This window comes from Streptomyces sp. NPDC047042 (assembly GCF_040644035.1).
Classification (GTDB): Bacteria; Actinomycetota; Actinomycetes; order Streptomycetales; family Streptomycetaceae; genus Streptomyces.
The window spans coordinates 1-57671 of the sequence record NZ_JBEYVP010000020.1; the positions used below are offsets into that span (position 1 = coordinate 1).

33 protein-coding genes (1 of these 33 running past the window's edge) are annotated in these 57671 nt (G+C 71.3%); 22 read left to right on the top strand and 11 right to left on the bottom strand.

Going from position 1 to position 57671, the window contains the following annotated elements; translation table 11 throughout:
- Positions 1-770 precede the first annotated feature (770 nt).
- Positions 771-1028 (bottom strand): Txe/YoeB family addiction module toxin, encoded by a 258-nt coding sequence (locus ABZ855_RS23675; protein ID WP_360809831.1) that lies wholly within the window; start codon positions 1026-1028, stop codon positions 771-773.
- Positions 1025-1297, bottom strand: coding sequence for a type II toxin-antitoxin system prevent-host-death family antitoxin (locus ABZ855_RS23680; RefSeq protein ID WP_360809833.1), 273 nt, complete (start codon positions 1295-1297; stop codon positions 1025-1027). Before ABZ855_RS23680 ends, ABZ855_RS23675 begins: the two co-directional genes overlap by 4 nt.
- Positions 1298-1722: 425 nt before the next feature.
- On the opposite strand from ABZ855_RS23680, the gene ABZ855_RS23685 reads away from it, so the two are divergent.
- Complete coding sequence (locus ABZ855_RS23685) at positions 1723-1866, top strand: hypothetical protein (RefSeq protein ID WP_360809835.1); 144 nt, start codon at positions 1723-1725, stop codon at positions 1864-1866.
- A 42-nt stretch (positions 1867-1908) separates the two neighbouring features.
- Here the strand turns inward: ABZ855_RS23685 and ABZ855_RS23690 are convergent, their stop codons facing one another.
- Positions 1909-2457 carry an ATP-binding protein gene (locus tag ABZ855_RS23690; RefSeq protein ID WP_360809837.1) on the bottom strand — a complete coding sequence of 183 codons (549 nt, stop codon included), beginning with the start codon at positions 2455-2457 and terminating at the stop codon, positions 1909-1911.
- A gap of 119 nt (positions 2458-2576) precedes the next feature.
- On the opposite strand from ABZ855_RS23690, the gene ABZ855_RS23695 reads away from it, so the two are divergent.
- Together ABZ855_RS23695 and ABZ855_RS23700 are read left to right on the top strand one after the other, a co-directional pair.
- Positions 2577-3407 carry a helix-turn-helix transcriptional regulator gene (locus tag ABZ855_RS23695; protein ID WP_360809839.1) on the top strand — a complete coding sequence of 277 codons (831 nt, stop codon included), beginning with the start codon at positions 2577-2579 and terminating at the stop codon, positions 3405-3407.
- Positions 3404-3607, top strand: a complete 204-nt coding sequence (locus tag ABZ855_RS23700) for a DUF397 domain-containing protein (protein ID WP_360809841.1) — start codon at positions 3404-3406, stop codon at positions 3605-3607. Before ABZ855_RS23695 ends, ABZ855_RS23700 begins: the two co-directional genes overlap by 4 nt.
- A gap of 154 nt (positions 3608-3761) precedes the next feature.
- Here ABZ855_RS23700 and ABZ855_RS23705 read toward each other — a convergent pair whose 3' ends face one another.
- Positions 3762-5219 carry a BTAD domain-containing putative transcriptional regulator gene (locus ABZ855_RS23705; protein WP_360809843.1) on the bottom strand — a complete coding sequence of 486 codons (1458 nt, stop codon included), beginning with the start codon at positions 5217-5219 and terminating at the stop codon, positions 3762-3764.
- Between the two features lie 433 nt (positions 5220-5652).
- Between ABZ855_RS23705 and ABZ855_RS23710 the strand changes: the two genes are divergently transcribed.
- Both ABZ855_RS23710 and ABZ855_RS23715 read left to right on the top strand, forming a co-directional pair.
- Complete coding sequence (locus ABZ855_RS23710) at positions 5653-6729, top strand: glycoside hydrolase family 19 protein (RefSeq protein WP_360809845.1); 1077 nt, start codon at positions 5653-5655, stop codon at positions 6727-6729.
- Positions 6730-6918: 189 nt separating this feature from the next.
- Positions 6919-8478, top strand: coding sequence for an RICIN domain-containing protein (locus ABZ855_RS23715; protein WP_360809847.1), 1560 nt, complete (start codon positions 6919-6921; stop codon positions 8476-8478).
- A gap of 9 nt (positions 8479-8487) precedes the next feature.
- Here ABZ855_RS23715 and ABZ855_RS23720 read toward each other — a convergent pair whose 3' ends face one another.
- Genes ABZ855_RS23720 through ABZ855_RS23730 form a run of 3 tightly spaced genes read right to left on the bottom strand, consistent with a single transcriptional unit; the run spans position 8488 to position 11167 of the window.
- A complete protein-coding gene (locus ABZ855_RS23720) occupies positions 8488-8871 on the bottom strand; it encodes a hypothetical protein (RefSeq protein WP_360809849.1) in 384 nt (127 codons plus the stop codon).
- Positions 8868-9269 (bottom strand): hypothetical protein, encoded by a 402-nt coding sequence (locus ABZ855_RS23725; protein ID WP_360809851.1) that lies wholly within the window; start codon positions 9267-9269, stop codon positions 8868-8870. Before ABZ855_RS23725 ends, ABZ855_RS23720 begins: the two co-directional genes overlap by 4 nt.
- Positions 9212-11167: a pentapeptide repeat-containing protein gene (locus tag ABZ855_RS23730; protein ID WP_360809853.1), complete on the bottom strand. Its 1956-nt coding sequence runs from the start codon at positions 11165-11167 to the stop codon at positions 9212-9214. The genes ABZ855_RS23725 and ABZ855_RS23730 overlap by 58 nt, the downstream gene beginning before the upstream one ends.
- Positions 11168-11471: 304 nt before the next feature.
- On the opposite strand from ABZ855_RS23730, the gene ABZ855_RS23735 reads away from it, so the two are divergent.
- From ABZ855_RS23735 to ABZ855_RS23760, 6 genes are all read left to right on the top strand, one after another.
- Complete coding sequence (locus ABZ855_RS23735; RefSeq protein ID WP_360809855.1) at positions 11472-12332, top strand: DUF4132 domain-containing protein; 861 nt, start codon at positions 11472-11474, stop codon at positions 12330-12332.
- Positions 12329-17383 carry a DNA-binding protein gene (locus ABZ855_RS23740; protein WP_360809857.1) on the top strand — a complete coding sequence of 1685 codons (5055 nt, stop codon included), beginning with the start codon at positions 12329-12331 and terminating at the stop codon, positions 17381-17383. The genes ABZ855_RS23735 and ABZ855_RS23740 overlap by 4 nt, the downstream gene beginning before the upstream one ends.
- Before the next feature lie 116 nt (positions 17384-17499).
- Positions 17500-17661 carry a hypothetical protein gene (locus ABZ855_RS23745; protein WP_360809859.1) on the top strand — a complete coding sequence of 54 codons (162 nt, stop codon included), beginning with the start codon at positions 17500-17502 and terminating at the stop codon, positions 17659-17661.
- Positions 17662-17677: 16 nt separating this feature from the next.
- Entirely contained in the window at positions 17678-18835 is a 1158-nt protein-coding gene (locus ABZ855_RS23750; RefSeq protein WP_360809861.1) for an AAA family ATPase, read from the top strand.
- A complete protein-coding gene (locus tag ABZ855_RS23755; RefSeq protein WP_360809863.1) occupies positions 18832-22647 on the top strand; it encodes a DUF5682 family protein in 3816 nt (1271 codons plus the stop codon). The genes ABZ855_RS23750 and ABZ855_RS23755 overlap by 4 nt, the downstream gene beginning before the upstream one ends.
- Positions 22648-22652: 5 nt before the next feature.
- A complete protein-coding gene (locus ABZ855_RS23760; RefSeq protein ID WP_360810118.1) occupies positions 22653-24512 on the top strand; it encodes a hypothetical protein in 1860 nt (619 codons plus the stop codon).
- A gap of 216 nt (positions 24513-24728) precedes the next feature.
- Here the strand turns inward: ABZ855_RS23760 and ABZ855_RS23765 are convergent, their stop codons facing one another.
- The 3 genes from ABZ855_RS23765 to ABZ855_RS23775 all read right to left on the bottom strand — a co-directional run bounded on the left by ABZ855_RS23765 (position 24729) and on the right by ABZ855_RS23775 (position 28564).
- Positions 24729-26198, bottom strand: coding sequence for an amidase (locus ABZ855_RS23765; protein WP_360809865.1), 1470 nt, complete (start codon positions 26196-26198; stop codon positions 24729-24731).
- A gap of 355 nt (positions 26199-26553) precedes the next feature.
- Positions 26554-28209, bottom strand: a complete 1656-nt coding sequence (locus ABZ855_RS23770; RefSeq protein ID WP_360809866.1) for a transporter — start codon at positions 28207-28209, stop codon at positions 26554-26556.
- A complete protein-coding gene (locus tag ABZ855_RS23775; protein ID WP_360809868.1) occupies positions 28178-28564 on the bottom strand; it encodes a DUF485 domain-containing protein in 387 nt (128 codons plus the stop codon). Before ABZ855_RS23775 ends, ABZ855_RS23770 begins: the two co-directional genes overlap by 32 nt.
- 454 nt (positions 28565-29018) lie before the next feature.
- On the opposite strand from ABZ855_RS23775, the gene ABZ855_RS23780 reads away from it, so the two are divergent.
- The 5 genes from ABZ855_RS23780 (at position 29019) to ABZ855_RS23800 (ending at position 33757) form a co-directional block, all read left to right on the top strand.
- The gene (locus ABZ855_RS23780; RefSeq protein ID WP_360809870.1) at positions 29019-29888 is read left to right on the top strand and encodes an alpha/beta hydrolase; all 870 of its coding nucleotides are present in this window, start codon (positions 29019-29021) and stop codon (positions 29886-29888) included.
- Between the two features lie 86 nt (positions 29889-29974).
- Positions 29975-30454, top strand: a complete 480-nt coding sequence (locus ABZ855_RS23785) for a helix-turn-helix domain-containing protein (protein ID WP_360809872.1) — start codon at positions 29975-29977, stop codon at positions 30452-30454.
- A gap of 4 nt (positions 30455-30458) precedes the next feature.
- Positions 30459-31055 carry an HD domain-containing protein gene (locus tag ABZ855_RS23790; protein WP_360809874.1) on the top strand — a complete coding sequence of 199 codons (597 nt, stop codon included), beginning with the start codon at positions 30459-30461 and terminating at the stop codon, positions 31053-31055.
- A gap of 301 nt (positions 31056-31356) precedes the next feature.
- Positions 31357-32700 carry an SCP2 sterol-binding domain-containing protein gene (locus ABZ855_RS23795; protein ID WP_360809876.1) on the top strand — a complete coding sequence of 448 codons (1344 nt, stop codon included), beginning with the start codon at positions 31357-31359 and terminating at the stop codon, positions 32698-32700.
- Positions 32701-32794: 94 nt separating this feature from the next.
- Positions 32795-33757 carry a PDR/VanB family oxidoreductase gene (locus ABZ855_RS23800; protein WP_360809878.1) on the top strand — a complete coding sequence of 321 codons (963 nt, stop codon included), beginning with the start codon at positions 32795-32797 and terminating at the stop codon, positions 33755-33757.
- A 286-nt stretch (positions 33758-34043) separates the two neighbouring features.
- Here ABZ855_RS23800 and ABZ855_RS23805 read toward each other — a convergent pair whose 3' ends face one another.
- Positions 34044-34286 (bottom strand): hypothetical protein, encoded by a 243-nt coding sequence (locus ABZ855_RS23805; protein ID WP_360809880.1) that lies wholly within the window; start codon positions 34284-34286, stop codon positions 34044-34046.
- Positions 34287-34549: 263 nt separating this feature from the next.
- On the opposite strand from ABZ855_RS23805, the gene ccrA reads away from it, so the two are divergent.
- From ccrA to ABZ855_RS23835, 6 genes are all read left to right on the top strand, one after another.
- Positions 34550-35950: a crotonyl-CoA carboxylase/reductase gene (ccrA, locus tag ABZ855_RS23810; RefSeq protein WP_360809882.1), complete on the top strand. Its 1401-nt coding sequence runs from the start codon at positions 34550-34552 to the stop codon at positions 35948-35950.
- 1 nt (position 35951) lies between these two features.
- The gene (locus ABZ855_RS23815) at positions 35952-36950 is read left to right on the top strand and encodes a ketoacyl-ACP synthase III (RefSeq protein ID WP_360810120.1); all 999 of its coding nucleotides are present in this window, start codon (positions 35952-35954) and stop codon (positions 36948-36950) included.
- Entirely contained in the window at positions 36947-37861 is a 915-nt protein-coding gene (locus ABZ855_RS23820) for a 3-hydroxybutyryl-CoA dehydrogenase (RefSeq protein WP_360809884.1), read from the top strand. The genes ABZ855_RS23815 and ABZ855_RS23820 overlap by 4 nt, the downstream gene beginning before the upstream one ends.
- Positions 37862-38001: 140 nt before the next feature.
- On the top strand, positions 38002-48912 hold the full coding sequence (locus ABZ855_RS23825) for a type I polyketide synthase (RefSeq protein ID WP_360809886.1): 10911 nt from the start codon (positions 38002-38004) through the stop codon (positions 48910-48912).
- Positions 48913-48930: 18 nt separating this feature from the next.
- A complete protein-coding gene (locus tag ABZ855_RS23830; protein WP_360809888.1) occupies positions 48931-53892 on the top strand; it encodes a type I polyketide synthase in 4962 nt (1653 codons plus the stop codon).
- Between the two features lie 45 nt (positions 53893-53937).
- On the top strand, positions 53938-57671 hold the 5' portion of the coding sequence (locus ABZ855_RS23835) for a type I polyketide synthase (protein WP_360809890.1). It continues 1885 nt past the right edge of the window; only the first 3734 of its 5619 coding nucleotides appear in the window; its start codon is at positions 53938-53940; its stop codon lies beyond the right edge, outside the window.

Genomic DNA, 57671 nt, shown 5'->3' on the forward strand with positions numbered 1-57671 from the left:
CCTACGAGCACGAGACCAACTACTACGCTCAACACCAGCCCCAACCGGCGGCTGGAGTCAACGCATAGAGCCTCCACCGATCCCGGAGCGGTTCAGTGATCCGGTGCCCGTGTTCGGCCACGCCCTGACGGGTATCGCGCAGGGACACGGTCCGGCCGCCGGAGGCGAGCCTGCTGTAACTGCCCGCCGCATAGCGGCCGGTGAGATCCCCGAGCAGAATGAGATCGGCTGCAACCGTAGGCAGCTGGTGAAGACCCAGTCGCTCGCCTGGGTGAAATGGCCGTCGGAGAGAACCTGTCTGGTAGGTGCTGTGTGGCACTGTGGAGCCGTCCCGCAAGGACAGAGACGCCACCCAGGCCCGCTAAAACCACGGGTGGTGTCCGGTACCGACCTCCAATCGGTGCCAGCGAAGCCTCCAGGATGGCCATCCTGGAGGCATTCGTATGCCTGGCTCCGGTGCTGGAGGCAGGCGTCCCCATCGCGGCTCGACCGAGGTCGATTCCGAGTGCCGTCAGCGGGTTCACAGCCTGATCAACGCCGTCCGACCTGGGCCGACTCGGAGCCAGGTCAGAGGGCGAGTGCCTCTGACCTGGCTCCGAGCAGCTCGGTTCGAATCGGGGTCGAATCAGAGCGGTTTCCTCTGACTGCCTCCGATCGCCTCTGCAACCCGACCTAGCAGGTCACAACCGATACGACCCACGAAGCCGCAGGTCAGAAAGGTGCGTCAGGAATACCCGGCGTACAGCCCGACTCGTCTGCCGCTCAGGGCTTCAGTAGTGGAAGCGGGCCTTGAGGATCTTGACTTCCTTCTCGTCCACCCGGTAAACGAGCCGGTGTTCGTCGTCGATCCGACGTGACCAGTAGCCGGACAGGTCACCCTTCAGGGGCTCCGGCTTGCCGATACCTGTGAAGGGGGTGTGCTGGATCTCCGCGATCAGCCGTGTGATCCTGCGGGCCATGCCGCGGTCGGAGCCGAGCCAGAACAGGAAGTCCTCCCATGCGGCCGGGTCGAAGTGGATGCTCCTCACCCGTCGCCCGCCAGCTCTTCCAGCTCCGCCATGGTCCTGGTGACCACGGCGTCGCCTGCCCTGTCCCGTGCGACGGCTTCCATGAGGCTTCGCGCGTTGGCGGGGGAGCGCAGCAGGTAGACGGTCTCCTGCCAGGAGTCGTAGTCCTCGGAGGACATCAGTACCGCGTCGCCGGCCTTGGAGCTGATGCGCACGGGGATGTGGTCGTCGTTGACGCGCTTGATGAGTGGGAAGAGGTCCTTGCGGGCCTCGCTGGCACTTATCGTCATGTGCGACGCCTCTCTCATGTTGGTACGAGAAAACGGTACCATGCTGGTACTCGATTCTGGTACAAGTTATGGCCCTGATGGAGCAGTCATGGCCAGCGTGCCCACGCGCATTTCATGCATGACGGTCAATCGCGCGGGTGACGACCGACCGGTTGGCCGACGGGGTCCTCGCCGAGCACGCCAAACGGCCATGAGCAACGCAGCGGTCCCGGAGTCCCGCACACAAGCAGAAGCCATGATCACGCTGAGCTGCTTGTCTTCCGCCGTGCGGCGCGAGGAACGGCAGGCCCGCGACCTCGTACCCCGTGCATTCGGTAATGATCTCCGCCAGGACGCCCGGGACAGGGCCGGTCCGTGGCCTCGCCGCCGCTTCCCGCGTTCCGGGGTGGCGGGCTGTGCCGTGATGCGACGGACTGGAGAGTGCGATGCGTGAGCGGGTGCCGGTGTCGGCCGACTGCCGGTGGGGTGGGGACGTCGCCGAGGCGGCCCGGGCCGACGTCTTCCGCTACGTCGAGGTCGAGTACAACCGCATCCGGCTCCGTCGGCACCCCTGCTACGGGTACGTGTGAGCAGCCGTTGTCGTTCCGCATCTGAACGTGATGTTTCGCTGGTCAGGTACAGGGCCGGTGAATCGGTGGGAGTGGTGGCGAGTTGTGTCGTCGCTCCCCGGGAGGTTGCGGATGCCGTCGGTCGTCCGACTGCCGGAAGGGCACGCGCAGCTGCGCCCAGACCGTCTTGCCCGGGGCGGCCGGGCGAGGGGTGACGCCCCAGTCGTCCGCGAGGGCGGCGATGAGGAGCAGGCCACGGCCGGACTCGGATGCGGGGTCGGGGGTCGGGGGAGTGGGCGGGGGCTGTTTCTCGGCGCGGGTGTCGGTCACCTCGATGCGGAACAGGCCTTCGGCCAGGGTGAGTTGGAGGTGGAAGTCCCGGCCGGGGACGTGGCCGTGGCGTACGGCGTTGGCGGTGAGTTCTGCCGTGATGAGGGTGAGTGTTTCGTTGGTCGGGGTGGTGTAGGGGTGGCCCCAGTCGTTCAGGCGGTGCGAGACGAGTCGGCGGGCGAGGCGGGCTCCCCGTGGCGTTGAGGTGAAGCGCATCGTGAACTCGCGTTCGGGCGCGAGGTGCTGTGGCATATGCCCGTTCGGGGGAGTTGCTGACTTCATGCGGTCAACGGTCGCGGACTCTGCGTAGCGTTGGCCAGGAGCGATGCGCTGACGAGTACGGGCTGTACACGTGAGTGGTGCGCTTGTACGTGGTGTCGTCGTACGGGAGGAGGCGCGGCGTGGACGACGAGGTTCAGCAGCCGGAGTACGAGGTCGGGACGGGCATTCTGTGCGTGTTCGGGCGGCAGTTGAAGCTGTTCCGGGAGCGGGCGGGGATGGACCGCGCGCAGCTCGGGGCGCTGACCGGGTACTCGGCCTCGACGATCGCGTCGTTCGAGCAGGGGAGAAGGGTTCCGCCACCGAAGTTCATCGACCGCGCCGATGAAGTGCTGGACGCGGGTGGGGTGTTGAGCGCGAGCAAGGAGGAGGTGGCTCGGGCCCAGTATCCGGCGTTCTTTCGGGATGCGGCCAAATTGGAGGCCGAGGCGATTGAGCTTCATGTGTACGACACTCAGTTGGTCAACGGACTGTTGCAGACGGAGGAGTACGCGCGAGCGGTTTTTGCCATGTGGCAGCCACAGCTGGACGAAGCGGTCACCGAGCAGCGAGTGGCCGCACGACTCGCACGGCAGGAGATCTTCTCCCGACGCCCGACTCGGCATCTGAGCTTCGTGATCGAGGAGGCTGTCCTGCTCCGGACGCTCGGGGGAGAAGCTGTCTGGCGAGGCCAGTTGGAGCACCTCATGCTGGTGGCGGAGAAGCGCAATGTGGTGATCCAGGTAATGCCGTTGTCCCGCCAGGAACACGCGGGACTTGCTGGACCGTTCACCTTGATGGAAGCGAGGGATGGGCGCAGGATCGCGTACACAGAGGTACAAGGCGACAGCCGCGTACACACAGAGCGGCACAGGGTGCGGCAGCTTGAGCGTACGTACGGGATCCTTCGCGCGCAGGCCCATACTCCGACAGAATCGCTGGCGTTGATCGAGAAGTTGCTGGGAGAGAGATGAGCGGGGAAAAGACGGGGCGGGACACCGGCGCCCTGGCATGGTTCAAGAGCAGTTACAGCGCAGGCGACGGGGGCCAGTGTGTTGAGATAGCGGCTGGAGCAGGCGCCGTCCACGTCCGGGATTCAAAGGACACAACCCGTACCGCACTGGCCGTACAACCCACGGCGTGGACCGCGTTCGTCGGGTTCGCGGCACTCTGACAGGAACAGAGCCCTTAGCGGGCGGGGTCTCGCCCTTTCGGGCGTAGCCACGCCACGCTGAGGGACTTGAGCAGCGGCAGGTACGCCGCCTTGCCCCGTCGGGCGCCACTTGCTCAATACGCGACCCGTACGCGCGATCTGAACGACCGGTGGATCAGATGACCGCCGTCCACTTCTGGTTCTGGGCGCCCGTGCAGGTCCAGAGCCGGAGCGGAGTGCGGTCGCTCCCGCGTGGGTCCGTGGCCTCCACGCATTTGTGAGCCTGAAGGTTGACCAGGTCGTGGGCGGGGTTGAGGCGGAATCGCTGGGAGCCACTGCCGTTGCAGTCGGCCAGTTGGATGGCCGCGCCGTTGTCTGTCGAACCGCCCGCGACGTCCAGGCACTTGCCCGAGATCCGGATGATCCTGTCCTCCGACACGATCTGCCAGAACTGACTGTCGCTGCTCGAGCAGTCCCGGATCTGCAGCGGCGCGTCCCCAAGGGCGCCGCCGTCAACGCACCTGTCGGAGGCGTGACTTTGTATTGCCACGCCTGAAGCAGGCTTGGAGGGGGAAGGGCCCGTCGGCGAACCGCCCTCGTCGGAGTCCGCGCCCGAACCCGAGCCCGCTACGAGGTAGGGGATGCACGCGAGCAGGGCCATCGCCAGGCCGGAGCCGGCCAGCATCCAGCGGAGCCGGCGGGTACGGGGATCCGGACCTCCGGTCTCCTCTCCTGAGGCGTCCCGGTCAACCAACACCACCGGACCGGCGGTCAGTTGAGCCGGCTCGGCCAGGACCGGGGCGGACGCGGGGGCGGGCTCCCGCCCGGCGTCGGCCGGGACCGGGGCGGACACGGGCGGGACCGGCGGAGCGAGGAGCCCGGTGTCGGCCTGCAGAACCCGCTGGTACGTCGCCTGGAGCGCCGGTCCGGGATCGACGCCCAGCTCGCCCGCGAGTAGCGCCTGCACCTCGCGGTAGGTGGCGAGGGCCGCCGCCTGCCGCCCCGAGCGGTACAGGGCGAGCATCAGCATCTCCCGGAACCGCTCGTCCAGTGGATGCTCGGCGACCAGACCGGTCAGCGCCGAGACCGCCTGCTCATGGCCCCCCAGTTCGAGTTCGACCGCCCGCCGGGCCGCCTCCGCCGACAGACGCAATTCGTCCAGCCGCTGCCGCTGGCTGTCCGCGTACTCGCCCCGGACACCGGCCAACGCCGTTCCCCGCCACAGGCCGAGCGCATCACCCAGGTACTTCGCCGCGCCTTGGGCGTCTCCCTCACCTCGCAACCGCTCGGCCTGTGCGAACAGTTCCCGGAAGACGCTCAGATCCAGCTCGCCGGGCGAGGTGAGTTGATAGCCGTCCCCCACGGCACGGATCACGGACGACGCGGTGTCACCGGCGGGCTCCAACACCTTACGAAGCCGATGAACGTAGGTACGCAGAATGCCACGCGCGGAGGCTGGTGCTTCGGTCCCCCACACCGCGTCGACGAGCCTGCCCACCGACACCTGCGAGCCTTCGGCCAGCAACAGCACGGCCAGCACCGCCCTCTGCTGGGGCGGGCCGAGCGCGATCTCGTCCCGGCCTCTCCACGCCCTGACCGGTCCCAGCAGCGAGAACCGTAATCGCTCTTTCAACCAGCGCCCTCCTTCAGGAATGCGCGTCCGAAGCCGGCAGGCGAGGCCAGGCTCTCGGGACAACCGCGCGGATCACGCCCGAAGTCTAACTGTGGCTTTATCGGTGATCTCAGTGATCTTGGTTTACGTGGTGCGACGAGATGCGGCGATCGGAAGTCAACGGTCCGTGGAGTGACCGTCAACAACCTATAGACGCCCTGTAGACACCCTGGCGGTTGTCTTGGTCAGGCGGCGGTTCGCGCCGTCTCACCCAGGAGCGGCACGGACTCACGCCAGTGAACACCGACGCCTACGGGGGAGATCCCCCGTCTCTCACACATTCGCGGCCTCGAGCCGACCAAGGAGTGGTATTCGCATGCTTACATCCCTCGTCCGCCAGTCACCAGAAAGACGCGCTTCTTCTGGCACCTCCACGGTGCTTACAGCACTCACGGTGCTTGTCGCACTGATCGCCGCGCTGTTCGTCGCTGCGCCGACCGCCGCGGCAGCGGATGGCCAGATCAAGGGACTGGCCGGCAAGTGTGTCGACGTCGCCGGGGCGAGCAGCACCAACGGGACCGCCGTCCAGATCTACGACTGCAACGGAACCGGCGCCCAGCTCTGGTCGAACCCGGGCGACGGCACCCTCCGCGCCCTCGGCAAGTGTCTCGACGTCGTCGAACACAGCACGGCTGACGGCGCGTCCGTCCAGCTGTGGGACTGCACGGGCGGCGCCAACCAGCAGTGGGTGGTCACCGCGGCGCGCGACATCGTCAACCCCGCGGCCGACAAGTGCCTGGACGTCCGCGGGAACGACCCCGCCAACGCCACCCGGCTGCAGATCTGGACCTGCACCGGCAACCCCAACCAGAAGTGGACGGCGCCCGCGAGCGGGGGCGGTACCACCCCTTCCGGTTTCGTGGTCAGCGAGGCCCAGTTCAACCAGATGTTCCCGAACCGGAACAGCTTCTACACCTACAACGGGCTGGTGCAGGCGCTGAGTTCCTACCCGGCGTTCGCGAAGACCGGCAGTGACACGGTCAGGAAGCAGGAGGCCGCCGCCTTCCTCGCCAACGTCAATCACGAGACCGGCGGCCTGGTCTATGTGGTGGAGCAGAACACGGCCAACTACTCGCACTACTGCGATCTCAGCCAGTCGTACGGCTGCCCGGCCGGTCAGTCCGCCTACTACGGGCGCGGGCCCATCCAGCTCAGCTGGAACTTCAACTACAAGGCGGCGGGCGACGCGCTCGGGATCGACCTGCTCCACAACCCCCGGCTGGTCGAGACCGACGCCGCCGTGGCCTGGCGTACCGGCCTGTGGTTCTGGAACACCTCGACGGGCGCCGGCACGATGACCCCGCACAACGCGATGGTCAACCAGGCGGGCTTCGGCCAGACCATCCGCGCCATCAACGGCTCCATCGAGTGCGACGGCAAGAAGCCCGAGCTGGTGCAGAGCAGGGTGAGCGCCTACCAGAAGTTCACCGGGATCCTCGGAGTCGCCCCGGGCAACAACCTCTACTGCTGAGGCCCGACCCGTGCACGGCAGGACCTCGATCTCCTTGCGCCTTCCTCGCGCCTTCCTTGCGCCTTCCTCGCGCCTTCCTCGCGCCTTCCTCGCGCCTTCCTCGCGACTTCCTCGCGACTTCTTCTCGACCTCGACAGACGGGAACTTCCCCACATGAGCACGATGCTGAGACGCTGTGCCTTGGCGGCAGTGTCAGGACTTCTGTGTCTCTCAGCCACGTCGGCGACCACGGCGTCGGCAGCACCGAGCGCGCCGACGGCCCTGGCCGCCCAGCAGTTCGCTCCGCAGACCTTCGCGCACCCGGGGGTGAACATCACCTCGACGCAACTGGAGTTCGTGCGGACCAAGGTCCAGCAGGGTGCCGCTCCCTGGAAGGCCGCCTACGACGACATGGTCGGCGATCCGCTGGCCTCGCTCTCGCGTGTGCCGGCGCCCCGGCCTGTCGTCAACTGCGGCCAGAGCAGCAATCCGAACAACGGCTGCACCGACGAACGGCAGGACGCCATCGCCGCGTACACCGACGCGCTGGCGTGGGCCATCAGCGGCGACGAACGATACGCCCAGAAGTCGATCCAGATCATGGACGCCTGGTCGTCCACGATCACGAGCCACACGGGCGCCAACACGGGCATTCAGACGGGGTGGTCGGCCGCCTCGTGGGTCAAGGCGGCCGAGCTCATCAAGTACCAGTACCAGAACTGGCCGAACGCGGGTCGCTTCGCGAACATGCTGCGGTCGGTCTACCTGCCCGTCGTGGTGAACGGCGACGACAGGACCAGCAACTGGGACCTCATCCAGGCCGAGGCCTCGATCGGGATCGCCGTCTTCACCAATGACGGAGTCACCTTCGACAAGGCCGTCAGCCAGTACCTGGCACGCGTTCCCGCCTTCGTCTACCTCGCATCCGACGGGCCGACGCCGCACCCGAGCCCGGACGGCAGCTTCAACTGGGAGACGGCGACCCGGTACATCACCGGGATGACGCAGGAGACCTGCCGGGACTTCGTACACACCGGCTACAGCATCGCCTCGATGTCCCATATCGCCGAAACGGCGCTCATGCAGGGCACGGATCTCTATCCGCAGGTGGGAGAGCGACTCCGGCAGGCTCTCGGATGGCACGCCACCCAGGAACTCCGCGCGGCTCCGGAACCGGCGAACCTTTGCACCAAAGGACCGCTTGAGCGCGGTCTCGGCCCGGTCACCGAGACCGGGTTCAACGCCCTGCACACGAGGCAGGGAATCGCCATGGCCAACACCCAGGCCCTGACCGAAGGCAGGCGCCCCGCCGGCACGAACTACCTGTTCGTGGCCTGGGAGACGCTGACCAACGCGAACAACCCGGTGCTGCCCAACACCCAGCTGCCCAGCGGACCGATCACCGGCCTCGGAGGCAAGTGCGTGGACATCGCCGCAGCCAACAGCACCAACAGCACCGCCGTCCAGATGTACGACTGCAACGGCACCGCCGCCCAGCAGTGGACCGTGGGCGGCGACGGTACCCTCCGAGCGCTCGGCAAGTGCATGGACGTCACCGCCGCCGGCACGGCGGACGGTACCAAGGTGCAGTTGTACGACTGCAAGGGCACCGCCGCCCAGGTCTGGCAGCGCGGCAACGGGGACACCCTGGTCAACCCGGCCTCGGGCAAGTGCCTGGACGTCACCGAGATGTCCACCGCCAACAACGCCCGGCTGCAGATCTGGTCCTGCACCGGCACCACCAACCAGCAGTTCCACTTGCCGGTCTGACCCCGGCTTTCACGAGCTGACAGCAGATAGCGGATAGCGGAATTGGACGGGGCGGCGGATGACGGTGCGTACAGCCCGACTTGTCTGCCGCCACCGCCGGCTTCGCCTCGCAAGGGCGCGCTCGCGGAACGGGTGGAGGACGTTCATGTCGCCGTACAGGGCGGCGAGTTGGATGACGAACTCCTGCCGGGGGAGATCCCGCAGCCGGCAGGAGGAGGCGAGACGGCCGAAGACCTCTCCGGCGTAGGGCACCAGGTTCCTTGCCGGGCAGAACGGTGAGCATGACGAGGCGCGCCCGGGTGAGGTCCGCCTCCGCTGGCGCGAGCAGCTGGTGGTCGTGATGCCGAGCTTGTTGCGCAGCACGCCGTTGGGCATGGCGTACGGATCGTTCACCCTGCTCGCCGCTCCGAAGTCTGTCGGTGGCGGGCGATCGCGCGGGTGACAAGGGTGTCCGCGTCGAGGTCGCCCTTCACGTACGCCTCGGTGTCGCGGTCTGAGGCATCGGAGGGGTGGAGGCCCTCGGCCTCGATGGAACCGGTGGCCGAGGCGACGGCCGCCCGCCGCGTCGCTCGGCCGCTCAGCGCTTCGAAGGCCTCGACGGACAGGAGGACTCCCTGGGGCTTGCGGTGGGCGCCGATCAGGACCGGGTCGGCATCCGCGCCGGATTCCCACCGGCGCGGGGCGCCCTCCGTGCGTAGCCGCCAAGGTAGCCACGGATACGCCCGATCGTGGGTCAGTCCGCTTCGAGTGCGCCCAGGAGGAGGGCGATGACCCGGGTCGCGGCGGACCACTGCTCTGGGGTGAGTTCGGGGTGGCCGGCGGCGACGGATGCCGGGACGGGGGTGTCCTCGATGCGCCATGCCAGGTCGGAGACGAGGATGTCGGTGCCTGCGATCTTCAGCCCTGACCGTCCCCGCTCGGGGGCATACGGGGGTCCTGGGACCGTGCCGTATTCCAGGTGCTGGACGCAGGCGAGGTTGTCGGGGGTTTCCGAGGCGGCTGTCAGCAGCGTCTTCCGGAACTCGGCGGTGAGGGGGGTGAGGGCGGGGAGGGGGGCGGGGGCCGAGGTTGCCCTGGCTCCCAGCAGGATCCGGGCCAGGTCCTGGGTGGTTCCGGTCGCGCGTACGGCGTCGTCCGTGTGGAAGACACAGTGACGCAGCGTCCAGCGGGGGAGTCGGGCGTCCGAGAAGTCGGCGGGGCCGTGGAAGGAGGCGCGGCCCTCGCGCGCGTAGGGCAGGCTGAACGACACCTCGTCGAACGACGCGCCCACGAACGTCGTGCGCCCGTGGAACTGCGTACCGGTGAAGTCCCCGTTGGACAGGCGGCATCCGCTCGCGTCGAAGTCGATCAGTGTCGCTCCGGAGAGACGCAGGTGGATGTCCTCCCAGGTCGGGCGGTCGGCGGAGGGGCGGGTGCGGTCGGTGAGCAGTCGTTGGGCCTCCCGCCGCGTTCGTGCTTCGGCGAACTGGGCGGGGGTGAGCGCGAAGACATCGGCAGAGATGTCGAACGCCAGCGGCGCGCGCAGATACGCGCAGACGGTGTCCACCACACGTTGCCTGAACTCGGGCTTCCCGTCCCCGAGTTCGGCGAGGATACGCAGCCCGGTGAGGCGGACCTCGGGGTCGGGGTCGGCGAGCTGACCGTCGTACGGCGTGACGGACTCGTCGGGGATCAGGTGCGCGTCGCTTCCGTCATCGGTTCCGAGCGCGGTAGTGGTCGCGGTCCAGCCGAGGGGCCAGACCTGTTCTTCGGCATGGGCGGTGGCGGAGAGTCTGGCGCCGGTGAGGTCGGCTGCGGGCTGTACGAGGTGGACCCGTCCGCCGAAGTCGGCCTGGTGGAACAGTGCCTCGCCGCCGAAGCGCGCCTTCCAGAACCAGGCGGCCCCCTCGAACCGGGCGTGCGCGAACGAGACCTTGCCGTTGAAGCGAGCCCCGTCGCCGCCTTCCTCCCAGTCCTGGTAGTCACCCTCCAGCACGGTCAACGGCCAGAGCGGGTCGTCCTCGTTGGGTTCCTCCCAGGCGACGCGGCGCCATGCCTCGGCCTGCTCCCACGCCAGGTCGTCCTCGGGGAGTTCGTCCTCGCCCCGACCGAACCAGGCGAGCCCCTGGAAGCGGGCGCCCGAGAAGTCGGCCGCCGCCCGGAACCGGGTACACCCGAACACGGCCGTGTCGCCGAACCGGACGCCCGCGAAACGCGCGTCGTTCTCGAAGACCGCCCTCTGGAACAGCGCCTCCCTGCTCAAGCGGGCCCCCTCGAACACGCACGCGCCACGGAAGTGGGCGTCCGCGAAGAGAACCCGGCCGAAACGACAGCCGTTGAAGTCGACATCCGGCAGTACGGCGCCGGTCAGGTCGATGTCGAGGCAGTCCGCACAGTCGGCACCGCACCGCGCGCGGCACCCGGCATCGGGCACCGCATCGGCCGGGACCTGGTCCGTGGCCGGATGGCGGCGAGCAAGGGTGGCGAGTACCGCGGCTGCCGCCTCCCGCAGGCCGATGGCATCGTCAGCGGCCTGCGCGAACGGGCCACGCAGGAAGCGGCAGACGGCGTCGGCCACGGGTTGCCGCTGCGCGGGATGCGTGCGGGCCAGTTCCGCCAACTCCCGCAACGCGACGCTGTGGACACCGGTGTCCGGTCCGGCCAAGCGGTCGGCGGCACGCTGACACACCTCGGAGGCCTCAGGCCGCATGCTCGTTGCCCCCTGTCATCGATCTCCCACCTCAACGTACCGAACGCATGTCCGGCTGCATGATGTGGTGGGCTCACCGACCGGCCACCGCGCTGGTGACCGGTCGGTAGTACGTACCGCGATTACGTGGTTGCCCGGATGCGTCGCCCCAGGTCACGGGCTTGACTCGGGGTGCGCCGGAGAGGTCCGCCCGGACGATTGTCAGTGGCTGCTCGTAGTGTTCCGCTCATCGTCACGCTGAGTGCCGGATTCCTGGCCGAGCTGTGTCGATCTTGAGTTTCCTTGATGCGGAAGGCGGGGGCCGGTGGGCTGGCTTGCGGCGGGCGACACGTACGAAGTCGCCCTGGTGGAGGGCCGGGTGGCGGCCAGGGCCGTGTCCGGCCGGTCGGCGGGGCGGCAGTTGAAGTCGCTGCCCAAGGCGCTCAAGGGCCATCCGGAGGTGGAGCGGCTGCGCCGGCTCGCCGAATGGCTGGAGCGGCACGCGGCCGCGTGTGTGGCGCAGGTGGACACATGGATGGTGTCGTCGTTGCCGGTGCCCACGGAGCTGGTCGCCCGGGTCTGGGCGGACGAGGCCTGGCAGTCGGCGTTGCGTGACCTGGTGGTGGTCGGCGACGACCCCGACCAGGCGGGTTTCCTGCGCGGCGTGACCGAGTCCGGCGAGCTGCGCGTGGTCGACCTCGACGGCGAGACCGTACGGCTGTCCCCGCGCACCGTGACCCTGCCGCACCCGGTGCTGCTGCCCGACCTGGAGGACCTGCGGGAGTTCGCGGCCGAACTGGGGGTCGTACAGCGCGTCGAGCAGCTCCACCGGGCGACCTGGCGCAAGCCGGCGGACCTGGACGCCAAGGCGACGGAGATCTCGGAGTTCGCGGGGGGCCGGTTCTGGCGTTCCGCGCTGGCCGCGCGTGCCACCTCGCTCGGCTACCGCGTCACCGGCTCCCGGGCCACCTCCCGGGTGCGTGACGGGGGGCGCACGGTCGAGGCGGCCGTGTGGATCGGGGAGCCGTGGGACTACGAGGTGCACACCGGCGCGCTGTCCTGGCTCGACCCGGAGGGCCGTCGGCTGCGGCCGGTGGAGGTCGGCCCGGTGGCCTGGTCGGAGGGGATGCGGATGGCCGCGGCGCTGTACGCCGGGCGGGAGATCGAAGAGGGGGAGGGCGCGTGAGCGGGGGAGCGCAGGTGTCGTACGAGGAACTGCTGGCGGCCGGCGCGGTGCTGCCGTTGGGTACGGAGGGCGCCGGTGAGCGGGCGGTGCCGCTGACGGTACGGTCGTACACGCATCCGGGGCTGGACGGCCGCGTGGTCGTGCGGCTGGTGGCCGGGGAACTGGGCGCGGCGGAGGATCTGGCCGCCGGTTTCCTCGGGCTCGAACCGGACGCGGAACCGGTCGAGGTCGGGCTGGGGGCGCGTCAGGCGCTCGGGTTCCCGGAGTGGGTGCTGGTGCACCACCCGCAGGACGGCCATCACGCGCTGGCCGTGGTTCCGGAGCTGGAGCGGATCGCCCGCCTGGCGAAGTCCCGTCCGAAGGCCGCGCTGGACGCCTACCGGGAGACCGCACGGCAACTCGTTGTAGCCGTCCCGCACTTCCTGCCCAGCTTCTACGAACAGGCCGGCCGGGTCTTCTCGTCGGTGGACAACCCCACCTACGCGGCACAGATGTTCGGCCGGGCCCGCGCCGCCGAGGCCGAGTACGGGCTCGCGGTGGACGAGGAGCGGCTGGACGCCGTGTTCCTCGAGTTCGCCCTGGCCGGAGCGCTGACGGCGACGGCCCTCTCGGGGTACGGCAGGGAACTGGCCGCCCGGGTCCCGGCGGCCGAGGCGCTGGAGCGCTTCACGCGGATGTGCGTACGACGCACCGCGGGCGGACTCGTGCCGTCCGCCCAGCTGGCGACCGACATCCGCAGGCTGGCCGGTGCGGCAGGACTGGACGGGGGCGCGGTCGAGCAGGACTACGTGGCCGACCTGCTCGCGCTGTCCGCCACGGCGAAGGCGGCGCCGGGCTGGTGGAAGCGGCACCGCGCGGCCGTCGTCGCCGTTGCCCGGCGTGAGCCGGCGGTGCGCGGCGCGCTGCTGAACCTCATGCCCGACTCCGGCGACCGGGATGTACTGCTGCTGTGGCTGGACATCCTGGAGGAGTCCGGGGCCCTCGGCGCGCTCTGGGACGACTCGCTGCCCGACGAGGAGCGGCCGCAGGACGGCACCGCGGGCTGGTTCGCCCGCTTCCTGGAGTTCCAGGCACGGTCACAGAGCTACCACGAGCCCACGCAGCTGCCCGCGCTGTACCGGATCACCGAGCTGTCCGCCGACCGGCTGCGCACCGAACTCACCGCTTCAGGCGGACAGTTGTACGCCGGGCACGATCTGGACCTGCTGGATCTGCTGCTCGCCCTGGGCGTGCCCGCGGGTGTCCACCACCACCTGGAACTGCAGGGGTGGGCGAAGGGTGCCGACCGGCGTGACCTGCTCGCCTTCGCCGCCGACCAGCGCTTCAGGGCAGTCTTCCACGAAGCGGCCGACGTCTTCAGCGGCGACGAGGACGACCTGGACACGATCCGGGTCCTCGCCCGGTCGCCCGGCGGCCGGCCGATGCTCGCCGACTGGGTACGGGAGGTCGCGCGCCGCTCGATCGTCGCCGGACTGCCCGGTCTTCCCGAGGCCATGCGCCGGCTGAAGTGGCTTCCCGGCGAGGCCCTCAGGCTCGCCGAGGACGAGATCCGGGAGGTGGCCGCGACCGACCTGGGCCCGCTGCTCGCCCGCACGCTCAGGAGCGGGCTGATCGACGAACTCGGCTGGCCCGCCTGGGAGGAGGCGGCCCGCGACCTCGTGCGCACGCAGAACGTCGAGGATCTGTACGTCGCCGACGCGTGGCCGTATCTCATCACCGCCGGTCCGGCGCAGGTCCGGGTGATCGGTCCCGAGGGCGCCGTGCTCACGCATGATCTGCGGCTGCCCGCCCAGGGCACCCTCGGTGACCCCGACTTCCACTTCGTGGACGGTGAACTCCTCGTCTACTGGCGGACCCACGACCACGGCCTGCGCGGATACTGGCACCACAACCCCGACCAGATCCTGTCCCTGGCGGGCGCCCGCGACGGCCGGGGCACCCGGATGGACTGGTACCGGGAGGGCACCGGCGTCCCGACCCTGCCCCTGCCGGGCGGCGGCCGGATCACCGGCGCCGGCGTCCTGCACCGCGGTGACACCACCGTGCCCGCGGAGGCGAAACTGCTCGCGGACGGCACCTCCTACTGGACCTGGGGAGGGAACGTCTGGCTCGAGTACGACCCGGCCACCGGGCGGCTCGGCCGCGAGAGCGTGCCCGCCTTCCTCGCCGAGGCCCACGGGGAGGGCACCTGGGCGCCGGGCTCGCTGGCGCCCTATCCCTTCGACGAGGTCACCCCGGCCGGAGTGCCGGTGGACGGGCTGCTCGGCTGGCGGTCGGCCAGTCTGCCGGACGGCTCCCGGCGCGGCGAGGACCTGTCAGGACGCCAGGTCACCGTGCCGGCCGACCTCGGAGAGCCGCACGCCGCCGTCCTGTTCCCCGGCGCCGACCGGCTCGTGGCCGCGACCCGGGAGCACTGGCGCGTCAACCTCGTCGATCCGGACGGAGTCGTGACGGCCACCGCGAGGGTGGACCACGCTCCGGGCGACTTCGCCGAGGGCACCCCCATCCTCCCGCCGCTGCGCTACTGGCACTGCCTGCGACCCCGGGACCCGCAGGGCTCCGCGGCACTGCGCACCATCGACGACGACACCGCCCGGGCCCTGCTCAAGGCCGAACTCACGGGTGACGCAACGCAGTTGCTGCACCAGGTCAAGGTCACCGACAAGGCACTCCTGGCGGGCATCGCGGGCGTGGTCCGGTACGCCGCCGAGCAGCAGAAGGTCCTCGACGCGGCGGCAACCCGCCTGACCGCGGAACTCGTCGGCACCCAGGAGGACGAGGGCCCGGCCGGCCCTTCCGACCGCCTGCTGCGCGACGCACTCAGCGGCCTCGACGGCACCCGCGACGGCTGGCACCACCACGGCGCCGACCGCGACAACGCCTTCCGCCGACTACGGCTGCTGAGACGTGCGCTGAGCACGGACGATACGTCGGTGACGCCCGGGGGCCCGGACGAGGTACCCGTGGCGCCGACGGGCACGGCCGAGGTTGCCGTGGCGCCGACGGGCACGGGCGTGGGCGAGGTTCCTGTGGCGTCGGCGGGCATTGCCGACGCACCCGCGGCGTCCCCGGGCGCGGGCGGCGACCCCGCCACCTCCGCGCCGGAGGCCGGTGCGCCCGTCGCATCTCGCACGGGTGTGGGGCACGAGCCTGGGCCGGGCGTACGGCTGCACCTCGACGGTCCCGAGCTGCCCGGGGGTTACCTGACGGATGAGCCCCTGGCCGGGTTCTTCACTGCTGCCGCCTTTCGGGTCGTGGCGCCCACCACCCCGCCCGAGCATCGGCAGGCACTCGTGGCGCTGTTGCGGGAGTTCGACGTGCTCGGGCTCAGCTCGGGCGCCGGGACCGTGCGCTGGTGCTGGGTCTCCCTCCACATCGAGGCGCGTCATCTGCGTACCCCGGACGGCGAGTGGCGTGAGGGCAGTTGGCGGGGTGTGCTGCCGTTGGACGGTGGTGCGTTCCTCGCGGTCACCAAGTGCACCTCGCGTGATGAGAGGGACGGCTGCTACTTCGACGCGCTCTTCCACGACCCCTCCGGCCGCTTCGAGGTCCCCGCCCCCTACACCGTCGAATCCACCCACCAGGTCGGTGAGGACCGCGAGGCAGGCTGGCTCGCGGCGTTCCTCGCCGAGGCGGACGAGCGCGGACCGGCCCCCTGGATCCCGGCGGCGGCCGAGGAGTTCGCCCTGCTGACGGGGGTCACCTCGACGACGGCCCGGCTGATCGTGGCGGGACTGCCGCAGGTGGACAGCGACGAACGGTCCTTCCTCACACCCGAGGCGCGGACCCTGCTTCGGGTGAAGGCGACGGACGCCGCCCTCGCCAAGGACGAACTGCACAGGATCGACTCCTCGGTCCTCCGGGCCGTGGTCGCCGCACTGCTGCCCTCCGACCCGGCCCGCCTGTGGACGGAGGGCCCCGACGCGGCAGCCGCCGCGGAGGTCTGGAACCGCGAGGTCGGCAAGCGCAGAGCGCTGCCCGAGGCGCTGCTCGGCGAGGCGCGGCGAGCCCTGAGGGCCGCGCCCGAGACGCTGGCCGCCCTGCTCGACCCCGCCTCCGAGCCCCGCCTCAGCCGGGACCTGCAATGGGAGATCAAGGGCGACCGGGCCAGACCGGTCGACGAGCACGCCGTCGGGTTCAACGCGGCCACCCTGATCGACTCGGTCGTCGTGGCCGCCTGGCTCGCGCACCGACTGCCCGTCGGCGACCCGATCCGTGCCGCACTGCCCGCCGCCCTGGACGCGATCCGCGCCCGGCTGGCCCACCCCGGCCTGATGCTCGACCTCGTCCACTACGTCAACCTGCCCGACTTCCGCAAGGCGGCGGGCCGGCCCACCGAGACCGGGGCGGGATACGAGCGGTACGGCGCGATCGTCATGGCCACCGAGGACGACATGCCGGCCCCCGCCCTGTACGTCGCCCTCCTCGACGCGGACGGCCAGGACCCGTACCTGCCCGCGCTGCGCCTCGCGGAGGACGGGAAGCCGTTCCCGGCCGAGGTGGCGTTGCGCCTCGCCCGCTCCCCGCGCTTCGCGGCCCTCCTCGCCGACCCTGGCGACCCGGTCGCGGGGGAGCGCGGCAAGGACGGCACCTGGTATCCGCAGGACCCCGCCCGTTCCGTGCCGGAGCTGGTGACCGAGGTCGCGAAGGAGTACGGCATCGGCGAGGACGCCGCCGCCCTCTATCTGATGCTCCTCGCGATGCCCGACCCCACCGACCGCAACACGGCCCGCTGGACCGGCTGGAAACCCGCCCGCCTCAAGGCCGTCCGCGCCGAACTGGCCGCCACCGACCTGGTGGTGGAAGCGAGCCGCACCCGTGCCGGACGTTCCCTGTTCCTGCCGGGCGGCTGGGAGGCACTGCCGTCCCCGCGCCTCCCGCTGGAGCAGTGGAAACCGCCGCTCTACGGCGAACTCGCCGAGGGCCGGGTGGGCCCGCTCGTACCGACCGAACCGGCCCCCGACCTGTACCGCGCTGCCTGGCGGCGGATACGGGAGGGCGATGTGCCGCGCTTCGAGGAACTGAAGGTCAAGAGCGGCCGCCGCCGCTGAAGCACGCCCATACCGAAGGACTGCGAGATGGCTGAGTCGGCTGTGTCCCGACCTGGGACGCGTTGCGGCCGGGCGGCGACGGTCCCGGCCCGCGCCCACTCCTCCACCCCGTCGCGGTGGACCGGGTCGGCGAGGTCTCCGGCGTGCCGGACGCGGCGCCGGGGGACCGCCGGGCCGACCGGCGCGCCGCCCACCGCCACGGCCCACGCCTCCTCGACGCCGTACGCGCCGTACGCGCCGGACACCCGGGCCAAGTCCTACCCGTACCGAACCAGTAAGGACGTACAGACGTACATGAGTACCACCACGGCGACGAGCACCCCGCCGGTCCCGGACGCCCCGGCCCGGCAGATTCTGCCCGCCGAGGAGCGCCACGCCACCGAACTCGCCTTCCTCGCCGCCCACGACGAGGGCCCGCGCCCGCCCGGCTGGGCGCTGACCCCGCGTGCCGTCGTCACGTTCATCTGCGGCAGCGACGGCAAGGCGCTGGACGGGCCAGGGCAGCGACTCGTCATCGCCCCCAAGTTCGTCGGCGAACGAGCCCTGGTCGAGCGGTGCGTGGTCACCCTCGCCGGGGAGCGCGGCCTGCTGCTCGTCGGTGAGCCAGGCACCGCCAAGTCCATGCTCTCGGAGCTGCTGTCGGCCGCCGTCTGCGGCACCAGCGCGCTCACCGTGCAGGGCACCGCGGGCACCACCGAGGACGCCTTCCGCTACGGCTGGAACTACGCCCTCCTCCTCGCCCAGGGCCCCACCCGCCAGGCACTCGTCGACTCCCCGGTGCTCAGCGCCATGCGCACCGGCCGGGTCGCCCGCGTCGAGGAGATCACCCGCTGTCTGCCCGAGGTCCAGGACGCCCTGGTGTCGATCCTGTCCGACCGGCGCGTCAGCGTCCCCGAACTGTCCGGCACCGACGACGCGGCGGTCGCGGCGGCCCCCGGCTTCACCGTCATCGCCACCGCCAACCTCCGCGACCGGGGCGTCTCCGAGATGTCCGCCGCCCTCAAACGCCGCTTCAACTTCGAGACCGTGCACCCGATCGCCGACGCCGAGGCCGAGTCCGCGCTGATCCGGGGCCAGGCCGTCGCCGCCGTCCAACGCGCGGGCGCGGCCTTCGCGGTCGACGACGCGGTCCTCGACGTCCTCGTCACCGTCTTCCGGGACCTGCGCACCGGCCGCTCGGCCGAGGGCTGGGACGTGGAGCGGCCCGGCACGGTGATGTCGACCGCCGAGGCCGTCCAGGTGGCCACCTCCCTCGGTGTGGCCACCGCCTACCTGCCCGCCGGGGACACCCTCGACCTCGTACCCGGCCATCTCCTCGGCGTGGTCCGCAAGGACGACCCCGCCGACCACGCCCGTCTCCTCGGCTACTGGGACGGCCCGGTCCGCCGCCGCGCCGAGGACGGCTCGGCGATGTGGCGTCGCCTGTGGGACCTGCGGGAGACCCTCCGGTGAGCACTCGGGACGAACCCCGGGCGGCCCTGGCCGCCCTCGCCGACTCCGTACGGCCGTATCTGCTGGGCGTACGGCATCACAGCCCGGCGCTCGCCGCCGTCGTCCCCGCGCTGCTGGACGCGTCCGGCGCCGAGGTCGTCTGCGTGGAGCTGCCGGCCGACTTCCAGCCCTGGCTGGTCCACCTCGCCGACCCCGGCACGGTCGCGCCCGTCGCCCTGGCCGGAGCGCGGCAGGACGGACGGCTCGGCTTCTACCCCTTCGCGGACTTCTCCCCGGAGCTGGCCGCGGTCCGCTGGGCCCGGGCACGCGGGGTCGAAGTCCTCTGCTGCGACCTGCCCTTGGACGATCCCGGCTGGGACGCCATGGCGGCCACCGGGGACGGCGAGCCGCGGACCGTCTTCGCCGACGCCCTCACCGCCGCCGGTACCGGCCGTGACGGCGACGACCTGTGGGACCGGGCGGTGGAGGTGCTCGCCCCGGGAAGCACTCCGGAGGCGGTACGCCGTGCCGCGCTCGGTGTCGGCTGGGCGCTGCGCCGGGACGCGGAGACGTCCGGGGGAGTGGCGGGAGCGGACCTGGCGCGGGAGGCGTACATGCGGTCCGTGCTGGCGGCGGCCGGTGCGGGCGGACGCCGGGTGGCGGCGGTGGTCGGGGCGTACCACGCCCCGGCGTTGACGGACCCGGTGCCGGTGGATGCGGTGCCGGTGGACCAGGCGTTGCCGGACCCGGTTGCGGCGGGCATCGAGAAGTCGATGCGGGCCGGTGTCCCCGGGAGCGCCTCGGCCGGTGTCACCTGGGGCGCCTCGGCCGGTGTCACCGGGAGTGCCTCGGCCGGCGTCACCGGGAGTGCCTCGGCCGGCGTCACCGGGAGTGCCTCGGCCGGTGTCACCTGGGGCGCCTCGGCCGGTGTCACCGAGAGTGCCTCGGCCGCCGTCACCTGGGGCGCCTCGGCCGGTGTCACCGGGGGCGCCTCGACCGCCGTCCCCGGGAGCGCCTGGGCCGGTGTCACCGGGAGCGCCTCGGCCGGCGTTACCGAGGGTGCCTCGGCCGCCGTTACCTCCTTCGTCCCGTACGCCTTCGACCTGCTGGACTCCCGGTCCGGGTACCCCGCCGGCATCCGCGACCCGCGCTGGCAGCAGGCGGTGTTCGCCGCCGCCGGGGATCCGGACCGGGTGCGTGATGCCGCCGCCCGCGCGATCACCGACGTGTGCCGCGCACTGCGTACGGCCGGACACACCGCGGGCACCGGCGAGGCCGCCGAAACCCTGCGGCTGGCCTGCGACCTCGCCCGGCTGCGCGGCCTGCCCGCCCCCGGCCGGGGCGAGTTGCTGGAGGCGCTGACGACCGTACTGGGCCAGGGCGAACCGCTGGGCCGTGGCCGGGCCCTCGCCCGCGCCGTGGAAGGGATCCTGGTGGGCAGCGGCTGGGGCAGGGTCGCCCCCGGTACCCCGCGCTCCGGGCTCGGGCCGGCCGTCGAGGCCGAACTCGCCGCGCTGCGGCTGCCCGGCCCGGACGTCCCCGGACCGCGCGAGATCCGGCTCGACCCGCTGCGCTCCGCGCTGGACCGCCGCCGCGAAGTGCTGCTGCAGCGGCTCGCGGTGTGCGGCGCGGGCTACGGCGAGTCCGTCGAGGTGGCCGGGACGGGAGACGGGACCGCGCTCACCACCCGCTGGAAGCTGGCCTGGACCCCCGCGGTTCCCGTACGACTCGACCTGGCCGGAGTGCGCGGCGTCACCGCGGCCCAGGCCGCCGAGGGGACATTGCGCGAGGTCTACCGGCACGAGACCGCCGCCACCTGCGCCCATGTCATCGCCGGGCTCCGGGGCGCCGCCCGCTGCGACCTGCCCGGCCTGGTCGCCGAACGCCTCGCCGACGCCGCCGAGATGCTCCCCTCGGCCGCCACCCTCCCCGAACTCCTCGAAGCGCTGGACCTGTTGGAGGCACTGCGCCGAGGCCACCTGCCCGGCACCACGCCCGAGCGCGAGCGGGAAGCGGCCGAACTGACCGACACCCTCCTCGAAGCAGCCGTCCGCGCCCTGCCCGGCCTGGCCGGCAGCGACCGGCCCGAGGACGCCACCACCCTGATCGCCCTGACCGCCCGCGCCGGCGAACAACGCCTCGGTCTGCGCATGGACGACGCCCTCGCCACTCTCGCGCGCACCGGCTCCCCGCTGGTCCAAGGCGCCGCCCTGGCCGCCAGGGTCCTGCTGGACCTCGACGACGCCAACACCCTGGGAACACGCGCCGCAGGCTGGATCGACACCGCCACCGACCCGGACGGGCGCCGCCGTCTGACTCTGCTGCTGACCGGGCTGCTCGGCGCCACCGCCCCCCTCCTGGAGTCGGCCCCGGCCGCCCTGACCCCCCTGCTCGACCGCGTCGACGCGCTCAGCGACCAGGACTTCCTGGACCGGCTGCCGGCTCTGCGCGGCGGCTTCGACACCCTCACCCCGGCAGGCCGGGACCGCCTCCTCGCCACCGTCACCGAACGCCTCGGCGACCGGCTCGACGTGACCCTCACCGCCCCGCCCGAGCTCCTCGGCCTGTGGACTGCGGCGGACGCGGCCGGTCTGGCGGAACTGAACGCACTGGGACTACCCGTGCGGACCCCCGCCGCGCCCACCTTCGCGGCGGCCCCGCCCGAAGTCCCCGCACCGGCACCACGACCGGTGCCTTCCTCGCGCCTCAGCCCCGCCGACCGGTGGCGCCTGCTCCTCGGCCGGGAGACCGACCGACTGCCGGACTCGGCGCGCCGGTACGCGAGCGCCCTCGACGAGCTGTACGGCGCCGGACGCGGCGAGGGCTCCGTCGACCTCGGCCAGGGCGGCAGCGGAGGTGGAGGCGGAGGCGGAGGCCAGGAGCCGTCCTTCCCGACCGCAAGGGAATGGAGCGAGGAACTCACCGCCCTGTTCGGTACGGAGATCCGCGAGGAGGTCCTGGCCCGGGCCGCCGAGCACGGCCGTACCGACGTCCTCACCGAACTGGACCCCGCCGCCGTACGCCCCTCGGTCGAACTGCTCACCTCGGTGCTCACCCTCGCCGGAGGCATGCCCGAGCAGCAACTCGCCCGGCTGCGCCCGCTCGTGCGCCGCCTGGTCGACGAGCTGGCCCGGCAGCTGGCCACCCGACTGCGCCCGGCCCTCACCGGTCTGGCCACCCCACGCCCGACCCGTCGCCCCGGCGGACGGCTCGACCTCGCCCGTACCCTGCACGCCAATCTCGCCCACACCAGGCGTCTGGCCGACGGCCGGACGGTCGTCGTACCCGAGCGGCCCGTGTTCAGCACCCGTTCGCGCCGGGAGGCCGACTGGCGGCTGATCCTCGTGGTCGACGTGTCCGGCTCGATGGAGGCGTCCGTCGTCTGGTCCGCGCTCACCGCCGCCGTGCTCGGCGGGGTCCCCACCCTCTCCACCCACTTCCTCGCCTTCTCCACCCAGGTGATCGACCTGACGGACCGGGTCACCGACCCGCTGTCGCTGCTCCTGGAGGTCCAGGTCGGCGGCGGCACCCACATCGCGGCCGGCCTCGCCCACGCCCGCTCCCTCGTGACCGTCCCCAGCCGCACCCTCGTCGCGGTCGTCAGCGACTTCGAGGAGGGCTACCCGCTCGCCGGGCTCCTCGGCGAGGTACGGGCCCTCGCGGACTCCGGGGTGCACCTGATGGGCTGCGCGGCCCTGGACGACACCGGCACCCCGCGCTACTCGGTGCCGATCGCCCGGCAACTCGTGGCCGCCGGCATGCCCGTCGCCGCCCTCAGCCCTCTCGCCCTCGCCCGCTGGGTGGGCGACCGCCTGCGCGGAGAACCCCGATGATCCCGATGAAGCCCGAACTGCCCCCGGTGGCGCCCGAGGTGGTCGCCGCCGCAGTCGAGGCCCTGACCTCACGGCTGCGCAAGAAGCTGGACGCGGCAGTCGAGTCGTACGCGGCTCTCCCCGTCGCCGCCGACGGCACCACCCTCAGTGTCCGGTGCGGAGAGGACGCGGAGGTCACGCTCACGCCGGGACCCTCGGGCGTAGTCGTCGACGCCGAACAGGCGGTGTGCGGCTGCCTGTTGGCGCCCCGATGCCTGCACCGGGCCGCGATCCTGAGCGCGTGCCCGGTGGCGGAACCGCCCGCTGTCGCGGAACTGGCCGCTGTCGCGGAACTGGCCGCTGTCGCGGAACCGGCTGCCGTCGTGGCGCCGGCTGCCGTCGCCGAGGACGCCACGTCGGAAGCAGCCGAGGCCGACGGGCCCTCGGCCACCGAACGTCCCTCGGGTCCCTCCGCCGCCCAGGTGGCAGCCGCGACCGGACTTCGCGCGGCGGCAGCGGCCGTACTCACCGCCGGGGTTCCCGCCGCCGGCGCCGTACCGCAGGCCGAGCTGCTCCGGGCCGCCCACGCGGCGCGGCTGGCCGGGCTGCACCGGGCCGAGGCGACGGCGCTGCGTGTCGTACGGGGGCTGCGCGCCGCCCGAGCGCGCGAGGACGGTCACCGGCTGGCCGACCTCGTGGGCGACCTGCGTGAACTCCTCCTCGTCACGCACCGGTTGGCCGCCGCCGACCCCGACCCCGCCCTTGTCGGCACCGCCCGCCGCGCCTACCGTCCGGGCGGCGCGCTGAAGCTCCTCGGCGTCTGCCGGGAACCGGTGATCAGCGCCACCGGCTACGGCGGTGTCGTCACCCACCTGATCGGCGAGGACGGTCGCTGGTTCTCCGTCGCCGACGTCAAGCCCGGCGGCCCCGCCCGTGCCCGAGCCGCCGCCACGGCCCCCGTCGCGCTCGGCTCCGGCGCCCTCGACCACGCGGGGCTCGCCCGGGGCGGGCTGTTGATCTCCGGTGCCACGATCTCGCCGGAGGGCCGCCTGGGCTCCGGCAGGGGCGTGCGGGCCACGCCTCTGCCGGGCCGGCCCTGGTCGTCCGGCCCGCCGACCGCGTTGTTCGATCGCCCCCTGCGCGAGACCGTCGCGGACCTGCTGGCGCGGTCGCAGGACGCGACCGCGACGCTCATCGGCTGTGACCTCGTGATCGTAGGGGCCGTGGAGGATGCCCTGCTGGCCCGTGAACCGGGCCAGGACTCCGGCCAGGACGGCCCGTTGATCCGGCTGCTCCCCGCCCACGGCCACCCCGGCCTCGCCCACACCGCCAACTTCGCCCAGCTCGCCGCCCGCCCGGGCATCCGCATCAGGGTGATCGGCCGCCTGGACCTGGACCGCGCCGCCACACTCCGCCCGCTCGCGGTCGGCCCGGTACCGGGCACCGAGGCCACACTGCGGCTGCCCGATGACTGGCTGGACCGCGCCGACCTCGGCTACGACCGCCTCCGAGGCGCGCACTTCCCACCGCCGGACGCCCTCCCGCCGGTGTCCGGGCTCGACGGCATCCCGGCCGATCCCCTCGCCGAGTCCCCGCTGTGGCGGATGCGCCGCCTGGTCGAACTCGCCGTGGCCGGAGGGCGCCGGGCGGTCGCCGAACCCGCCCGGGACGGCGACCGGCAGGGCAACACGGCCGCCCTGCGCCGCGGCGGTTTCGGCACGATGGCCGACCTGGCCGGCACCCTCACCGCCGAGGCCGACCGCCGCACCCGCGACGCCTTCGGCCGCCTGAACGACCCCGACGCCGACCGCTACGCGCTGGTCTGGCTCAGCGCGGCAGTCCATCTCGCGGGCGCGGAGCGGTCGTTGGTGAGGGCGACATGGTGAGGGGTGTCTCGGGCGGGCAGCGTCGCGAGATGCCTTGCTGGACCCGGCTCCGGTCCTCGGCGGCCGCCCGACCAGGGTATGAGGTCGTCGCGCGGGGTCCGCAGGGCTTCTCCGGTGGGTTCGGCCGCGCGTCGCTGGTCGCGGTGAGAAAGATGCGGCCGTTCACCTCTGCCATGTCCAGCCCTCCAGCCCTCCCGTCGGCCGGTCGGCCGGCCGTCACGCGAAGGCCGGAGGGGGCTGGTAGCCCTCGAGTTCTCGGCCCAGGAGCTCGGCGAACCTGATGGTGGTGAGGTCACCGCCGCTCGGCCCCATCGCCTGCAGCCCGACGGGCATGCCGTCCCGGCCCGTGCGGACGGGGATGGTCGTCGCCGGAGAGCCCGCCACATTGGCGATGGCGCTCCACTTGACCTGATCCCAGTAGGACCGGGAACGCCCGTCCACCTGGATTCGGCGGCCGAATCTGTCGATCGGCTTGTTGTGATGAGGTGGCGCCGTGGTCGGAGTCACCGGCATGAGCAGCACGTCGAACTCCCGGAAGAACTCGGTCCACCGCTGCCGGAGTTCATGGCGTGCGACGTCCGCCTGCAGCCAGCTGTAGTGGGACTGGAAGGTTCCTCGCACCGCGTCCAGCGCCTCTCCACGAGGATGCTGGACCAGACGCGCGAGGACAGCAGCAGTCAAGGTCGCTGTCAGTCCGGATCGGTCGTAGGTGAAGGCGCCGAAGAGCAGGCGCTGGAACATGTCATGGCTGGTTGCCATGTCCACGGGGAGGCTGGTGGGCTGGACTTCGACCTTCGTACCCGCCGCCTTGAGGGCGCTCAGGGCGTCGTCCACCGCGGCGACGACATCGTGGTCGATCGGGCATGACGCGTCCTCGGTCCACACCGCTACCCGGAAGGCGCCGAGTTCGTTCGCTCGGGGTGGTGCGAGGGTGTAGCTGAAGCCGCCGTCGCGCTCCGGCGGTCCCACCGTCGCGTGGAGGATGGGAACGAGGTCGCGCGCGTCGCGCACCTGGGCGCCGGCGCAGGCGAGGTCGATTTCCGCCCAGCGGCCGATCCCCGGTCCACCCGGTACGTGTCCGATGAGTGGGATGGACCGCCAGGTCGCCTTGTGTCCGTAGAGGCCGTTGAAGTGTGCCGGAATCCGGGTTGATCCGCCGATCTCCGAGCCGAAGTCGAAAGCCGTGAGACCGGCGGCAGTTGCCACCGCTCCGCCGCCCGCTGAACCTCCGGACGTGCGGGCGGTGTTCCAGGGGTTCAGTGTCGGCCCGAACACCGGGTTGTCCGCTTGGACGTCCTGGTTTCCCGCGGGCAGATTGGTCTTGCCGATGATCACCGCACCTGCGGCGCGCAATCGTCGTACCGCCTCGGCGTCCTGCTCGGGTACGTAGTCCTTGAGGTGGGTGCGACCGCAGACCGTGCGCAGGCCGGCGGTCTCGTAGCTGTCCTTGAGCGTGATCGGGAGACCGTGGAGCGGGCCGAGTTCTGCCCCGGCCTCCCGTTTCGAGTCGGCTGCCCTGGCGTCGAGTTGTGCCCGCTCGACGTCGAGGGTGACGATCGCGTTCAGCGTTTCGTTGTGCGTGCCTATGCGGCGCAGGTAGGTCTCGAGCAGTTCCGCACTCGAAACCTGCCCCGAGGCCAGCGCGCCCAGTTGGTCCGTGGCCGGCTGGAAGGGGAGGTCACGCACAGAGAGCCTCGTTTCTGTATGCGCTGATCGGCGGACCCACAGTCGATGGGCCCGTACATGGCGCGCGAGTGAATGCTCCGTTTGGTGTGGGTCGTCGTTTGTCGTTGTCCCGGTTGCGGCATTGGCTCACACGCTGTGGATGCGCGTGTCGAGCCACCGTGGCTGGATCGGTTGTCGCAGCGGGAGCGGTGCGTGGTGAGCGGTGAGCGCGGTTGCCAGGTGGGTGCGGCAACTCGGTGCCCGTCCGCCTCCTGTGGCGACCGGGCGGACGGCTGATCGCGACGCTACCATCTGAGTATGTGTAAGTAAACTCAGATGGCGGCCCGAGCCTCGCCGACCAGGTTCAGCCAGCTGGTCATCCGGCTCTCTGTCCTGTCAGGATTTCGTGTTGCACGTGCCGGAAATCGACTGGGGATTCTCGAGGCGACGTGATGCTGCCCAGCCAACCCAGGGCGAACGCCGCGGGAACAGAAATAAGGCCCGGGGTCTGGAACGGGTACCAGTCGAAACTCGCTTGCGGCCACAGAGCGAAAGCGGTCCCGGAGACAATGGGCGAGAAGACCGTGAGGGTGGTGCAGAGGAACAGCCCTCCGTAGACGGACCACAGTAGTCCTCGACGATTGAAGCGACTCCAGAAGAAGGAGTAGATCAACGCGGGGAAGACGCATGTGGCCGCGACACTGATCGAAAAGGCGACCAGGAATTCGGTCGGATACCTGTGGATGGCCGCGGCCAGCGACAGGCCCACCGCACACACGGTGACAGCGGCCACGCGCAGTGCCCGTACCTCTTCGGTCTCCGTGCGGCGGCGCTTGCCGCGCGCGAACACATCATGGGTGAGAGAGACGGCGGCAGCGAAGGTCACACTGGTCATGGTCGTGATCACGGTGAGGAACACCACGCACGCCAGGACGGTGATGAGCGCGATACGTCCCGTCGAACCGTCCTGCAGCACCTCCGAGGCCAACTGGAGCGGGGACGACTGCCCGGTGTTGTCGACCGCGCCGATACCGGACGCTCCCACCACGGCCGCCGACGCGAAGCCGGTGGTGATCAGCAGGAAAATGAACGCGCCGACAAGCCCTGTCGCGATACTCATGGATCGCCGTGCCGTGCGGCCGGTTCGGGACGCGCTGATCCGCAGGATCTGGTGAGGCATCACGGCCGTGCCGAGGATGAAAACAATGTGATTGCCGAATGTGTTGAGTGAACCGAAACTCGCTGTGTAGGGCCAGAAACCCGGCTCCAGATATTTGTCGGGCGCCATGCTCTTGTCCACCGCTGCGGAGAGAAGAGATCCGGGGTCCCAGTCGAATTTCCTGACGGCCAGCAATGTGATCACCGAAAGCGCCAGCAGGGTCAGCGGGACCTTGGCGACGTGCATGAAACTGTTGCCTCTCAGGCCCGCTACCGCGGCGAAGCAGGCGACGAGACAGCCCATCAGGATCGTGCACACCACCTGCGCTCCGTCGGTCCTTACGCCGATCAGGAGGGCCGTAGTGCTGCCGGCGACACTCAGTTGGATCACGATGAGGGGGACCGTGATGGCCAGCGTCACCGCGGTCGCGGCGATGCGGGGCCCCGGTCCCGACGCCCGCAGGGCGAAGAGGTCACCGAGGGTGTAACGACCGCTGGTACGTATCTTCTGCGCGAGGAGCAGCAGTACGCCGAGCATGATCAGGCCGTCGAGGGCGTACGTGAACCCGTCGTAGCCGAACAGCGCGACACCGCCGGACACCGTCAACAGGGTGACGACCGAGATCTGCTCGCCGGCCATGGCGAATCCGTTGATGACCGGGGAGAGGGACCGGTTGGCGACGTAGAGCCGCTCCGGATTCTCCTCCTCCGCTGTGGCGAGGGTGAAGAGCCAGAGCAGGGCCACCCCGATGAAGATGAGGAAGGCGATGATCACGGGGCGTCTCGCGTCCGAACCGATCGGGTCGAGTACGCCCGAGCCCAGGATGTCCATGGTCACCGGGTCACCACCGGGAACCGTCGACGGAGGCACCATCGGGAGTATCCGTGTGGCGTACGTCGGCGGTCAGAGCCTCTTCGAGGGGGTCGGCCGACCGGGTGCTCCGCGACTCGTACAGCCAGGCGGTGGCGATGAACAGGGCGCACTGCAGAACGCCCCACACCAGTCCCATGGTGAGTTCGCCGTACACCCGCACCGCGGGTACGTCCGTGAAGCAGGACAGTGTGATGCCGAGGGTGAAGGGGATCCCGTTGACGACCAGGAAGTCGCGCTGGGTACGATGCGCGGTCTCGCGGAGCCGGTTGACGTGTTGAGCGCGTCCTCCGGCAGGGTGCGTCCGGAGCGGTGCCGACGGGCGGCCGGGGGGACTCGGGGGGACATGCGAATGCATGGAACCTCCAGGCGTCGAGGGTGGGTAATCGCGCAGCGCGCAGCGTCCGTGGTCGCGGGAGGATCCGGCCGACCGCGACGGACGGAATGACGGTGGTGAGCAAGGGCCAACGGGTGTGGCGCCCAGGGGAAGCGCGGCACGCAGCACATGAGGGCTGCTCGCATCTGTTGCCACTCGATGCACAGGGTGCTGTGCCGGGGGCCTGGCGGAGCCGGACGCGCGGACGAAGAGCTGGACACGGGCCGTGAGGTCCCAGCCGGACCTCGCGAAAGCGTGCGCCTGCCTACAAGCCGCTGTTGCCGTGATGCGCCATGTTGTGGTCAGGAGAATCACGGACCGCGTGATGGCCTGTCAACAGCCTGTGAGACGTGTGGGTCATGTCACTGCGTGCCGGCGAGATTTCGGGGCCCGCGACCGTCCCTTTGCTGGATTGTATTGTGAATATAATCCAATGATGAAGCCGACAGCGACGACCGGGGTCGCGCAGGTGGACGGTGTCCGCCTGCACTACTTGCGAGCGGGGTCAGGGCCTCTGCTCGTCCTCCTCCACGGCTGGCCGCAGACCTCCGACTGCTGGCGGCCGGTACTGGCCGAGCTCGCCGCGGACTTCACCGTCGTGGCGCCCGACCTGCGGGGGTACGGCCTGAGCGACAAGCCCACGACCGGATACGACAAGCGGCGAATGGCCGCCGACATGGCCGGCCTGGTCGAGGCGCTCGGTTTTGAACGTGCCGCGGTCGTCGGTCACGATCGCGGTGCCCGTGTGGGGCACCGCTGGGCGCTGGACCGCCCGGAGCAAGTGGAACGGCTGGCCGTGCTCGACATCGTGCCGACCCGGGAGATGTTCCGTCGACTGGACGCCTCGCTCGCCTCCGGGTACTGGCACTGGCTGTTCCAGATGCAGCCCGATCTGCCCGAGCGCCTGGTGGGGCGAGACATCCGCGGGTACCTCGAGTACTTCTTCGAGCGGTGGACCTACAACCGCCACGGGCTCACACCCGAGGCGATCGACGGCTACGTTCGCGCCTTCTCCCGTCCGGGCGCCATGCGCGCGAGTTTCGATGACTACCGTGCCATGGAACAGGACGTCGCTCTCGACGACATCGATGCTGCCGAGCACCGCCGACTCACCATGCCGGTGCTGGCTCTGTGGGGTTCCCAGGGTCTTCCGTCCCGGCTCCCGACGCTGGAGATCTGGCGGGAGTATGCGGACGATGTCACCGGTGCGGAGATCCCGGAATGCGGCCACTTCATCCCCGAGGAGCGCCCGGACGAGTTGCTCGCGCATCTGCGCGGGTTCCTGGGCGACCTGACGGCGCGTTGACCGGAAGGGGGTGGCGGGGGCTGCTGGTTGACATGACGCAGACACAGCCATGTCAGTTGCTTGGTGCAACGTGCTACATTCGCGGCATGTTGGGCCGAACATATGACAGTCAACTGTGCTCCATCGCCCGGACCTTGGAGGTCGTGGGCGAGCGCTGGACCTTGCTGATCGTTCGCGACTCACTGCTCGGCCTGCGCCGGTTCGAGGAGTTCCAGGACAGTCTCGGTATCGCCCGCAACGTACTCACCAGCCGCCTGTCCAAGCTGGTCGACGACGGGCTGCTGGAGCGGGTCTGTTACCAGGAGCGGCCCGCCCGCTACGAGTACCGGCCGACGAACAAGGCCAAGGATCTGCTCACCGCGCTGCTTTCCTTGATGCACTGGGGCGACGAACACGCCGAGGGCCCGGCCGGCCCCCCGCGCATCGCGGCCCATGTGGGATGCGGAGGCCACGTTCGGGAACAGCTCGTGTGCACCCACTGCGAAGAGGTGCTGGACTCGGACGCGGTTCAACTGCTCCCCGGCCCAGGACTCACCGGCCTGACATCCGACATCCGGCTACCCTGACGCGGTGACGACCGACACCGTCCTGTGGAGAGCCGCGCGCGGCACCGGTGATTCGCCGCTGCTCCCGCTGCCGGATCGCGTCGCGGAACTGCTGGCTCCGCTGTGTTCTCCGCCTCGGCTGGTGGCCCATCTGCGCGCCGTTCACGACGTCGCGTACCAGCTGGTCGGCTGGGTGGAGGAGCACTGCTCCGCCGTGACGGTCGACCGGGAGGCGGTGCTGTTCGGGGCCGCGACGCATGACATCGGCAAGACAGTGCACGTGGCTGAGCTTTCCCGGCCCGGGTCGGCGCACGAGGAGGCCGGGCAGACCCTGCTGCTCGAACACGGCGTCAGCCCGGAGTTCGCCCGCTTCGCCGCCACCCACGCGTCGTGGACGCGGTCGGACGTCGGCCCGGAGGACCTCCTGGTGAGCCTCGCCGACAAGATCTGGAAGAACAAGCGCGTCCCCGAACTGGAGGACCTCTTCGTGGCCGGAATGACCGAGGCCACCGGTCGGCCGGCGTGGGAGGAGTTCCTCGCGCTCGACGAGATCCTCTCCCGTCTCGGCAACGAGGCCGACGAACGCCTGGCCTTTCAGGCGTCCTTCCCGATCCACACCTGAGTGGACCGGCGCGCACGGTGACGAGGGGCGCTGACCCCGAAGCCCGATAGGGCGTCTACGCCTCCTCGTCGCCCGCGATGTGCTCGATGTGCTCGATGTGCTCGATGCGCTCAGGGCGACGTGGCCCCGCGCGCCCCGCTGAACTCCCTTGCCGCGCCGCTCAGTTGTGCGCATATCCAGCAGGCGACCCGACGGAACGACCACACCTCCCTCATGAGTTGCTTCACGCAACTCACGCGGTTAGTGTGCGAGTTGCTTCATGAAACTCTCAAGTGCCCAGCCCCGTAAGGTGACGTGCTCGATGGCGAAGAACAAGCTCGAAGACCATCCCACCGTCGTCCAAGCCCGCCGGCGTGACCGCGCGGCCGCCCGGCCCGCCGAGCCGCTGGACGCGGCGTGGCTGCGCCAACTGGTTCTCGACGCGGGTGCGGACGACGTCGGCTTCGTCGAGATCGACCGGCCGGACATCGCCGACCAGCGAGAGGACCTGAGCGCCGCGCTGCCGGGTGTCCGAACGTTGATCAGCATCGTGACCAGGATGAACCGGGAGAACATCCGCACCCCTGCCCGCTCGGTCGCCAACCTGGAGTTCCATCACACCGGCGACCACACGAACGAAATCGGCCGGCAGGTGGTGGGCGAACTGGAAGCGGCGGGCGTACGTGCCATCAACCCGGCGATGGGTTTTCCGATGGAGATCGACAATTTTCCACGGAAGGCGTGGGTCGTCTCGCACAAGCCGGTCGCCGTCGCGGCGGGACTCGGCAAAATGGGCATCCACCGCAACGTCATCCACCCCAAATTCGGCAACTTCATCCTGCTGGGCACGATCCTCGTGGACGCCGAGGTCAGCGAATACACCCGGCCCATCGAGTACAACCCCTGCCTGGAATGCAAGTTGTGCGTGACGGCCTGCCCGACCGGGGCGATCGCCTCCGACGGTCACTTCAACTTCTCCGCCTGCTACACGCACAACTACCGTGAATTCATGGGCGGCTTCGGCGACTGGGCCGAGCAGGTCGCCGAAAGCCGTGACGCCCATGATTACCGGTCGCGGGTGAGTGACAGCGAGAGCGCCTCGATGTGGCAGAGCCTGTCCTTCGGCGCCAACTACAAAGCGGCGTACTGCATGTCGGTCTGCCCGGCGGGCGAGGACGTCATCGGCCCCTGGCTGGACGACCGTAAAGCCCATCTGAACCAGGTCGTGCGCCCGCTCATGGACAAGGCGGAGACCGTCTACGTCGTGGAGGGTTCCGACGCCGAACAGCATGTGGCCGCCCGGTTCCCGAACAAGCGCACGAAGCATGTGGCGATGAGCCTGCGAGCGAACAGCATCGACGGACTGGTGGAAGGCCTGCCCCTGATCTTCCAGCGCGAACAGGCCAAGGACATGTCCGCCACCTACCACTTCACCTTCACCGGCGACGAGTCCCGGCAGATCACCGTGACCATCCGCAACCGCGAACTCGATGTCGCCGAGGGACATCTCGGCGAGCCGGAGCTCAGGGTCACCGCCGACACCCGCACCTGGCTGAGTTTCCTCGCCAAGCCGTCCATGTTGGCGTGGGCTCTGGTCCGTCGCCAGATCAAGCTGCAGGGCTCCCCGCGACTGCTGCGCGACTTCGGCCGCTGCTTCCCGTCCTGACCGGAGCAGTGAATTCGATCAGCGAATTCGATCAGCGAATTCGATCAGCGAATTCGATCGGTGAATTCGATCAGTGAAAAGTGAAAGGCGGACCATGAGCACGCTCAGCACCGAAGTCGAACTCGACCTCGTGTTGGAACGCAAGGAAACGGTGGCCGAAGGCGTCGTGCTGCTGACACTGCGCGACCCGGAAGGCCGGCCACTGCCGGAATGGGAGCCGGGAGCCCATATCGATCTGATACTGCGTGCCGGCCTGATCCGGCAGTATTCACTGTGCGGCGACCCGGGGGACCGGTCCCGCTTTCAGGTCGCGGTGCTGCGTGAACCGGAAAGCCGAGGCGGTTCGAGTCACGTTCACGATGACCTTGCCGAGGGTGAGCCGGTGCGTGTCCGCGGACCGCGCAACCACTTCCCACTCGTGAAAGCCAAGAAGTATCTGTTCATCGCGGGCGGTATCGGAATCACCCCCATCCTGCCCATGCTGGCGGCCGTCAACGCGACCCGCGCCGACTGGCACCTCGTCTACGGGGGCCGCACCCGTGCCTCGATGGCGTTCGGGGAGATGCTGCAGCGGGCCTACGGAGACCGGGTGAGCCTGCGGCCGCAGGACGAGTACGGGCTGCTGGACCTGCCGTCGCTGCTCGGCAAGCCGCAACGGAAGACGGTCGTCTACAGCTGCGGCCCGGAACCGCTGCTCGCGGCGGTCGAGGCCGGCTGCGAGAAGTGGCCGAGCGGATCCCTGCACCTGGAGCGCTTCGCCCCCAAGCAGGACCTCGCCGCCGGGCCGCAGAGCAGCTTCGAGGTCGAACTGGCCCAGTCCGGCAGGAAGTTGCTGGTCGCTGAGGACATGACCATTCTCGAGGCCGTCGAAGCCGCCGGTGTGCCGGTGATGACCTCTTGCGAGGAGGGAATCTGCGGCACCTGCGAGACGAAGGTGCTGTCCGGGGAGATCGACCACCGCGACTCGGTACTGAACGACCAGGATCGCGCGGCGGGCGACACCATGATGATCTGCGTCTCCAGGGCCAAGGGCGACCGTCTGGTCCTCGACATCTGAACCGTTCGGGGCCGGGGAGACGCGCACTCCCAGTCCACGAACTCGGCCGGCGAACTCGAATCGACCGGACGCCACTTGCGAGGTATTCCGCGTAAGGGCGGAGGACTGGTCGCGCTGAGGGAGGCGGCGGGGGTGCGGGCACCGGCCCCCGCCTCGCCCGCCTGGGTCGGCCCCGTCCTGGCCTCCACGGGGCCGGGTCTCACTCCACGTCCGTCAGCACCCCGTCCCCGTCCCCGTCCATGAGCCGGCTTCCCCTCTCGACGCCGTACACCTTCTTGCCGTCGAGTCACTTCCCCCACCAGTAGGAGTTACGCCACCGCATGACGCCTTCGGGCGCTGTCGCTTTCCATGCTGCTCTTCCATGCGTCACCGCGCCCTGACTCGTACCAGGGCTGACCTTCAGCAGGGTCTGTTCATCAGCTGCCCCCGCGCGCGACTCGACCTCGTCGTCCGCCATGTGACGGGGCACCCCGCCGCCCTCGCACGCCATCTCGCGCACGCAGAACGACGGGTGTCCTGAGGTGCTCATCGGCATGCTTCCGCCCGAATCGGCCGACTGGGGGTTGCCGACCAGGCTGGTGGGGTCACGGCTAGGGGGCGGTTAAGGGTAGGGGATGGGGTGCGGAATGCGTACCGTGATCGATACCCGGGGTGATTCAGTAGGTCTCGGTGCGGTGAAGGCGAGTTCATTTCCCGCGCCAACATGTCTTTGGCCGATCAGCAGTCGCGCGACGTATTCAAGGGAGAATTCGTTGCGCGCTGTCGGCTGCCCGTTGATCGAGGAGGGGGACAATGAGCTCTTTGGTCGAGGCGTTACTCGACGGTGCCGGCCCGGGTGAGCTCGAACGGCGTGAGCTGCCCGCCGAATATCTGGCCGCACACCTGCGTGCGTCGGACGTCAAGAAATTCGCTGACACTGACACCGCGGACAAGGACGTCCGCGACACACTTCATGTCGGCCGGGTACCGATGCCGGAGATCGCGCCCGACGAGGTTGTCGTCGCGGTGATGGCCAGCTCGATCAACTACAACACGGTGTGGTCGGCCACGTTCGAGCCGGTGCCGACCTTCGAATTCCTGAAGCGGTACGGCCGGCAGGGCGGCTATGCGGCCCGCCACGACCTGCCCCACCACGTCGTGGGTTCGGACGCGGCCGGGGTCGTGGTCAGTGTCGGAGCGGGCGTGCGCCGCTGGCGCGTCGGTGACCATGTGGTGGTCAGCTGTGTCCAGGTCGACGAGCAGGAGCCGGCGTCGCACGCCGACGCCATGCTCGGCACCGACCAGCGCATCTGGGGCTACGAGACGAACTTCGGCGGACTGGCCCACTTCGCCGTCGTGCGGGCCGGCCAACTGCTGCCCAAGCCCGCCCACCTGACCTGGGAGGAGGCGGCAGGAGTCCTGCTCACCGCGGCGACCTCCTACCGCATGCTCGTCAGTGACAAGGGCGCACGCATCAAGCAGGGCGACATCGCGCTGATCTGGGGCGCCACCGGCGGCCTGGGCGCGTACGCCGTGCAGCTGGTGAAGAACGCCGGCGGCATCGCGGTGGGCGTGGTCGGTTCCGAGCGCAAGGCCGAGCTGCTGCGCCGGCTCGGCTGCGATGTGATCATCAACCGCAACGACATCGGCATGGGGCAGGACGCCGCCCCCACCCCGGAACGGACCATCGAACTGGGCAAACGTCTGGGCCGGGAGATCCGGCGGCAGCTCGGCGAGGACCCGCACATCGTGTTCGACTACATCGGCCGCGCGACGTTCGGTATCTCCGTCTTCGTGGTGCGCAAGGGCGGAACCGTCGTCACCTGCGGCTCCAGCACCGGATACGACCACCATTTCGACAACCGGTATCTCTGGATGAACCTGAAGCGCATTGTGGGCAGCCACGCCGCGAATCTCCAGGAACAGGCCGAATGCAATCGCCTTTTCCGGCTCGGTCAGCTGTCGCCGATCATCTCCGAGGTTTATCCGCTGCACGAGGTGGGTGAAGCGGCACGACTGGTCCAGGTGAACAAGCACACCGGAAAGGTCGGCGTTCTCTGCCTCGCGCCCCGGGAAGGGCTCGGGGTCACGGACCCCGCGATGAGGGCGCGTATCGGGGAAGCACGGCTCAACCCCTTCCGGAACAACCCCATCCGGAACGCCGGAGAAAATGTGGACTGGAATTCGTCCGCGGTGCTCGAAGGGCGTGTCTGACGTGACGGACTGCAATATAGGAATCATTTCGACCGGCTCTTACCTGCCCAAGCGTGAAATCAGCAACGACGAGGTCGCCGAGCGCGTCGGCGTCACCCCGGAGTGGATCGAACGGAAGACCCAGATACAGTCGCGGCGCTACGCCGCTCCGCACGAGGCGACGTCCGACCTGGCCATCCGTGCCGGCGCCGCCGCCCTGGAGCAGGCAGGGCTGTCCGCGGACCGGATCGACTACATCATCGTCTCCACCTCGACGGGTGACTTTCCCCAGCCGCCGACGTCGTACCTCGTGCAACACGGGCTCGGGGCCTACGGCGCGGCGTGCTTCGACGTGAACGTGGTGTGCAGCGGCTTCGTGTACGCGCTGGCTGTGGCCCGCAGCCTGGTCGCGCTCAAACCCGACAGCCGCGCGCTGGTCATCGGAGCCGACCTGTACTCCCGGATCCTCGACTTCGACGACCGCAGGACGGCCATCCTGTTCGCCGACGGCGCCGGTGCGGCGATCGTCGGCGCGGTCCCCGCCCCGTACGGCATCATCGACACCGCCCTGACCAGCCGCGGCGACGCCCACCACCTGATCCGTGTGGAGGCCGGCGGCAGCCGGAACCCGGCGACGGCCGAGACCGTCGCGGAAGGCGGCCACTTCTTCCGGATGGACGGCCGGGCCGTACGGGACTTCGTCGCTGACAACGTGCCCCGGGAACTCGTCGAACTGGCGCGGAGCGCCGGCCTGGGACTCGCCGACGTGCACCACTTCGTGCCCCACCAGGCAAACGGCGTGATGCTCAACGAGGTGGTCGAGCGCGCGGGTCTCGTCAACGCCCACACCCACCGCACGCTGAGGAAGTACGGGAACGTGGGCAGCGCGTCCGTACCGGTCGCCCTCGACGAGGCCAATCGCAGCGGAGCACTGTCCGCCGGAGAACTGGTGCTGCTCGCCGGGTTCGGCGGCGGCATGGCCATCGGCGCGTCACTGCTGACCTGGGGGGCCGGCGCATGACCACGTCCATCGACACGCTCGCCACCCCTGCGGACACCCCTGTGGACATCCCCCCGGACATCAGCCGGGTAGGGGTTGTGGGCAGCGGCATCATGGGTACGGGAATCGCCGAACTGTGCGCCAAGGCGGGCCTGGACGTCACCGTCACGGTCTCCTCCGACGCCTCCCTGGTGTCCGGACCCCAGAGGCTGGCCCGGTCCCTGGACCGAGGGGTCGCCAAGGGCAAGCTCACCGTGCGGGAGCGCGACGACGCCCTGGGCCGGGTGTCCTTCACCAGGGACCTCGGTGAACTCGCCGACCGGCAGCTGGTGATCGAGGCGGTCAAGGAGAACGAACAGCTCAAGCTGGACCTCTTCGCCGACCTCGACAAGATCGTCGAGGACCGGGACGCCATCCTCGCCTCGAACACGTCCTCCATCCCCATCGTGCGCCTCGCCCGGGCCACCAGCCGTCCGGGCCAGGTGCTCGGCATGCACTTCTTCAACCCGGTGCCGGTCCTGCCGCTGGTGGAGCTGATCGACTCGGTGGTGACGGACGGCCGGGCCACCGCACGTGCTCTGAGGTTCGTGTCGGACGTGCTCGGCAAGAAGCCGATCAGCTCGCCGGACCGGGCGGGCTTCGTGGTGAACGCCCTCCTCTTCCCCTACCTGCTCTCCGCCATCCGGATGGTCGACTCCGGTCTCGCCACGGCCGAGGTCATCGACCAGGGCATGGTCGACGGCTGCTCGCACCCGATGGGACCGCTGCGCCTGGCCGACCTCATCGGCCTCGACACCACCGTCTCGATCGCTCAGGCGATGTACGAGGAGTTCAAGGAGCCGCTGTACGCGCCTCCGCCGAGGCTGCTGCGCATGGTCGAGGGCGGTCTGCTGGGCAAGAAGTCCGGCCGCGGTTTCTACGACTACGCCTGACCCGCGTACGCCCGACCGCGTACGCCCGACCTCCGCGTGGGCACCGGGGTGCGCCCCGGCCCGCCGCGACGAGGTGTCCGAGCACGTTCCTGCGCGCGATGGCCCTGCCGCGCGCGGTCGCCGAAAGGAAGAGCCACACCATGGCCACTGCACCCGTGTCCGGACCTCCGGAAGTTGACACGGTGCCGGGAGAACCCATCGCCGTCGTAGGAATGTCCTGCCGCTTCCCCGGGGCGCCCGGACCAGAGGCGTACTGGCATCTGCTCCACGCCGGTGAGAGCGCCGTGTCCGACCAGGTGCCCGACGGGCGGCCCGGCCTGCCCCGCGACGCGGTGACGAGGCCTGCCGGATTCCTGGACAGCGTCGACGCGTTCGACGCCGACTTCTTCGGCATCACGCCCCGTGAGGCGACGAGCGTCGACCCGCAGCAGCGGCTCATGCTCGAACTGGCCTGGGAAGCGCTGGAGAACGCCGGCATCGTCCCGTCCGCGATCAGGGGCACGCGGGCCGGTGTCTATCTGGGCGCGATCTGGGACGACTACGCGAGGCTCGTCCACCAGCACGGGGCCGGCCAGGTATCCCACCACACCATCACCGGTGTCAGCCGGAGCATCATCGCCAACCGCGTCTCCTACTTCCTCGGTCTGCGCGGCCCCAGCCTGGTCGTGGACTCGGCACAGTCGTCCTCGCTGGTCGCCGTCCAGCTCGCCTGCGAAAGTCTCCGCAAGGGCGACTGCGCACTGGCACTGGCCGGCGGAGTCAGTCTGAACCTGGTGCCCGAGGGCTTCGTCGTGGCCGAGAAGTTCGGCGCCCTGTCACCCGAGGGCCGCACGTACACCTTCGACGACCGCGCCAACGGCTACGTGCGCGGTGAGGGCGGCGGAGTCGTCGTCCTGAAGACGCTGAACCGGGCGCTCGCCGATGGCGACACCATCCACGGCCTGATCCGCGGCGGAGCCGTCAACAACGACGGGGGCGGCGACAACCTCACCGCCCCCAGCGGGGCCGCGCAGGAGGAGGTCCTGCGCCGCGCCTACGAGCAGGCCGGCGTCGCCCCCGAGGCCGTACGCTTCGTCGAACTGCACGGCACCGGCACCCCGCTCGGCGATCCCATCGAGGCGGCCGCGCTCGGCGCCGTGCTCGGTGCCGGCAGCGGACGGGCCGCAGATTCCCCCCTGCTCGTCGGTTCTGTCAAGCCCACCATCGGACACCTGGAGGGCGCCGCCGGCATCGCGGGCCTGATCAAGGCGGTGCTCTGCGTACGGGAGCGGACCCTCGTCCCCAGCCTCAACTTCCGCTCCGCCAACCCGGCCATCCCGCTCGACGAGCTGAGGCTGAGGGTCAACGACGGCCTCAGCCCGCTGGACACCCCCGACGGCACCCCGCTGCTGGCCGGCGTCTCCTCCTTCGGCATGGGCGGAACCAACTGCCACCTCGTCCTCTCCGAGTGGACACCCATTTCGCAGGGCGCGCGGACACCGGACCGGTCCGCCCCAGCCCACCTCCCCGCCATGCCCACCCCCGTGATGCCCACCCCCGTGCCGGTGTCCGGTCGCACCGCCGACGCGCTGCGCGCCCAGGCCGACGCGCTGCGTGCCCATCTGGAGAGCAACCCCGACCAGAGCCTCGGCGATGTCGCCCACTCGCTGGCGACCACCCGCACCCACTTCGAGCACCGCGCCGTGCTGCTGGCCGCCGACGGGCCCGAGGCGCTTGCCGGACTGTCCACGCTCGCCTCCGGAGACACCCCCGCCCAAGCGGCGGCCGGTACGGTCCGGCCCGGCGAACTGGCCTTCCTCTTCACCGGGCAGGGCAGCCAGCGGGCCGGCATGGGCCGCGCCCTGTACGACTCCTTCCCGGTCTTCGCGACCGCCCTCGACGACGTGTGCGCCCTGCTCGACGAACACCTCGACCGCTCCGTACGGGACCTGATGTTCCTCACGGAGGACTCCGAGGACTCCGAGGACATCGGGCTGCTGCATCTCACCGGCTACACGCAGGCCGCGCTGTTCGCCTACGAGACCGCTCTGTTCCGTCTGCTGGAGGACTGGGGTGTCACCCCCGACGTCGTCCTCGGCCACTCCGTCGGCGAAGTGGCCGCGGCACACGCCGCCGGCGTCCTCTCCCTCCCGGACGCCTGCGCTCTCGTCGCGGCCCGCGGCAGGCTGATGCAGCAACTGCCGTCCGGCGGCGCGATGGTCTCTGTCCAGGCCTCGGAGCAGGAGATCCTGCCAACCCTCACCGGACGGGAGGACCAGGTCTCCGTCGCGGCGGTCAACGGCCCGCTGTCCACCGTGCTCGCCGGTGACGAGGACGCCGTGCTCGCCATCGCCGAGCAGTGGCGCGGGCGGGGGCGCAAGACCAAGCGGCTGCGCGTCAGCCACGCCTTCCACTCGCCGCGCATGGACCCGATGCTCGACACCTTCCGCGAGATCGTGTCCGGACTGGCATACGAGCACCCGCGCATTCCCGTGGTCTCCAACCTCACCGGGCGTCTCGTCTCCGCGCGGGAGATCAGCACCCCCGACTACTGGGTGCGCCACGCCCGGGAGGCCGTCCGCTTCCACGACGGCATGCGCGCGCTCGAGGAAAGGGGCGTCCGCTCCTTCCTGGAGGTGGGACCGGACGCGGTGCTCGCGGCGATGGGCCGCGACTGCGTGTCCGCGGAGCACGAGGAGGAGACCGCCTTCCTGCCGACGGCGCGGCACGGCCGGCCGGAGGTCCCCGCGCTGTTCGGCGCGCTCGCCGAACTGCACGTGCGCGGTACCACCGTGGACTGGCACCGCACGACGGCCGGCCGGGGCCGCCGCGTGTCCCTGCCCACGTACGCCTTCCAGCGCAGCTCCTACTGGCTGCCGGCCCCGGAGCGTACGGGCGCCGACGTCGGCTCGGCGGGACTCGCGCCGATCGACCACCCGCTGCTCGGCGCGATCCTGCCACGCGCCGAGGCCGGGGAACTCATCCTGACAGGACGCCTGTCCGTGCGGGCCCAGCCCTGGCTCGGCGACCACCGCCCGCACGACGAGATCGTGGTGCCCGCCGGTGTCTTCGTGGAACTGGCCCTGCAGGCGGGTGCCGAGGCGGGCGCCGCACACATCGAGGAACTGACGCTGGAGTCACCGCTGGTTCTGCCCGAGGACGGCGGGGTGCGGTTCCAGGTCGGCGTCGCGGCGCCGGACGCCGAGGGGCGGCGCGCGTTCTTCGTGCACTCCTGGCCCGAGGACACCGACTCGGACGTCTCCTGGCCCCGGCATGCCGCCGGCACCCTGGTCCCGGCCCGTCCGGAAATCCCGTCCGACCTGAGTGTCTGGCCTCCCGCCGGGGCCGTACCGGTCGTTGCCGACGACCGTGAGACGCCTCTCGACCCGGCCTTCGCGGCCGTGCGGGCTGCCTGGACCCTCGGCGAGGACCTCTTCGCCGAGGTGGCCCTCGACGCCGAACACCGCGACAGGGCCGCCCGCTTCGTCGTGCACCCCGGCCTGCTCGACGCCGCCCTGTACGCGCTCGCCGCGAACGGGGCGCGTTTCGCCGGCGTCGATCCCACCCTGGTGCGGCTGCCCACCGAGTGGAAGGGCATCGCCGTGCACGCGGCCGGAGCGGAGACCCTGCGCATCCGGATCACCCCCGCCGCCGGAGCGGCCCGGGCCGGTGCGACCGGTCCCTTCTCGCTCACCGTGGCCGACGGCGCGGGACTGCCGCTGGCCACCGTCGACGCCGTCACCCTGGCCCCCCTGTCCGAGGAAGCGGTACGCCGTGCGGCCGGCACGCCCGCTCAGGGGGCCCTCCACCAGATCGGCTGGACCGGTCTGGCGCTCACCTCGGGCGACGCGCGGTCCGGCAGCTGGGCGGTGGTGGGAGACACCGACCTCGGCCTGGCCACCGCCCTGACCACCGCCGACGCGGGAGTGGTCGTCCACCCGGACATGACCGCGCTGATCGAGTCGGCCGGTTCCGTCGCCCCCGAGCTGGTCCTCGTACAGTGCCCCACGCCGGCGGTCGGCCCGGTCGGTGTCGCCGAAGCCGTCCGCACCGCCGTCCAGGACACCCTTGAGCGGGTGCGGTCCTGGCTGGAGGACGACCGGCTCGCCGGCTCCCGGCTGGTGCTCGTCACCCGCGGGGCCGTGGCCACCGGCACGGCGGGCGACGCCCCCGACCTGGTGGGCGCCGCGCTGTGGGGCCTGCTGCGGTCCGTGCGCGCCGAGTACCCCGGCAGGGTCGGCCTGCTGGACCTGGGCCGTGAGCGGGGGTCGCTGCGCTCACTGCCCGCCGCCCTCGCCTCCGGGGAACCCGAACTCGCCCTGCGGGGTGGCTCCGTCCTGGTTCCCCGGCTGCGAAGGCCGGGGATCCCGGCCGGCCCGGCTCCCAGGTGGGAGTCCGGCGGTACGGTGCTGATCACCGGCGGGACCGGCGGGCTCGGCTCGCTGGTGGCCCGTCACCTGGCCGCCGAACAGGGCGTGCGCCGTCTGCTCCTGGTCGGCCGCCGCGGTTCCGACGCCGAGGGCGCCGCCGAACTCGTCGCGGACCTGCGGGCGTCGGGCGTGCAGGTGACCGTCGCGGCCTGTGACGTCGCCGACCGGGACGCCCTGGCCGTGCTGCTCGCCGGTATCCCCGACGAGCATCCGCTGACCGCCGTCGTACACGCCGCCGCGGTCCTGGACGACGGTGTCGTCACCAAGCTGACCCCGGAGCAGGTCGAGCGGGTGCTGCGGCCCAAGGTGGACGCGGCACTGAACCTGCACGAGCTGACGAAGCATCAGAATCTGTCCGACTTCATCCTGTTCTCCTCCGTGATCGGCACGGTCGGCAACGGCGGCCAGGCCGCCTACGCGGCGGCCAACGCCTTCCTCGACGGTCTCGCCCACCGGCGCAGGGCCGAAGGGCTGCCCGCCCTCTCGCTCGCCTGGGGACCGTGGGACCACGAGGACGGGCTGATCCGGGGCCTCGACGAGGCCGACCGGGCCCGGCTCCGCCGTCTCGGCCTGCGGCCGCTCGGCGTGGCCGAAGGGCTCGCCGCGCTCGGCACGGCCCGCGCGGTGGACGCGCCCGTCGTCGTCCCCGCCCGCTTCGACCGCGCCGCCCTGCGCACCAGGGCGGCCGAGGAGGAACTGCCCGGTGCCCTGCGCGGCTTGGTCACCCCGCCCAGGCGCCGGGGCTCCGCCGTGCGGCCGCACCCGGTGACCGGCGCGCCCGCCACCGGCCTCGCCCAGCGGATCGCGGACCTGTCCGGGGACGCCGCCGAGCGGCTGCTGGACGAGGTCGTCCGCACCCAGGTCGCCGCCGTCATGGGCTACTCCTCCCCATACGCCGTCGACGCCTCCCGTACGTTCAAGGACCTCGGTTTCGACTCCCTCACGGGTGTGGAACTCCGCAACAAGCTGAGTGCGGCGGCGGGCATCCGGCTGCCGGCCACGCTCGTCTTCGACCATCCCACGACCACGGCCGTCATCGGCCATCTGCGCTCCGAACTCATGCCCGAGCGGCTGAGTCTCCCTGTCCCGCCGGCCCCGGCCGATGTCGCCGCCGCCGACCAGGATCCCGTGGTGATCGTGGGGATGGGGTGCCGGTATCCGGGTGGTGTGGGGTCGCCGGAGGACTTGTGGCGGTTGGTGGTGTCGGGTGGGGACGCGGTCTCGGGGTTTCCGGTGGATCGTGGGTGGGATCTGGAGGGGTTGTTCGATCCGGAGGGGGAGCGTGCGGGGTCGTCGTATACGCGTGAGGGCGGGTTCCTGCACGAGGCGGCGGAGTTCGACGCGGAGTTCTTCGGTATTTCGCCGCGTGAGGCGTTGGCGATGGATCCGCAGCAGCGGTTGTTGCTGGAGGTGTCCTGGGAGGCGCTGGAGCGGGCGGGTCTGGATCCGGTCTCGCTGCGCGGCAGCCGCACCGGCGTCTACGCCGGAACGTTCATGTTCCGTGACGACACCGCGGAACAGGGAGGCGCCGAGGGCCAGCGGATGACCGGCAGCGCGGCCAGCGTCCTGTCGGGCCGCGTGTCGTACACCCTCGGCCTGGAGGGCCCCGCGCTGACGGTGGATACGGCGTGTTCGTCGTCGTTGGTGGCGTTGGACATGGCGGTGCAGGCGTTGCGGCGGGGTGAGTGCGCGTTGGCGTTGGCGGGTGGTGTGACGGTGATGTCGACGCCGGGGACGTTTGTGGAGTTCAGCCGGCAGCGGGGGCTTTCGGCGGATGGTCGGTGCAGGGCGTTCGCGGCGTCGGCGGATGGTACGGGGTGGGCCGAGGGTGTGGGTGTGCTGGTGGTGGAGCGGTTGTCCGATGCGCGGCGGCTGGGGCATCGGGTGCTGGCGGTGGTGCGGGGCAGTGCGGTCAATCAGGACGGTGCGTCCAATGGTCTGACGGCGCCGAATGGTCCGTCGCAGCAGCGGGTGATCCAGCGGGCTCTGGTGGGTGCGGGGTTGGCGGCGTGGGAGGTGGACGCGGTCGAGGCGCATGGGACGGGGACGCGGCTGGGTGATCCGATCGAGGCGCAGGCGCTGCTGGCCGTCTATGGGCAGGGGCGTGAGGGTGAGCCGCTGTATCTGGGGTCGGTCAAGTCGAACATGGGGCACACGCAGGCTGCGGCGGGTGTCGGTGGTGTGATCAAGATGGTGATGGCGATGCGGCACGGTGTGCTGCCGCGCACCTTGCATGTGGATGAGCCGTCGCCGTTGGTGGACTGGGAGTCGGGTGCGGTGGAACTGCTCACCGAGCAGCGGCGGTGGCCCGACACCGGCCGGCCCCGTCGCTGCGCGGTGTCCTCCTTCGGTATCAGCGGGACCAACGCGCATGTCGTCCTCGAACAGGCCCCCGCCGAAGACCCCACCGACACCGACACCGACACCGACAGCGCGAGCGGCACCGGCACCGACACCGACAGCGGCACCGGCAGCGCGAGCGGCACCTTCCGCATGCCCGTCACGCCGCTGCTGCTGTCCGCCAAGTCGCCACAGGCGCTGACCGCACAGGCCCGCCGCCTCCGCGCACACCTGGAGACGGCCGACGAGGTGAACCTGCCGGACCTCGCCTACTCCCTGGCCAGCACCCGGACGGCGTTCGACCACCGTGCCGCGCTGTTCGCCGACAATCGCCGGGAACTGCTGGAGGCCCTGGACGCGCTGACCGAGGGCAGCACGTCCGCCCGGCTCGTCACCGGCGCGCCGACGAGCGGTAGGACCGCCTTCCTGTTCACCGGCCAGGGCAGCCAGCGGTCGGGTATGGGACGCGAACTGTACGCCGCGTACCCGGTGTTCGCAGAGGCCCTCGACGCCGTGTGCGCCGAACTCGACCAGCACGTGGGGCGCTCGGTACGGGACGTGATCTTCGCGGAGTCCGAGGACTGGGAGGGGCCGCTGCTGCACCAGACGGTGTTCACGCAGACCGGCCTGTTCGCTCTCGAAGTGGCCCTGTTCCGGCTGGCCGAGAGCCTGGGACTGCACGCCGACCATGTAGCCGGTCACTCGATCGGTGAACTCGTGGCCGCCCACGTTTCGGGTGTGCTGTCCCTCGGCGACGCGGCGGCGCTGGTCGCGGCCCGGGGCAAGCTGATGCAGGCCCTGCCGCAGGACGGCGCCATGCTCTCCGTTCTCGCACCCGAGGACGAGGTCGCGGCGCTGCTGGCCGGGCGCGAGCACGAGGTGGCGATCGCCGCCGTCAACGGGCCCGCCTCCGTGGTGATCTCCGGCGACATGCTGGCCACCCTCGCCGTCGCCAGGGAACTGGAGAGCCGGGGCCGCAAGACCCGGCGGCTCAACGTGAGCCACGCCTTCCACTCACCCCACATGGACCCCATGCTGGACGAGTTCCGTGCCGTGGCCCAACGGCTCGCCTTCGCGCCGCCGGTCATCCCGATCGTGTCCAACGTGACCGGCGGGCTCCTGGAGGCGGAGGAGGTCTGCTCACCGGAGTACTGGGTCAGGCATGTGCGCCAGGCCGTCCGGTTCAACGACGGAATCCGTACGCTCCAGAACGCCGGCGTCACGACGTTCGTGGAACTCGGCCCGGACGGCGTGCTGTCGGCCATGGGCCGGGACTGCGTCGCGGACGTGGACGGCACGGAACCGGAGTTCGTCCCCCTGCTGCGCAAGGACCGCACGGACACCCTGGCGGTCGCCCACGGTCTGGCACGGCTGCACGTCCGGCACCTGAGCCCGTCCTGGGACGCGCTGTTCGAGGGCTCCGGCGCCCACCGGGTCGAACTGCCCACCTACGCCTTCCAGCGCAAGCGCTACTGGGCCAGGCCCACGACCCGCACCGCCGATGTCGGCCACGTCGGGCTGTCCCCGGCCGGGCACCCGCTGCTCGGCGCGACGCTGACCCGGGCCGACACCGACGAGACCGTCCTCACAGGGCGGCTCTCCCTGCGGACCCACCCCTGGCTGGCCGATCACGCCGTCCTCGGCAGGGTACTGCTGCCGGGCACGGCCTTCGTGGACATGGCGCTGCGCGCAGGCGCCGAGGCCGGTGCCGGGGAACTGGAGGAACTCACCCTCGAAGCACCCCTGATCCTGCCCGGGACCGGCTCCGTGCGACTGCAGGTGGCGGTCGGAACACCGGACGAGTCGGGACGCCGTTCCGTCACCATTCACTCCCGCCCCGAGGGCGGAGCCTTCGAGGAACCCTGGACCCGGCACGTCGGCGGCACCCTGGCACCCGAGCAGGCGCCCGCCGACTTCGATCTCACGGTGTGGCCGCCGCGCGACGCGCAGCCGGTGGACCTGACCGGCCGTTACGACGACCTCTCCCGGCAGGGCTTCGACTACGGGCCGGCGTTCCAGGGACTGCGGGCCGTCTGGCGCCGGGGCAACGAGGTCTTCGCCGAACTCGCCCTGCCGGACGACCAGAAGGAGCAGGCGTCCGCCTTCGGGCTGCACCCCGCCCTGCTGGACTCGGCCCTGCACGCCATCGAGCTGGGGGTGCTGCCGGGCACCGGTGAACCACGACTGCCGTTCGTGTGGAGCGGGGTACGCCACCACGCTCTGGGCGCGGCGGCGGCACGGGCCCGGCTGACCCCCGCCGCCTCAGGATCGGTGACCATCGAAGTCACCGACACGGCGGGCATGCCGGTCGCCTCGGTCGAGTCGCTGGCGGTGCGGGGCGTGTCCGCCGAGCAGTTGGGTACGGCCGGCGGGCGCGGCCACGAGGCGCTGTTCCGGCCCTCCTGGGTCGCGGTGCGCGGCGGCACCGCGACGCCGGACCGGCCGTGGACCGTCCTGGGCGACGACCCGCTGGAGCTGCCCGGCGCCGAACGGTTCACCGATGTGGCGGCGCTGAGCGCCGCCGTCGCCGCCGGAGCCCCGGTTCCCGCCCTCGTGGTGGCGCCGCTGACGGCACCGGCCCACTCCGTCCGCGACGCCGTGCGGGGCGCTCTGACACTGGCACGGGACTGGCTCGCCGATGAGCGGCTGGCCCCGGCCCGGCTGGCCGTGGTGACCCGGCGGGCGGTCGCCGCCGCCCCGGACGAGGACGTGCTCGACCTTCCGCATGCCGCCGTATGGGGGCTGCTGCGCACGGCACAGACCGAAAACCCGGACCGGATCGTGCTGGTGGACCTGGACCTGGACATGGCCGCCGCCGACGACGTGGGCACCGAGGCCGAGCAGGCGATCGGCAGGGCGCTGGCCGCGCACGAGCAGCAGGTCGCGGTCCGGGCCGGAACCCCGCGCACCCTCCGGCTGGAGCGGGCCGTGGTCCCGGCCGACGCCTCGGCGCCCTGGGACCCGGCCGGTACGGTGCTGATCACCGGTGCCACCGGAGCGCTGGGCGGCATGCTGGCCCGCCACCTCGTCACTGACCACGGCGTACGCCACCTGCTGCTGACGAGCCGCCGGGGCCCGACGGCCGAGGGCGCCGCCGAACTCGCCACGGACCTGCGGGCGTCGGGTGCACACGTGACCGTCGCGGCCTGTGACGTCGCCGACCGGGACGCCCTGGCCGCGCTGCTCGCCGGTATCCCCGACGAGCATCCGCTGACCGCCGTCGTACACGCCGCCGGTGTGCTCGACGACGGCGTCCTGGAGTCGCTGACCCCCGAGCGGATCGACCGGGTCCTGCGCCCCAAGGCCGTCGCCGCCTGGAACCTGCACGAAGCAACCCGCGGCCTGCGGCTGACCGCGTTCGTCCTCTACTCCTCCATCCAGGGACTCGCCGGCGGTGCGGGCCAGGCCAACTACGCGGCGGCCAACACCTTCCTCGACGCCCTGGCACAGCACCGCAGGGCCCAGGGACTGCCGGCCACCTCGCTCGCCTGGGGACCCTGGGCGGAAGGCGGCATGGCGGCCGAACTCACGGAGGCCGACCGCAACCGGTTCGCGAAGACCGGCATGGTGGCGATCACCTCCGCCCAGGGCATGGAACTCTTCGACGCCGCACTCGGGGCGGACGCGGCCGCGCTGGTGCCGCTGCCGCTCGACACGACGGCGCTCAGGGCGCTCGGTGCCGACGCGCCGCCCCTGCTGCACGGCCTGGTCCGGGCACCGGCCCGGCGTGCCGCGTCCGGCGGCCCGGCCACCGGACAGGCCTCCTCCGGGCCGACCCTCGCCGAGCGCCTGACGGCGCTCACGGCGGACGAGCGGCAGCGGGTCCTGCTGGACGTCGTGTGCGCCGAGGTCGCCGCGACGCTGGATTACGGCGCACCGGACACGGTCGACGCCACGCGCGGCTTCAAGGAACTGGGTCTGGACTCGCTGACCGCCGTGGAACTGCGCAACCGGATCGGCAGGACGACCGGTCTGCGGCTGTCGGCGACCCTCGTCTTCGACTACCCGACCCCCGCGGCCGTCGCCGGACACCTGCTGACGGTGCTCGCCCCCGAGCCCGCGACGGCGGCCGCCGACGTACCCGACGAGTCCGAGATCCGCCGGCTGCTCGCCTCCGTGCCGGTGGACAGCCTCCGGCAGGCGGGCCTGCTCGACGGACTGCTCCGACTCGCTTCCGGCATCGACGCCCGGCCCGGAGAGCGGAGCGGTGGCTCCGACGAGCCGGAGGACGGTGCCGATGTCATCGACGACATGGATGTCGACGCGCTCATTCGCATGGTCCGCGCCAGTTCCGAGACCTGATAGTGCCGAACGGGAGAAATGATGACGAACGCGGCATCCGACGCTGTGGTCGAAGCACTGCGAGACTCGCTCAAGGAGAACGCCAGACTGCGCCGCCGGAACCAGGAACTGGCCGCCGCCGACCAGGATCCCATCGCCATCGTGGGGATGGGGTGCCGGTATCCGGGTGGTGTGGGGTCGCCGGAGGACTTGTGGCGGTTGGTGGTGTCGGGTGGGGACGCGGTCTCGGGGTTTCCGGTGGATCGTGGGTGGGATCTGGAGGGGTTGTTCGATCCGGAGGGGGAGCGTGCGGGGTCGTCGTATACGCGTGAGGGCGGGTTCCTGCACGGGGCGGCGGAGTTCGACGCGGAGTTCTTCGGTATTTCGCCGCGTGAGGCGTTGGCGATGGATCCGCAGCAGCGGTTGTTGCTGGAGGTGTCCTGGGAGGCGCTGGAGCGGGCGGGTCTGGATCCGGTCTCGCTGCGCGGCAGCCGCACCGGCGTCTACGCGGGGCAGATGTATCACGACTACGGCCCCCAGCTGCACCACCCGGTCGAAGGCGTCGAGGGCTACCGGCTGACCGGCGGGCTGGGCAGCGTGCTGTCGGGCCGGGTCTCCTACGTCTTCGGCTTCGAGGGGCCCGCGGTGACGGTGGATACGGCGTGTTCGTCGTCGTTGGTGGCGTTGGACATGGCGGTGCAGGCGTTGCGGCGGGGTGAGTGCACGTTGGCGTTGGCGGGTGGTGTGACGGTGATGTCGACGCCGGGGACGTTTGTGGAGTTCAGCCGGCAGCGGGGGCTTTCGGCGGATGGTCGGTGCAGGGCGTTCGCGGCGTCGGCGGATGGTACGGGGTGGGCCGAGGGTGTGGGTGTGCTGGTGGTGGAGCGGTTGTCCGACGCGCGGCGGTTGGGGCATCGGGTGCTGGCGGTGGTGCGGGGCAGTGCGGTCAATCAGGACGGTGCGTCCAATGGTCTGACGGCGCCGAATGGTCCGTCGCAGCAGCGGGTGATCCAGCGGGCTTTGGTGGGTGCGGGGTTGGCGGCGCGGGAGGTGGACGCGGTCGAGGCGCATGGGACGGGGACGCGGCTGGGTGATCCGATCGAGGCGCAGGCGTTGCTGGCCGTCTATGGGCAGGGGCGTGAGGGTGAGCCGCTGTATCTGGGGTCGGTCAAGTCGAACATGGGGCACACGCAGGCTGCGGCGGGTGTCGGTGGTGTGATCAAGATGGTGATGGCGATGGGGCACGGTGTGCTGCCGCGCACCTTGCATGTGGATGAGCCGTCGCCGTTGGTGGACTGGGAGTCGGGTGCGGTGGAACTGCTCACCGAGCAGCGGCGGTGGCCCGACACCGGCCGGCCCCGTCGCTGCGCGGTGTCCTCCTTCGGTATCAGCGGGACCAACGCGCATGTCGTCCTCGAACAGGCCCCCGCCGAAGACCCCACCGACACCGACACCGACACCGACAGCGCGAGCGGCACCTTCCGAATGCCCGTCACGCCGCTGCTGCTGTCCGCCAGAAACACCGAAGCGCTCACCGGCCGAGCCCGGCAGCTGCGCGAACACCTCACCACGCCCGCCGCCGGCGCCCGGCTGCCGGACATCGCGTTCAGCCTCGCCGCGCGCTCGGCGTTCGACCACCGCGCCGTGGTGTTCGGTTCCGACGAGGCGGAGCTGCGGGACGGCCTCGCCGCGCTGGCCGAAGGACGCCCCGCTCCCGGAGTCGTCACGGGCGCCGCCGACCGGAGCGGCAAGGTGGCCTTCCTGTTCACCGGCCAGGGCAGCCAGCGGCCGGGAATGGGACGCGAACTGTACGCCGCGTACCCGGCGTTCGCAGAGGCCCTCGACGCCGTGTGCGACGCCCTGGACAGCCACCTCGCCCGCCCGCTGCGCGAGATCATGTTTGCCGAGGCGGGCACGGAGGACGCCGGACTGCTGAACCGGACCGCCCACACCCAGGCGGCGCTGTTCGCCCTTGAGGTGGCACTGTTCCGCCTCCTGGAGTCCTGGGGCTTGCGCCCGGACTACCTGATGGGCCATTCGGTCGGTGAACTCGCCGCCGCGCACGTCGCCGGGGTGCTCTCCCTGGACGACGCCGCCGCCCTGGTGGCCGTCCGCGGCAGCCTGATGCAGGCCCTGCCCACCGGAGGCGCCATGGTGTCGGTGCTGGCCACCGAGGAGAAGGTGACCGGCCTGCTGACCGGCCACGAGACCGAGGTGTCCGTGGCCGCCGTCAACGGCCCCGCGTCCGTGGTGATCTCCGGTGACGAGGACACGGTCCTACGGATCACCGCCGAACTCGAGGCCGCCGGCGTCAGGACGCGCCGGCTCAACGTCAGCCACGCCTTCCACTCACCCCACATGGACCCCATGCTGGACGAGTTCCGCTCGACCGCCGGAAAGCTGGAGTTCTCCCCGCCGGTCACACCGATCGTCTCCAATGTGACCGGCCGCGTCCTCACAGCAGACGAGGCATGCTCCGCCGGCTACTGGGCCGACCACATCCGCCGGGCGGTGCGCTTCCACGACGGCATACGGACCCTCCACGCCGAAGGGGTGGAGACCTACGTCGAACTGGGACCGGACGCCGTACTCACCGCCATGGCGCAGGACTGCCTGAGCGGGACCGGCGACACCGACCCGCTGCTGCTCGCCACCCAACGACGTGACAGGCCGCAGGCCAGGACGCTCATCGCCGCGGTGGCCGAGGCCGACGTGAACGGAGCCGTCCGGGCGAACTGGCCGGCGCTGTTCGCCGGATCCGGCGCCCGGCAGGTGGAACTGCCCACGTACCCCTTCCAGCGGCACCGGTACTGGCTGGAGACGCCCGCCCCGCAGCCCGACGGCGACGGCGGCCAGGACGAGCAGTTCTGGACCGCGGTCCGGGAGCGCGACCTCGCGGCGCTGGAGGACCTGCTCGGCCCCGACAGCTCCGGCGCACTCGCGGGACTGCTGCCGGCACTCGCGTCATGGCGTGAGAACAGCGCCCGGCGCTCCCTCACCGGCTCCTGGCGGTACCGGACCGCCTGGTGGCCCGCCACCGCGCCCGCCGATGGAACGCTCACCGGTACCTGGCTGCTCGTCGTTCCCGCGGCCCTCTCCGGGTCCGACCTGGTCGCCTCGGCCGAGGCGGCACTGACCGGACGGGGCGCCCAGGTGCTCCAGGTGACCGTCGACCCGGCGCGAACCGACCGGGACACGCTCGCGCGGCAGCTCGCGGAGGCCACCGGCGGCACACCCGCTGAAGGCGTTCTGTCGCTGCTCGCGCTGGACACCGCCCCACACGGCGACCACCCCCCGGTGACCCGGGGCATCCTCGCGAGTCTGCCGCTGGTCCAGGCAGTCACAGCGGCGGCCGAGCCGCCCCGGCTCTGGCACCTCACTCAGGGCGCGGTCGCGACCGGAGGATCCGACACGGTCGACGACCCCGCCCAGGCGGCGGTGTGGGCCCTGCACCGGGCCGCGGCACTCGAACACCCGCAGCTCCACGGCGGCGTGGTCGACCTGCCTGCCGTCGCGGACGACAGCGCGCTACGACGCCTGACGGCCGTGCTCGCCGAACCCTCCGGAGAGGACCAGCTGGCCGTCCGGCCCGCCGGTACGCTCGTACGCCGACTCGTGCGCGCCGCGACCGGACGGCCGGGCGGCGACACGTACCAGCCACGCGGCACCGTGCTGGTCACCGAGGGCACCTGGGGGATGGGCGCGCGGGTCGCGCGCCGGATCGCCGACCTCGGCGCCCGGCAGCTGCTGCTCACCCACTCCCCGGGAGCCGAGGGCCGGGCTCTGCCGGAGTCCCTGGCGGAACTCTCCGCGAAGGGCGCCCAGGTGACCGTGGTCCCTTGCGACCTCGCCGACCGGACCGCCGTGGCCGCACTGCTGGCCGGCATCCCGGCGGAGCAGCCGCTGACCGCGGTGTTCCACACCGCCGGCGCCCCGCGCACCGCCACGCTGGCCGAGACGGACCCGGCGGAGTTCGCCGCCACGGTGAGCGCCGTCGCCGCGGGCGCGGCCCATCTGCACGACCTCGTGGACGCCGAGACCTTGGACGCCTTCGTTCTGTTCTCGTCGATCGCCGGCGTGTGGGGGAGTGGCGGTCAGGGCGCGTACGGCGCGGCCAACGCCTACCTCGACGCGCTCGCCGAGCACCGCCGGGGCAGCGGCCTGCCCGCGACCGCGCTCGCCTGGGGCCTGTGGGCGGACACCCCGTCCACCGCCGTCGAGGCGCCGGACCCGGCCGCCGAGCAGCTCCGCCGGGACCAGCTCCGCCGCCGCGGACTCGCCGGCATGGCACCCGAACTGGCTCTCGACGCCATGGCCGAGAGCATCGGACAGGCCGACGCGGCCTACGTCATCGCCGACGTGGACTGGGAGCTGTTCGCCCCCGCTCTTACCGCGGTCCGGCCCAGTCCGCTGATCAGCGGACTCCCCGAGGTCGACCAGGCGCTGAGCCAGGCGGACGGCGAGAGCGGGGACGGCGCCTCCGAGGCCGCGGAAACCCTGCTGCGCTCCCTGGCCGCGCTGTCCGAGCCGGAACAGGAACGTCTGCTGACCGACCTGGTCCGCACGGAGATCGCCGCCGTCCTGGGGCACTCCGGTCCCGAGGCGGTCCCCGCCACCCGAGCCCTGAAGGACCTGGGACTCGACTCCCTGGCCGCGGTGTCGCTGCGCAACCGGCTGGGCGTGGTGACCGGGCTGCGGCTCCCGGCCACGCTTGTCTTCGACCATCCCAACCCGGCCGCGGTGGCCGCCTTCCTGCGTGCGGAGGTCGCGCCGGCGGAGGCGGGCACCCCTGTCGACCAGGAGCTGGACAGGTTGCGGTCCCTGATCGCCGCGCACTCCGGCGACCGATCCGTGCGGGAGCGGATCGGCGCCCGCCTCCAGTCCCTCCTCGCGGAGCTGACCGGCCAGGACGCGGAGGTCGCCGCTGTCGCGGCGCAGCTGGATGAGGCCTCCGACGACGACATCTTCGCCTTCATCGACAGCGAGCTCGGCACCCCCTGACCCGGCGGCCAGGCAGGACACCTGCCAGACATCAGCGAGGAATCAATGAACGCCACACCTGACGAGAAAAAGCTCCGGGAGTACCTCAAGCGGGTGACCGTCGAGCTGACGGAGTCGCGCCGCCGCTTGAAGGAGTCCGAGGACAAGCGCCGCGAACCCCTCGCGATCGTGGGGATGAGCTGCCGCTATCCGGGCGGTGTGCGCTCCCCCGAGGACCTGTGGAACGTGGTCGCGTCCGGGGCGGACGTGATCGCGGGCTTCCCCACCGACCGTGGATGGGGCGAGAACCTCTACGACCCCGATCCGGACCGGACCGGCCGGACCGTCACCCGGCAGGGCGGATTCCTGTACGACGCCGCGGAGTTCGACGCCGAGTTCTTCGGTGTCTCGCCGCGTGAGGCGCTGGCGATGGACCCGCAGCAGCGGTTCTTCCTGGAAGTCGCATGGGAGGCGCTGGAACGGGCGGGTGTCGACCCCCTCACCCTGCGCGGCAGCCGCACCGGCGTCTACGCGGGCTGCGTCACCGACGACTACCAACTCCTGCTCCAGCAGGCGCCCGGCGAGATCGAGGGCTACAAGATGACGGGTGCCGCACGCAGCGTGCTGTCGGGCCGGGTCTCCTACACCCTGGGCCTGGAGGGCCCGGCCGTGACGGTGGACACGGCCTGCTCCTCCTCGCTGGTGGCGCTCGACCTGGCGGCGCAGGCGTTGCGGCGGGACGACTGCTCGATGGCGCTGGTGGGCGGTGTGACGATCCTTGCCACACCGACCGAGTTCGTGAACTTCAGCCGGCAGCGGGGCTTCTCCCCGGACGGTCGGTGCAGGGCGTTCGCGGCGTCGGCGGATGGTACGGGGTGGGCCGAGGGTGTGGGTGTGCTGGTGGTGGAGCGGTTGTCCGACGCGCGGCGGCTGGGGCATCGGGTGCTGGCGGTGGTGCGGGGCAGCGCGGTCAATCAGGACGGTGCGTCCAATGGTCTGACGGCGCCGAACGGTCCGTCGCAGCAGCGGGTGATCCAGCGGGCTTTGGTGGGTGCGGGTTTGGCGGCGCGGGAGGTTGACGCGGTCGAGGCGCATGGGACGGGGACGCGGCTGGGTGATCCGATCGAGGCGCAGGCGCTGCTGGCCGTCTATGGGCAGGGGCGTGAGGGTGAGCCGCTGTATCTGGGGTCGGTCAAGTCGAACATCGGCCACGCCCTGGGCGCCGCCGGCATGGCCGGTGTGATCAAGATGGTGATGGCGATGCGGCACGGTGTGCTGCCGCGCACCTTGCATGTGGACGAGCCGTCCCCGTTGGTGGACTGGGAGTCGGGTGCGGTGGAACTGCTCACCGAGCAGCGGGGGTGGCCCGACACCGGCCGGCCCCGTCGCTGCGCGGTGTCCGCGTTCGGCATGAGCGGGACCAACGCGCATGTCGTCCTCGAACAGGCCCCCGCCGAAGACCCCGCCGCGGCACCGGAGCAGCGGACCGGGGGAAGCACACCGGCAGGCGGAAGCACACCGGCGGGGGAAAGCACACCGGCCGGGTTGCCGATACCGGTCTCGGCGCGCAGCCGGGACGCCCTGCGGGCCCAGGCCGCCCGGCTCGCCGGCCACCTGTCCGCGCGCCCCGCGGACGACCTCGCCGACATCGGCCATTCCCTTCTCACGACCCGCGCGATGCTCGACCACCGGGCCGTCGTCCTCGGCGGCGACCGCGAGTCCGTGACGGCCGGTCTGACGGCCCTCGCGACCGGCGAGAACCACGCCCGGGTGGTCAGCGGGACCGCGCGGGACCACGGCCGGACGGTCTTCGTCTTCCCGGGCCAGGGCTCCCAGTGGGAAGGCATGGCCGCCGGACTCCTCGACAGCGCACCCGTCTTCGCCGACCGTCTGCGCGAGTGCGCGAGGGCCGTCGGCGCCCACGTCGACTGGGACGTGGAGGACGTCCTGCGCGAGCGGGACGGCGCCCCCTCACTGGACCGCATCGAGGTGGTCCAGCCGGTGCTGTTCTCGGTGATGGTGTCCCTGGCCGAACTGTGGCGCTCCCACGGTGTGGAGCCGGACGCGGTCGTCGGCCACTCCCAGGGCGAGATCGCGGCGGCCGTCGTTTCCGGGGCCCTGACCCTCGAGGACGCGGCCCGGCTCATCGTCGTGCGCTCGCAGCTCTTCGCCGACGAACTCGTGGGCCGGGGCGCGGTCGCCTCGGTCGCGGCCTCGCGGGCCGAAGTGGAGCCGCGGCTCCGGCCGTACGGCGACGCACTGTCGATCGCCGGCATCAACAGTCCGAGCCTGGTCACGGTGGCGGGCGAACCCGAGGCGCTGGCGGACCTGGTCGCCACTCTCGTCGCGGAGGGCGTACGGGCCCGGGTCATCCCCGCCACGGTCGCCTCGCACTGCTCCCAGGTCGACCGCCTCCGGGGCCGCATCGCCGGACTGCTGGAGTTCGTACGCCCCCGGGCCGGGCGTGTCCCGCTGTACTCCACGGTCACCGGGGAAGTGCTCGACGGCACCGAACTGACCGCCGACTACTGGTTCGAGAACTGCCGGCGCCCCGTCAGCTTCGAACCGGTGGTGCGCAAGCTCCTCTCCGACGGATTCGATGTCTTCGTCGAGTCGAGCGCCCACCCGGTGCTCGCACTCGGTGTGGAGGAGACCGCCGAGGACGCCGACGCCGACATCACCTTCACCGGGACACTGCGCCGGGACCACGGCGGTCTGGAGCGCTTCTACGCCTCGCTCGCCGAACTGCACGTACGAGGTGTCCCCGTCGACTGGACCGGCGCCTTCACCGGCAGCACGGCCCGCCGGGTGGAGTTGCCGACGTACGCGTTCCAGCGCCGCAGGTACTGGGTGGAGCCCGCCGCGGAACAGCACCCCACCTCCACCGACGCCATCGAGGCCGCGTTCTGGGAGACCGTGCGCCGCGAGGACCTGGAGTCCCTCGCCGTCACGCTCGGCGTGGACAGGGGGCCGCTCGGCGCGGTGCTGCCCGCCCTCGCGTCCTGGTGGCGGGACAACCGCCAGGACCCGGAGTTGGACTCCCTGCGCTACAAAGCCGTCTGGCAGCCCGTCGGCGACCCCCTGCCGACGGCACTGGCCGGCACCTGGCTGGTCGCGGTACCCGCCACCACCGCGGACACGCCGCTCGCCCGGGACGTCGTACGGTCGCTGGAAGACGGCGGAGCCCGCCCCCGCACGGTCGTCGTCGCACCCGGCACCGACCGCGCGGACCTCGCCGCCCGGCTGCGCGAGGCGGCCGGCGACGAGCCGCCCGCCGGCGTGCTGTCCCTGCTGCCGCTGGACGGCGCGGCCGACGAGTCGCACCCCGCGCTGCCGCATGGCCTGGCCGGCACCCTGCTGCTCCTGCAGGCCGTGTCCGACGCGGGCTTCGACCGCCGCGTGTGGTCGCTGACCCGCGGTGCCGTCGCCACCGGCACCGCCGACCGCGTCGAGGACCCTGTGCAGGCCCAGGTCTGGGGACTGGGCGAGGTCGCGCTGCTGGAGGTGCCCCACCTGTGGGCCGGTGTCGTCGATCTGCCGGAGGCACCCTCGGAGCGGGACCTGCGCCGGCTGACCGGGGTTCTCGCCGGAGCGGGGGAGGAGAGCCGGCTGGCGCTGCGGCCTCACGGGCTCTTCGCCCGCAGGCTGGTACGTGCCCCGCGCAGCGGTGACGGCGCCATCTCCGCCGGTCTGCCGACACGGGGCACCGTCCTGATCACGGCGGGCACCCACGGACCCGGCGCGCACCTGGCCCGCCTACTCGCCGAGGCCGGCGCCGAGCACCTGCTGCTGACCGTGGC

Coding starts and splice junctions, on each gene's coding strand:
- ABZ855_RS23680 (WP_360809833.1), bottom strand. CDS start 1,297: ATGACGATAAGTGCCAGCGAGGCCCGCAAGGACCTCTTCCCACTCATC.
- ABZ855_RS23685 (WP_360809835.1), top strand. CDS start 1,723: ATGCGTGAGCGGGTGCCGGTGTCGGCCGACTGCCGGTGGGGTGGGGAC.
- ABZ855_RS23690 (WP_360809837.1), bottom strand. CDS start 2,457: ATGAAGTCAGCAACTCCCCCGAACGGGCATATGCCACAGCACCTCGCG.
- ABZ855_RS23700 (WP_360809841.1), top strand. CDS start 3,404: ATGAGCGGGGAAAAGACGGGGCGGGACACCGGCGCCCTGGCATGGTTC.
- ABZ855_RS23730 (WP_360809853.1), bottom strand. CDS start 11,167: ATGCGGCCTGAGGCCTCCGAGGTGTGTCAGCGTGCCGCCGACCGCTTG.
- ABZ855_RS23750 (WP_360809861.1), top strand. CDS start 17,678: ATGAGTACCACCACGGCGACGAGCACCCCGCCGGTCCCGGACGCCCCG.
- ABZ855_RS23760 (WP_360810118.1), top strand. CDS start 22,653: ATGAAGCCCGAACTGCCCCCGGTGGCGCCCGAGGTGGTCGCCGCCGCA.
- ABZ855_RS23770 (WP_360809866.1), bottom strand. CDS start 28,209: ATGGTGCCTCCGTCGACGGTTCCCGGTGGTGACCCGGTGACCATGGAC.
- ABZ855_RS23775 (WP_360809868.1), bottom strand. CDS start 28,564: ATGCATTCGCATGTCCCCCCGAGTCCCCCCGGCCGCCCGTCGGCACCG.
- ABZ855_RS23780 (WP_360809870.1), top strand. CDS start 29,019: ATGAAGCCGACAGCGACGACCGGGGTCGCGCAGGTGGACGGTGTCCGC.
- ABZ855_RS23785 (WP_360809872.1), top strand. CDS start 29,975: ATGTTGGGCCGAACATATGACAGTCAACTGTGCTCCATCGCCCGGACC.
- ABZ855_RS23795 (WP_360809876.1), top strand. CDS start 31,357: ATGGCGAAGAACAAGCTCGAAGACCATCCCACCGTCGTCCAAGCCCGC.
- ABZ855_RS23800 (WP_360809878.1), top strand. CDS start 32,795: ATGAGCACGCTCAGCACCGAAGTCGAACTCGACCTCGTGTTGGAACGC.
- ABZ855_RS23805 (WP_360809880.1), bottom strand. CDS start 34,286: ATGAGCACCTCAGGACACCCGTCGTTCTGCGTGCGCGAGATGGCGTGC.
- ccrA (WP_360809882.1), top strand. CDS start 34,550: ATGAGCTCTTTGGTCGAGGCGTTACTCGACGGTGCCGGCCCGGGTGAG.
- ABZ855_RS23820 (WP_360809884.1), top strand. CDS start 36,947: ATGACCACGTCCATCGACACGCTCGCCACCCCTGCGGACACCCCTGTG.
- ABZ855_RS23825 (WP_360809886.1), top strand. CDS start 38,002: ATGGCCACTGCACCCGTGTCCGGACCTCCGGAAGTTGACACGGTGCCG.
- ABZ855_RS23830 (WP_360809888.1), top strand. CDS start 48,931: ATGATGACGAACGCGGCATCCGACGCTGTGGTCGAAGCACTGCGAGAC.